This window comes from Bacillus sp. B25(2016b), assembly GCF_001679765.1.
GTDB classification, from domain to species: domain Bacteria; phylum Bacillota; class Bacilli; order Bacillales; family Bacillaceae_G; genus Bacillus_A; species Bacillus_A thuringiensis_K.
In genome coordinates, this window is sequence record NZ_CP016285.1 from 4,830,058 (window position 1) to 4,887,728 (window position 57,671).

Below are 57,671 nucleotides of genomic sequence, written 5' to 3' on the forward strand. Positions count from 1 at the left end.
GACATAATGATAATCCAAGCAATTGGCCATAACCCGTACAAAAAACCGTACCCGGTTGCTGCCATTGCCATCTTGAACGGCATTTTATAAGCGAATAACGCTACTAAAACTGTAAGTACAACTGTAATAAATCCTGCTACATACCCCTTCATGCGGAAAACTGCTAAAGCTAAGAAAAAAAAGATAATCGGAATAAGTGCGACCGCTGCCGAAATCCAAATGTTTCCGAATGGATCATAAACTTGTGTCCATGTGTTCATTGTTCTCTCCCCCTAAAGAATCCCCTTTTAAGTAGAATAACCTCATCAATAGACTATCAGGTCATCATACCTTTAAGCCTAAAATAAAAAAACGTTTAAGAAAACGCTTTCAACAACTTTCATTTATACTGTACCATAACAATTTCTATTAAAAAAGATTTTTTTGAAAATTTTATTATTTAATAGAAAATCTTACAAAATCGTCACGTTCTTGTAATGTTTATCGATAGGAAGTTTGCCAAAATTATTGCATAATAATAGTATAACAACAGAAATTATTCATGAGGTGATATATATGAACGGAAATAAAATATTAGCTGCGTTATCATACTTTAGTGTACTATTTGCCCCTATCTTATTCCCTATTATCGTTTGGATTGTGGGAGACGCTGAAACAAAACCACATGCAAAACGTGCTCTATGGACACACATCATTCCAAGTATCGCTACATTCATTGGCGTAACTATTTTAGGAATTATGGGTCTTGGATCTGATCAACCAGATGTAACACTTGGAATTGGATCAATGATTGTCTTAGCTATTTGCGGAATCATCAGCTTATACTACTTCATCTGGAACATTGTAAAAGGAATTAAAGTGCTGAAAGCTTAATTTTAAACAAATGTTTGTTTAAAAAGGGCCCCTTGCAAATTGCAAGGGGCCTTTTCCAAATTCGTTCACTTTATCTCCTGCGTTTCTTCTTTTTTCTCATCATTTTCTTTCGGCGCGTATTCACTTTATCCGCTATAATGTGGAGCGTACTTGCCACAACAATTCCCATTAAGAACGTTACAATTTCAACCTCATGTTTCTTCGCAATTTCTATTAAATTACCATCCAGTGCGATTACATTTAATAGAAATAAAAATGGAGAAAAGACGATTAACATGTACGCAATACGAATCACATCACCAAGTATAATCGTATGCGTAAAGAAAGATCGATGCGGCATTACTTTCTTATAAGGATACCAAAATATACGTAAGAAACCCCATTTGTTATAAGCATTACTGTACGTATCTAAATCTGGTGTTAAAAATGAAGTACCTACTAAAAAACCAATTGCAAAAGTTAATAAAAAATCAAAATTTGTTAATCCATACGAAAAGAGCAAAAACAAAACAACCGGAAGGGATATTAAGTTTATTTTCGTATGCGTTCTTCCTGATGGCATAATGCACTTCCTCGCTTACGTTCGTCCTGTCACCTTATGACAGGTTTCACCTATTGACCTAATTTCTGATCGATAAATGTTGTGTCTATATCCGAACCAAACCATTCTGCCAACTTCACTTGTGCCTTATTTTTCACATCTTCATTGACGTATAACGACACCTGTATTAGTGCGGCCGTTAACGCCCCCAAATCATCAGTATAGCCAATTCCAGCAATGAAATCTGGAATCGCATCAATCGGTGCAATAAAATAAGCAAGTGCTCCAATTACAATAATTTTCACTCGTCTTGGAACATCGGGTCTTTGTAAAACGTAAAACAGTAATAAACTTGCATAAATGACCGACTGCCCTGCTTGCTTTGCAACATGTTTTACTTTCTTCCAAAACGCTTCAACTGAAAATTTTTGTTTCATGTAAAAGCCTCCCTATTTTTAAAAAGAAATAAGCTAGAATATGTTATCAGTAAAAGTTCATGGAAATTACACAAAACCTATCAATGAACTTTCATTGTAACAAACAAACTAAAAAAGAACAAGTGTTCGTTAATTTTCACACGATTTCCTTCATATAATAGATTTCTAGATAACCCTTACCCATCTTCATTTCTTATTTCTCAACAAAGAAAATTTTCACTTCCACTTAACATTCTGCTCTACCTTTGTTATATTTTCTAGTTGACGGACATATAAACGAATGTTAAAGTTTTCTCTGGTAGTGACAAATCTTATACAAAAAATGTAAAATGTTATAGTGTTTCTCAGAAATGAATTTTGTTGTATAATACAGAAATGACGTTATGCTTATGAGCAACAAAAGAAACCAAAAGGGTATGCATAGTTATAGTCGTATATGGGTGAATATAGAACCTTTAATTATGGCCAAGAAAACTATGTATTTTTTATTTTAGCATTTTTCGCTCCAAAATCGACCAAGCCTGATAGAGAAAGGGTGGAAATGAATGAAAGAAACCTTGAAATCACAATTTCAAAATGTGCGTTTCACTGTATTCGTAGCTTTAGCCTTATGGCTGAAAACTTACCTTATTACACGCACAAGCTTTGATTTAAAACTTGAATCTTTCATGCAAGAATTCATTTTATTCCTTAGCCCATTAGCAGCATCATTACTGCTTGTTGGTCTTGCATTATTTGCAAAAGGGAAAAAACGTAACTATATAGCACTTGGAATTAATTTTGTCTTAACAATCGTTCTTGTTGGTAACGTAATGTTCTACGGATTCTACAATGACTTCGTTACTTTACCGGTGCTAGGACAAACATCTAACTTTGGAAGTTTAGGTTCTAGTGTAAAAGAATTATTTAACTACAAAATTATTCTTGCATTTGCAGACATTATCATATTCTTCGTTCTGTTGAAGAATATGAAAAACTTTGCACCTACAGAGCGTGTAGCACGCCCGATGCGTTCCCTATACTTCGTATCAACAGTTGCTATTTTCTTCGCAAACTTAGGACTTGCAGAAGCTGAACGTCCAGAATTATTAACACGTTCATTCGACCGCGTTATGCTTGTTAAAAACTTAGGATTATATGTACACCAAGTATACGATCTTGGCTTACAAGCAAAATCAAGTTCACAAAAAGCATTCGCTGACGGTAGTAAATTACAAGAAACAGAAAACTACGTGAAAACAACACAAAGTAAACCAGATCCAAATATGTTCGGTACTGCAAAAGGGAAAAACGTAATTGTTGTCTCTCTTGAGTCATTACAAACATTCTTAATTGGCGCAACAGTTAACGGACAAGAAGTTACACCATTCTTAAACCAATTTACGAAAGAAAGTTATTACTTTGATAACTTCTTCCATCAAACTGGGCAAGGTAAAACATCTGATGCTGAATTCCTAGTAGATACTTCTTTATATCCACTAGACCGCGGTGCTGTATTCTTCACACACGGTAATAATGAATATACAGCAACTCCAGAAATTTTACGTCAGCAAGGGTATCACACGTCGGTATTCCACGCAAACAACGCAACATTCTGGAACCGTAACATTATGTATCCAGCACTTGGTTATGATCGTTACTACAACGAGCTTGACTACAAGATTACGCCAGAAACAAAATTAAACTGGGGATTAAAAGATATCGAATACTTCGATCAATCTATTGATATGTTAAAACAAGTGAAGCAACCATTCTATACTCGCTTCCTTACTTTAACGAATCATTACCCATTCACTTACGATGACAGTACAAAATTAATCGACGAATATAATTCTGGTGATGGAGTATTTGACCGTTACATGGTAACTGCTCGTTACTTAGACGAAGCAATGAAACACTTTATTGAGCGTCTAAAAGCAGAAGGTATTTACGACAACTCAGTAATCGTATTCTACGGTGACCACTACGGTATTTCTGAAAACCATAACCGTGCAATGGCACAGTTCTTAGGAAAAGAAGAAATCACTGCATTTGACCATATGAACTTGCAAAAAACACCGATGTTTATTCACGTTCCAGGTCAAAAAGAAGGTAAAACAATTTCGAAACCAACTGGAGAAATTGATATTAAACCAACTATTCTAAACTTACTTGGTGTAGATTCTACAAATGACGTTCGATTCGGTCATGATGTATTCTCACCTGATAATAAAGGATTTGTTGTTCTTCGTGACGGTAGCTTCGTTACAGATAAATACATGTACACAAACAGTACATTCTACGATCGTGCTACTGGCGAAGTTGTACAATTACCGAAAGAAGAATCTCAACCACTAATTGATCGTGCCCAAAATGAATTGAACATGTCTGATAAAATCATTGAAGGTGACTTACTTCGCTTCTCTGAAAGTAATAAGATTAAAACTGGTGAAGTAAAAACAGTTATTAAAGAAGAAAAGAAGAGCGCTGAGTAATCTCAGCCTCTTTTTTTATTTTCTTCCATACAACTACTTATATTCATTAACTTTAAAATTACATAACCTTTACCAAATATTCACATAGCGTTAATGAAGAATCTCTATAATAAAATATGTAAACGAGGTTCTACATATTTCTTATCTTTCATCTTTCGTAAGATCCCTTAAAGAAATGTGTAAATCTTTTGTTTCTACTTTCTTATAATTGTCTTTCAACATGTTTTGTTTCCATACACAAAACATTCAACAAGACAATGTCCCTATGAAAGATAGCTACCCTCCTTGTGCAGCATTCCATAAGAATGTTGCTTTTTTTTATTTAAAAGCAGGATTCTCATTCTTATTTTCGAATTTGTATATACAAAATGCTGTAAAGTGAAACTTTAATCAGCCCTTACCAATCGGGCAGCTACGGGCAGTTATTCGCCCAATTCACTTCTTTGCTCCACCCTAATTTTTAAGTGGAAGTTTTACTGCCCGTTAATGCGGGGTAAATCATCCTTACTTCTCTATGATTTACAAATACATATACGGTCATATGTAGAGAATTGCTTACATAAAAATTACTATAGTGATTTTTATCTCGCATGAATGAAAGTTTCACGTTACTTACGTACTTACGAAAGGATGGGACGGAAATTGGCATACGAAAAATTTGTACTTTGGAATGATGAAGTTATTGATACAACAAAACAACAAACGTACATAGAACTTGAAGAGAGAGGTTTGCAGTTCGGAGATGGTGTCTACGAGGTGATTCGCCTATATAAAGGGAACTTTCACTTATTAGATCCGCACATAACGAGATTATATCGCTCCATGGAAGAAATAGAATTATCACTCCCTTTCTCAAAAGCTGAGCTCATCACTTTACTTTACAAATTAATTGAACGAAATCATTTCCATGAAGATGGCACAATTTATTTGCAAGTATCTCGTGGTGTACAAGCTCGCACACATATATTTTCATATGACAACCCTCCGACAATTTATGCCTATATTACAAAAAAAGAAAGACCAGCATTATGGATTGAATATGGTATACGTGCTATATCAGAACCCGATACTCGATGGCTACGCTGTGACATTAAATCATTAAATTTATTACCAAACGTACTAGCTGCTACGAAAGCTGAACGGAAAGGTTGTAAAGAGGCACTTCTCGTAAGGAATGGTATTGTAACGGAAGGAAGCCATTCCAACTTCTTTTTAATTAAAAACGGAACTCTTTACACACATCCAGCCAATCACCTTATTTTAAATGGCATTATTCGTCAATATGTCCTTTCTTTAGCGAATACTCTTCACATTCCTGTACAGGAAGAACTTTTCAGTGTTCGTGACGTTTATCAAGCAGATGAATGCTTTTTTACAGGCACAACGATTGAAATTTTACCAATGACCCACCTTGATGGGACCGCGATTCAAGATGGGCAAGTTGGGCCTATCACCAAAAAACTGCAAAAATCTTTTAATCAAATCTTGTTACAATCCAATATGGCCTCTTCTTAAACACGAATAATTTCTGTCCTTTCATATTCAATATATGCATTTAAATGGAAATCAAGGTGTAATTTTATGCCTTGATTTTTTTCTTGTAATCTTTTTGTCATATTCAGATTCCTATATAAGTCTTGACAGTAATCGACATGCTCTTTAGAATTTTTAACAGTTGGTAAATATTTCTTCACTACATTACAGACAGAAAGGAATCGACAAATTATGAAAAAGTATCTTGCCGGTCTTGCGGCAGTGTCTGTAGCAGGAGGAGCAGCACCTACACTTGATAGTGTTCAAGCTGCACCTGAACAAAATACACAAAAAGCTGCTACAACTGTCCAAGCTTCTGCATCAAACAGCTCATCTTATAAGGTAAACGCGAGCGTATTACATGTTCGTGCAGGATCAAGCACTTCTCACGACATCATCTCACGCGTTTATAACGGTCAATCATTAAACGTGATTGGCGAAGAAAATGGTTGGTTCAAAATTAACATTAATGGACAAACAGGCTTTGTTAGTGGCGAATTTGTATCAAAAAGTGGAGCAGCAAACAACAATGTAAGTACAGGTGGAAACAATAAAGTTACCGCTGATGTATTACGTGTACGTACAGCTCCTAACACATCTAGTTCTGTTTCTGGACGTGTATATGAAGGACAAACATTAAACGTAATTGGACAAGAAAATGGTTGGGTGAAAATTAACCATAATGGACAAGTAGGTTATGTAAGTGGCGAATTCGTATCTGGCGTTTCTTCTAATGCGGGTTCTTCAAACAACAATACGAATAATAACAACCAAGAAGTAAAACCAGCAAGCGGAAACTATACAGTAAATGTATCTTCCCTTCGCGTTCGTACAGGTCCTAGCACTTCTCACACAACTGTAGGTTCTATTACAAAAGGACAAGTAGTACAAGTTGTTGGAGAAGTTCAAGATTGGTTCAAAATCAATTACGCAGGACAAACTGCTTATGTAAGCAAAGACTATGTAACAAAAGGCGGTTCCAACGAAAACGTTACAGAAGGCAACAAACAAGAACAAAACAATAATGGAACTATTCAAACTGGTGGTTCTTACGTGGTTAACGCTACATCTTTACGTGTTCGTACAGGCCCTGCCGCTTACCATAGTGTAATTGGTGGCGTTTTAAACGGTACAACATTAAACGTAGTTGGATCTGAAAACGGTTGGTTTAAAGTGAATTACCAAGGAAAAACAGGCTTTGTTAGTAGCGAATTTGTAAAATTCGTTAAAGGTGGCACTACTACTCCTGAGCAACCAAAACAACCTGAAAAACCTAACCAAGGTGCAATTGGCGACTACTACATTAATGCTTCTGCACTAAATGTACGTAGCGGCGAAGGTACAAATTATAGAATCATAGGCGCACTTCCACAAGGACAGAAGGTTCAAGTAATCTCTGAAAACTCTGGATGGAGCAAAATTAACTACAACGGTCAAACTGGTTATATCGGAACACGTTATCTGTCTAAAACACCAGTTGGAGGCGCAGTAGATAATAAGCCTAACAATAACCAAAATAACAATCAAAACAATAACAACAATAATAATACAGGCAACAATAGCGGCGACAGTTCTTCCGTACTTGCATACGCAAAATCAATGCAAGGTGTACCATACGTTTGGGGCGGAACTTCTGCTAACGGCGTAGACTGCAGTGGCTACATCTACCACGTATTTAAGAAATTTGGTCATAACATTAGCCGTCAAAGTGTTGCGGGATACTGGAGTAGCCTACCAAAAACTTCAAGTCCACAACCTGGTGACTTAATTTATTTCCAAAACACTTATAAATCTGGTCCTTCACACATGGGTATTTACCTTGGAGGCGGATCGTTTATCCAAGCTGGAGATAAAGGTGTTGCAATCGCTTCATTAAGTAACTCTTATTGGAAGAGCCACTTCTTAGGATACACGAAAGCACCTTAATTAATAGTTTCAAAGCCTTCTAATTTACTAGAAGGCTTTTTTGCTATGAGTTCAACATATTACTCCCTTTCTCCTACCTTCTCTCTACAAAAATAATGTATCCATTCTTCTATTTCATACACTTTATTCTGCAAAAACAATGCATAACGTTATCATAATGTATATATTTTCATAAAAAACATAACCTATTTCATGTCTATTTATTTTATATGTGTTTTTTTGAAGAATTTTCTTTTTATTTAAACTTTTCATTAGACGTTTGACCTCCGATGTCCATTATGATAAGTTACTAAAGATGTTATATTCGTAAACGTATAGACAACTGGTTTATACACTGTTTTTACTATGAGGAAGGAGCATACACTGCATGAATCTTTTATGGGGAATTGGCGGCGTGATTGGAGTATTAGCAATTGCTTTCTTACTATCTTCCAACCGCAAAGCTATTAATTGGCGCACAATTTTAATTGCGCTAGCATTACAAATGTCATTTTCATTTATCGTATTACGATGGGACGCTGGTAAAGCAGGTTTAAAACACGCTGCTGACGGTGTTCAAGGATTAATTAATTTTTCTTACGAGGGAATTAAGTTCGTTACTGGGGATTTAGTCAACGCAAAGGGACCTTGGGGATTTGTATTCTTTATTCAAGCACTACTTCCAATCGTATTTATTAGTTCATTAGTAGCAATCTTATATTATTTCGGTATTATGCAGAAATTTGTTAGCATCGTTGGTGGTGCATTAAGTAAACTTCTTGGAACTTCTAAAGCAGAAAGCCTAAACTCAGTAACGACTGTATTTTTAGGACAAACTGAAGCTCCAATCTTAATTAAACCTTACTTAGCACGCTTAACAAATAGTGAATTCTTCACTATTATGGTAAGCGGTATGACAGCTGTTGCTGGATCTGTTCTTGTCGGTTATGCAGCAATGGGTATTCCGTTAGAGCACTTATTAGCAGCTGCAATTATGGCGGCTCCATCGAGCTTATTAATTGCGAAACTAATCATGCCAGAGACAGAAAAAGTAGATAATAACGTTGAACTTTCTACAGAACGTGAAGACGCAAATGTTATTGATGCAGCTGCACGCGGCGCATCTGAAGGTATGCAACTTGTTATTAACGTAGCAGCAATGTTAATGGCTTTCATCGCATTAATTGCTTTATTAAATGGATTATTAGGATGGGTTGGTTCTCTGTTCGATATTAAACTTAGCCTTGATTTAATCTTTGGTTACTTATTATCACCATTCGCAATCTTAATCGGGGTTTCTCCTGGTGAAGCGATACAAGCAGCAAGCTTTATCGGTCAAAAACTTGCAATCAACGAATTCGTTGCATACGCAAACTTAGGACCACACATGGCAGAGTTCTCTGACAAAACAAATCTAATTTTAACATTCGCAATCTGTGGATTTGCAAACTTCTCTTCTATCGCAATTCAATTAGGTGTAACAGGAACACTAGCTCCTACTCGCCGTAAACAAATTGCACAATTAGGGATTAAAGCAGTTATCGCTGGTACATTAGCGAACTTCTTAAATGCAGCAGTTGCAGGTATGATGTTCCTATAAACTTATATAGAGTCTTCTCTTTCTACAAGAGGAGACTTTTTTCATGCAATCCAAACGTCTTTTATGTATCTATTAATCAATTTATCCTAAATATAAGTACATTATGATACAATAATGTTTAAGTCTTTTTATTTTTCTTATGAAAATAGAGATACTACTTGTTGTTGCCCTTCAAAAGAGTTTCACGGCATGGTCAATTTCTTAATAATTGCGCATACTACAAGTATCTATTGATGAAATAGCTTTAAGGAGGAAAGTTTTGTGAAAGATAAGTTCTATAAAATCCTCTCTATGTGGATTTTACAAATTGTATTTTATTTTACTACTGTATATGTGACGAAATATGAGCATGCGCTCATTTTTACAATAATATACGTAATCGTAAACGTACTATTCTTATTTTTAGCTGACAAAACAGCATTTGTTTTCTTCATACTAGGAACCATTATTTCCGTATTTTATTTGTTTTATCAAGCATGGCTTCATTTATGGAGTACATCAGATCAATGGCAATATATGATTATCCACTTCCTGATGGCAGCTAACTTCTTCATTGTATATATAACAACTCACCTATTGAAAAAAGTGATTCATGAAAATAAAACTTTAACTGAGCGTGTGAGAACATTGGAACAATATATTGGAGAATCCAAATTACTAACAAGACAAGAATTCGAGAGACGCCAAGCGTTATTAACGACTGCAATGAATCGTCGCAATGAAACAGGCTTTATCATTTACTTTGATTTCACTTCCTTTAGTAAATATACGAAGGAAAGTGTTATGGACCGTGTAGCTTCCTTATTAGTTGAAACGGTAAGGAATGATTTTGACCTTGCTGCTGAATATGATAATAATACGCTAGTTATTTTATTACAAAACACAAATGAAGCTGGTGCTGACATTGTAATGAACCGCCTAAAGCCAAAAATGGAGCAATGGCTTGCTGCTGAAGCAATCCGAGATATAAAAATTTCACGCGAGCAAATTGGAAACAAAGGACAGACCCTGTTATGATGACTCTCGTTATACTTCTTTTATTCCTTCTGTTTTGCGTACTCGTTTTTTGGATCAGTATCACATTTTCAATTAAATATGTACTTATTTTTACGGCTTTTCTATTCTCTGGCTTACTCGTTTACTACTCTTTCTTAACAATCGCGGGCCTAATTCACCGAAATAGTAAACGAAAAGATCGTACATTAGAACATTATCCGAGCGTCGATATTTTCATACCTGCCCATAATGAAGGCGTCGTTATTAAAGATACTTTAGAAGCAATGGCTAAGATTGAGTATCCTGGAAAGCTAACTATTTATTTATTAAATGATAACTCTCAAGACGAAACACCTGAAATCGGCGATGATTTTGACAAGGCTTATGCTCATATTCGCCACATTCGTGTTCCCCCTGGTGAACCGAAGGGTAAATCACGTGTACTAAACTATGGGCTTAGTATTTCAGATGGTGAATACTTCTGTGTGTACGATGCAGATAACCAACCTGAACCACACGCACTGCGAATGCTTGTAGAGCACGCTGAAACAACTGAAGATGCTGTTGGAGCTGTTGGACATGTTCGTACAGTAAACGAAAAGCGAAACTGGCTGACGCGAATGATTTCACTGGAATTTCAAATCTTCCAGCTCCTTATGCAATCTGGACGCTGGTTACTATTCCAAACAGGCTCACTGACAGGAACAAATATGCTTCTTCGTCGCTCCGCACTAGAAGAGCTTGGTGGCTATGATCCTTATGCAATTGCAGAAGATGCTGAATTAACATTACGAATTACACAAAAAGGTTATCTCTTACCAATCGTCCCAGAATCAATTACTTGGGAACAAGAACCAGAGCATTTAAAAATTCTTATTAAACAACGTACACGTTGGCTCCAAGGGAATTTATATATTTTAGAAAAAATGTTCTCATCATTAAGTTTCTTTAAAGGAAAGCTGCTTGTTCATTCCTTACAACAAGTTCTAGTGTATGTTGTATTTTGGCTATTCCTAATCATTTCAAACGTTTGGTTTGTAATTGGGCTACTCGGGATATTCCAAATTCAATATAGCATTCCGCTACTATTTATGTGGTATGTCGCATATATTACATATGTTTCTCAATTATTTAGTGCCCAGAGTGTCGAACGAACCTTTACACCGACTAATATTTTTATTAGCGTTATTATGTACTTTACGTACGCACAGCTCTTTACGTACTTATTTATTCGTAGCTTAATCTTATACTTACGTGCAAAGAGCAAGAAACAAGTCATTGGCTGGGATAAGACAGTTCGATTTAAAAAAGATAAATAATAAAAATAAGCACAGAGCGCCGTATGCTCTGTGCTTATTTATTGCCGTATAAATTATATATCAGACAATACCCCTTAGCTGAAAGTAATTTCACGTCCATCCCCCAACGAACGATCGACCTTCATTTATATACGAAAAAGTGATTGCTATTTTTGTAGAACCAATTGCTTCTCTTGCTGTTCTTTGCGCGTTTCAGTCTTAGGTTCCGTGCTTTCTTGGACACTACGATGTGCCACACGTTTCAAACAAATATGCTTCCACTTTCTTTCGTAACGTTTCATTATTCTAGATGTCCCCCTTGAATGCGCTTTAAAACTATTTGAAATCGCTTACAGGAAATAATATAGCACATATATATAAAAGTGACAACACATTTCCGACATATTTTTGACAAAAATATGAATAGAATTTGAAAGATATCGAAAATTGTCGAAACTAATCGATTTCCCTTCGTATAAAAGGCATACTACTTATATGATAAAGTATTTTATTTCCCCTACCCGCATTTCAAATTCCTTCTATATAAAGTGAAACTTTAATTAGCCATCACCAATCGGGCTTTTACAAGTAGCTCGACTTATTTGCTTTTGCTGAATTTTGAGGTGGTGTTCTTACTGCTCGGCAAATAGAGGTATAAAAAAAGAGCTGATATGAAATCAGCTCTTTTCCTTCTATTATTAATGACGCTTCCTACGTCCTTCTTTTTGTAACTCTTTAAATAATGCTGCCATCATAAAGAAAATAACAAAGACGAACGGGAATGCTGCAATGATAGCTGCCGTTTGTAAGGCTTCTAATCCACCAACATATAATAAGATAGAAGCTAGCGCGGCTAGAACGATACCCCAAATCATTTTAATGCGATTTGGTGGGTTTAAACTACCATGTGTCGTTAACATCCCTAAAACGAATGTCGCAGAATCTGCAGATGTAATAAAGAATGTAGAAATAAGAAGAATCGCTAGAACAGATAAAGCTGATCCAAAGCTTCCCATCTGATCAAACATAGCAAACAATCCTACTTCTGTTCCCATCTCTTTAATTTTTTCAAAGATATGTGCATCACCAAACAGCTCCATATGAATACCTGTTCCGCCGAAAACAGAGAACCAAAGGGCACCAATTATTGTCGGTACGAGTAACACACCGATTACAAACTCACGAATGGTACGTCCTCGTGAAACACGAGCAATAAACGTACCTACGAACGGTGACCATGCAATCCACCATGCCCAATAGAAAATTGTCCACGATTGAATCCATTGGTTTCCACCTTCGTCTAATGGACTTAAACGGAAGCTCATGCTTGGCAATTCTTGAATGTAAGAACCGATTGTTGAAGTGAAGTAATTCATAATAAAGTTTGTTGGACCCGCAAATAATACAATAATCATAAGTGCAAACGCAAAAATAATGTTCGTATTACTTAAATATTTAATTCCTTTATCAAGACCTGTTTGCGCAGATAACATAAATAATACTGTTACGATTGCAATAATAACTAACTGAGTCGTTAATGAGTTCGGGATAGATGTTAAATAACTAACACCACCTGCAATTTGTTTCGCCCCGAGACCTAATGACGTTGCAACACCAAACACAGTTGCGAAAACAGCTAACACATCAAATGAATGAGCAATACGCCCGTGTTCCCCGCCCTTAAATAACGGACCTACTGTCGCACTAATCGTACTTGCTTTTCCTTTTCTAAAGGTAAAGTAAGCAATACATAACGCTACAAACGCATATAGTCCCCAAGGATGTAATCCCCAATGGAAAAATGAAAAACGCAGTGCAAGGCGCGCACTTCCCTCAGTTGCACCTTCTCCAAACGGAGGTGCGTATAAATGGTTTAATGGTTCGGCAACGCCCCAGAAGACTAAGCCGATACCCATACCAGCACTAAATAACATAGCAAACCATGTCATATAACTATAATCAGGTTCGTCATCATCTTTACCTAAACGAATAGAACCGTATTTCGAAACAATTAAAAAGATAGACACACCTAAAATAATAGAAACGGAAATAATATAAAACCACCCGAACTTACTAACTAATGCAGTTTGAATTGCGGTTGTTACATTTCCTAAGCTACCTTTTCCAATAATAGATTCGGGAATAATCCCCCAAATTGTAAATGCAATACATAATGTTAATGAAACGATGAATGTTTTTGTCAGTTTCCTCATCAAATCCCCCTTCGTAGGTTTCGTTTTTGTAAATAACATAAATTCCGATATGTAAAATCGGATAGAAAACTATAATTTTGCGGTGATTTTCTTACTTTCACCTTCACCAATTCGAATTCTTATGGACAGCCTTACCTTTCGTATAACCTTTTCACTCTGCAAGAGCTACAAGTTAGAAATACTGCTGTCAAATTGTGTGAGAAAAACGCGGATAGGAATGTATTTTCCTAAAAAAGGATGTGTTACATATGTAAAAAAGGGCAAAGTTCTTCCTTGCAACCCTTTCGTTTTGTAACAATTATGCGGTTTTTTTGCTAGTATATAGCACGTGTTTATAGCTTCACAAACAAAATGTTTATGTTTATATAACTATATTACCCATAAAACGGTAAAATACTCAAGGAATGTAATCGTTTAGTAAACATCATGTAACACCCTTGTAATATTTTTATTTATGTCGAAAAAAACATGTTGTATTAAATATTTCGAATATAACTAGAAACCTATGAGTCATATAGAATGAAAAACGCTTTCCTATATTTTTTGTTATATTACAGGATATTAACGACTGATTACGAATGGTTTGTAATTGTGTGTTTTCCCCAAATCCGAAAAAATCTGTTGCTATAATGAGGACACGAAAACAAACGCAATGGAGGCTATCATGAAAAAATTAATTGGTATAGCAACAGCAGCAGTTTTTGGTCTTGGGATTTTCACATCATCTGCTAATGCAGAAACTGTTGTAACAACAGACGTACTAAACGTACGCGAAAACCCTACTACGGAATCAAAAGTTGTCGGTAAATTACTAAACGGTAATAAAATAGATGTTCAAAATACAGAAAACGGATGGTCAAAAGTTACTTTAGACGGTAAAGACGCATTCGTAAGTGCAGAGTTCACAAAAAGCATCTACTACGTAACAGCTAACGTATTAAACGTACGTGCTGAAGCGAACACAAACTCAGAAATTCTTGGAAAGTTGAAGAAAGACGATGTAATCGAAACAACGAACCAAGTACAAAATGAGTGGTTACAATTTGAATATAACGGGAAAACAGCTTATGTTCATGTTCCTTTCTTAACAGGTACAGCACCTGTGATTGAGAAACAAGAAACAACTGCCCCTGCTAAAGCTGAAGCACCAGCTAAGGCTCAAACACCTGCAGCACAAGCAAAACCAGCTGCTAAGCCTGCTGTGAAAGCTGCTGAAACTAGCACACCATCTGGTGGTCGTGAGTTAACTGTGGTAGCTACAGCATATACAGCTCACCCGAGCGAAAACGGTGGCACATATGGCGGCCGTGTATTAACTGCAATGGGTCATGATTTAACTGCGAATCCAAACATGAAAATGATCGCTGTTGACCCGAAAGTAATCCCATTAGGATCTAAAGTATGGGTAGAAGGTTACGGAGAAGCTATCGCTGGAGATACTGGTGGTGCAATTAAAGGTAACCGTATCGACATCCTGCTTGGATCAGATAGTGCTGCTCAAAAATGGGGACGCAAAACTGTTAAAGTGAAAATTTTAAAATAACCAATGACTGCTGAAGCCAGTTCTCCTTGTTGAGAGCTGGCTTTTATTTTTTTATAATACATATAAGGAGGTTATATCCATGAATGTAGAAGCAAAAGTAGACTGGATCGGTACACCAAAACCGTATATATATAAAGATGAAGTAGCATACGACGCTACTTCCATTGACTTTTCACTCGCTGGTGATGACAATCGATATAAATTAATTATGCTCAAGTCTGAAGAAAATACACATCACAAATTTGTCCGATATGGAATCAAACCTGGCTCACAAAAGCCATTTCCTATCGACATTCCATTTGAACAAAACATGTTACCAATTATAGAGCAAATATTACATGATCCGTATGTACAAGCGATATTAAAGGAAACGCACTCATAATTGTAAAAAAAGATATCAACGGTTTGGCACGAAATATTGATTTAGCTACAAAATAAAGAGGCTGTTCAATATTGAACAGCCTCTCTCATATTAACGAGTTGGACCAGATACATCTTCTGATTTCAACGTATTATTTGCACCAAGAGAATGATACAACATCTTTCCATTTCCATTCACAGTTACAATATGTTCGTTATTAAAACTTTTGAACTTCACAGATCCATCACCGTAACGAATATGATACTCTTCATATGTCGTTACTTTATATTTCGTAGCACTTTGACGCTCTACATTACGAACTTCCATCGTTAATAAGTCTTCTGTAATTCCTTTTTTGTGTAAATACTGTATATAATCACGGTCTTCCTTATACGATTTCCCGCTCTTATCATAATTATTTTCAATTAAACTAAAATCATTTAATGAAATTGCACGTACGTTATCATAAATATGATTTCTTACAAATTCGCCCACTGCTGAACTTGATGTTTCTTTCGGGAATTTTAAGTAATACGTGCTTTGGTCTCCAATTTTAACACTTTCAGATTTCATCACACCAAAATCAGTAGTTTTCTCTAAATGTACTTCTACTGTTTCATCTGTGGATACAGGGCCAAGCTTATAACTTCCATAATTTAATTTTCCACGTTTTTTCCCATTCACAAATACAGTTGCATCACTTTCATCAGAAGAAATACTTACATACTTGCCTTCAAGCGATAAATCCACTTTCACCTTCTCGCTCTGTTCATCCGCTAAATCTACTTCTTTCTCTGTTTCTAATTCAGTAAGTTCTGTCTTCGCCGTTGCCTTTACAACATATGTACCTGGGAAGTATGGCCCCAACTCTTTCGAAGTTTTATCACTAGAAAGCTCTGTTTCTTTTTTGTCATTCACATATATTTCTGCGTTTTTTGCAGTTGTACTAACGCTCATATAATAAGATTTCATGCTGAACTTATACTTTGGATATAAGAACCACTCTTTTCCCTCTTCTACTATTTCCCCGTCCTTAAATGAAGATTTATCTTTTGTTAACTTTTGATCTACTGTCTCTTTCTGTAAATAAGAAAGTAATTGTTTGTTGTAAGAAGGATTCTCTTTTAAATAACGCATGTACGCTTTAATATCCTCTGTCTTAATCTTTAAGCTTGAATCATTCGCTTTTACAAACTCATCAATTGCATTAATATCTTTCTTTTGGAATGCTTCAATCATTACATTTACTTGCTTTTCTTTTGAAAACTTATATGCTCCAAATTTATATGCCCCAAATAATAATGCAGCAATAATGGCAAAACCAATGATTAAAAATAAATTTTTCTTACTTTTCACTGGTTTTGTCTCGCTTTGTAATTCTGTATATGAAGCAGCAGTGTTATCAACGATTACTTCTACTTTACTCCCACACTCAGGACAAAAGTTCAAATGGTCTGCAACATTCTTTTTACATGTTCCACAAAACTTCAACGTGCTCTCCTCCTATTTTTTAGCTAATTTCATTCCAGCAAATGCCGCTACATATGTCACAATAAGACTAAACAAAGTTAAATATATAAATGAATTTTGCATAGATAGTACTGTTCCACTTGTTCCAAATAAACTTGTTACAGTTCCTGAAACATTAATTTGGAACTTAGAAATCATATTCATTACAATCATCATAATTGTGTAAGAACCACTGCATACCGCTAATGTAATATATATATTGGCAGTCGGTAATTTAGCTAACTTTCTTCCCGCTCTAAACATAAAGAACAACGGAATAATAAGCAGTAATAAACCGTAATGGAATACGTTATTCACTTTATCAAATTCTGCAAGGCTTTCCTCATTTGCTCCTTTTGAAATCAATATCTCTCTAAGCTCTACGCCATTTACAGAGACGCCTGATATAAATGAAAACGATAGTGTGCTCTCATATGTATTTGATTTCTTACCAATTCTAGTAAATTCCTTACTAAGTGCTGGACTTGATACTTCTAACGGCGCAAAATGAGCCATACTCCATAATTGAGGTGTTAACTCTAATGCTAATAATGTACTTTCAGATTTTAAAGTTGTTATTTCTTTTAATGGTTCAATACCATCTTCCTTACTTACTAACGCCATAATACAAACCGCTACTGCTGTTACTAAAAGTCCTTTTATCATAGCTGAAACACCGTAATAAACAGACGCTCCATATGGCATTAACTCTTGAAATGCTGCTGCCATATTGTTTTTGCTTGTATGAGCAATAAATCCTAATAACGTAAATAATGTCCCACATACAAAACCACTCAATAAACTCTTAATCGCTGAATAGCCAACCGTAATCTTACCTGCTTCTGAGAATGGAATTGCAAAAGATTGTGATGCTATAAAACTTATAATGAATAAAAAGACTCCATAAATAATACCAACTGTTGCTGCCATAAAGATTTGATCTTTAATCGTTTTCGCAACATGCTGTTTCCCTAACCAAATTCCTGTACCAGCAAAAATAATAAATGGAATGATTAATAATAATGTAAATGGAGTATGCCAAGATAAAGAAAATATCAATCCACTATCATCGTTAGCTGTAAAACCAAGTAAATGATAACTTAACATCGTAGAAGTTGCACTCGAATAAAAACTTGGCAACATTTCTAATTCTTTCGCAAATTTGCTAAACATCTCACTTAACATAGAGGCAAATAATAAACTACCAATCCAACCAGCAATTAACATGAGAATACTTGCAACAGCCCCACCAATCAAACCTTTTTGTAAAACGGCTTTATCTGCTTTAAATTCAACTTTAGGAGCACCATCCATTGTAGGCAATTTTACAGATTGTTCTTTTTTCTTCACAACAGATAAAGAATACCCACACTTTTTACAATATAAATTTTTTTGGGCATTTTCACTGCCACAACCTTTGCAGTATTTTGCAGTATCTTTTTCTAATGTTACTGCACCTATAGCTCCTGCAATCTCCATACTACCTTCATTTGGGCAATAATTTACTTCTTCACCATGTTGTTTTCCACATGTGCGACAATACATTTAATTCACTCCCCACTTTGCTTAATTCCACAAACTGGACAGTAAGTAGATTTTTTATGGATATGCTCATTACATGAAATACAATTTACCGTTTCACCTTCATTTTCTACTGCTAACATCGGGTTAGGCTTTCCACATGAACCACAAAACTTATCATTTATTGATAAAGGTCCACCACATTCACATGTAGCTTTTTCACCTTGTTGTTTTTGCAATTCAACAATGCGCTTTCTTGCTTGATAAATAGCTACATCAAATTCTTGAACTGGAGCAATCATTTCTTTTAAGCTCGCTTCATTTACTCCACTTCCTCTTAATTGAACATACACTTGCTGTCCAACCTCTAATAGAACCTCTGCTTTTTTCTGCATTTGCACTTGCATTCCCTTTTTCAATTGAGCAATTTCTTGTGCAACTTGCAACTTCATTTTCCCTTGTTCTATTCCTTCTTGTAACTTATTCATTCCACTACCTAACTTCGTCTGTAAATCTGACAAATTATTTCTCCTCCTATACGTATATATTCATATACGAAATTAACATTTTATATATTACCATGATTTTCAAGTTATGTAATCCAAATTTCATTTTTTCTGTTTTGAGCATTTTTTGTTTATAATGGTAAAGGAAAGAAATATGTGTACGGAGGAATATTATGCTGCAACACTCAATTACGAAAGATGAAATTATGATGATTGCGAATGAGTTCGTTCAAGGACTAGATCCACAGCAAACAGCTGATCAGGAACATGTCGCTACAGCTCGGCACCTATATCGTAGTGGTGTTGTCTATAACGTTGATTTTGATGGTTATACACTATCAGGAACTGTAGATGCGGAAGGCAACGTATATAGCGTTCATATTCCGATTCGTAACGTCGCTGAAAGTTATTGTGATTGCTTCGCACCAACACAATGTGAGCATATGCTCGCTGTATTACTATCTGCAGCGTCTAGTTTCGGGCAAGTAGGAGATGTATTAACTTTATTTAAAAATAATACGAAACCTTCCCTTCCTCCTATTCGAACTGCAAGACAAGTATTGCAATCATCAGCTTTTGAAGAAACGGATTATAAAAGTTGGGAATCTTATTTTGAAAAAGAATATGAATCATTTAAAAAAGAACAAGCTCGCCTTACTTATAAACAAATGTATTTTCTTATGAGTATCTTTACAGATTTCTATACGAAACTTGAGCGGAAAGCTCCGCGCGTCATCGCCATACATGAATTATTCAGGTTACACGCAGCACTGTACTGCTTTCAAAAATTATTAGAAGAAATTCAGGCATTCGAAGCTAACAAAACGTATTCTTATCACCAACCTGTTAATGTCATTCGCCTATTTGTAGACAAAGTGGAATCCATCGTTCGGGACTTACAATCAGAAGCGATTCCTTCAGAGTCTGAAATAATTTTGCAAGAAACAGCTCGTCTTGTTCATGAAGTATTCTTCTCTACCGACGCTTATACGCAAGAACGATTTTTCATTTATCGCCACATATGGAGTGAACTTTTAAACAATAAAGAAAACATACAAGAGGAAGAAAAACGAATCGATACGAAAATCAATCCACTATCCAAAGCGTTAGCGTCTTCTCATCTTCTCTTTTTAAATGACGAAGATCTACTAGCGATGGACTTACTAAAAAAACAGCCTGCTTCTGTTGTGAGTCTATACTTCTATTGGTTAGAAGAACTATTAAGTGCCATGCATTGGGATCGTGCAAAAAACTGGCTTTCCTTTACGTATAAACAAGTAAAGAAAACGATCCAAGATCACGAAAATACGATTTTCATAAAAGATGTCGTTCGGCTATTTGTAATCATGTATGAAACATATGCAACACATACAAATGAACAAGCTGGTTTCGAAATGATCTTACAAGAACTATTACCGTATAGTTTCACAAACTATGAACAGTACGTACTCGCGAAAAAACAGTATCGTACATGGGCAGAGCTTCATCTCCTATATGGATTTGAAGCAATTGAGCTGTTGAAAGAGCCACTGAAAGATATTGAAAAAGAAGCGCCAGAAGTGGCACTTCCTCTTTACCATCTTGCTGCTGTAGAGGCGATTGAAGAACGAAATCGTAAATCATATAAACGCGCAGTTCGTTACTTAAAGAAATTACGTACATTGTATAAACGATTAAAACGTACCGATGAATGGGATGCTTTCATTATTCACATCGCCAATCTCCATTCACGTCTGCGTGCACTACAAGAGGAATTACGGAAAGGAAAATTAATCGATGATCAATCAAACTGAAGTAACAATTAGGCTCCAGCATGTTAGTCAAGGTTGGTTCCTTTGGGGAGAAGATGACAGCGGTACTCCATTATCCGTAACAAGTTGGAAACGAAATGCATTCACATGGCACTCCACTTCTTTCTACGGTACTTCTCTAAAAGAAGCAACCTTCGAAGGAAAACAAGGTGTGCTACTAACAAATGCACAAGCCTTTGAATACATTGCAAACAAACCAATGAATTCATTTGCACATATGCACATAAACGGACCTATTACAGCACTTACAAAAGATGCAAATGAATTATGGAACGCCTTTACAAGTGGTAGCTTCGTACCAGATATGAATCATTGGCCTAAACAGCCATCTTGGAAAGTTCAAAATACACCAATTGAAGATGACACATTAGCATCTCTTTTCTCAGCAGCAGTTAATGAAAGCATATTACAAGATAATCGCTCAAATGACGGCTGGGAAGATGCTAAAAGGCTATATGAACATTACGACTTTACGAAAAGACAATTGGAAACAGCACTACATGAAGAAGATTGGCTTCGAAAAATTGGTTATATTGAAGATGATCTTCCGTTTACAATCGGACTAAGACTACAAGAACCACAAGAAGAATTTGAAATGTGGAAGCTTGAAACAATTGTGACACCAAAGCGCGGGGCGCATCGCATATATGTATATGAAAACATCGATTCCTTACCGAAAAGATGGCACGATTACGAAGAACGGATTACAGAAACACAAGAAGGTTTTAGTAAGCTCATACCGTGGTTAAAAGAAGGAGATATATTCCGAAATGAGCTCTTTGAAACAGAAGCTTGGAACTTCTTAACAGATGCAAGCAACGAATTACTTGCAGCCGGCATTACAATTTTACTACCATCATGGTGGCAAAATTTAAAAGCAACAAAACCGAAATTACGTGTCCAGTTGAAGCAAAATACAGCACAAACACAATCGTTCTTCGGTATGAATACGCTCGTTAATTTTGACTGGCGCATTTCGACGAACGGCATTGATTTATCAGAAAGCGAATTTTTCGAGCTCGTTGAACAAAACAAACGTCTATTTAATATAAACGGTCAATGGATGCGACTAGATCCAGCCTTTATCGAAGAAGTAAGGAAACTCATGAACCGTGCCGATAAGTACGGACTAGAGATGAAAGATGTCCTGCAGCAACATTTATCAAATACGGCTGAAACAGAAATTGTAGAAGATGATAGTCCGTTTACTGATATTGAAATCGAACTAGATGGATATTATGAGGAATTATTCCAAAAGCTGCTTCATATTGGAGATATTCCAAAGGTAGATGTCCCTACTTCACTAAACGCAACACTTCGTCCGTATCAACAACACGGTATTGAATGGTTATTATATTTACGAAAGCTTGGATTTGGAGCATTGCTAGCTGACGATATGGGACTCGGGAAAAGTATTCAAACAATCTCTTACTTACTATATATAAAAGAAAACAATCTCAAAACAGGCCCTGCATTAATCGTAGCGCCGACATCTGTTCTTGGAAATTGGCAAAAGGAATTTGAGCGTTTCGCACCAAATTTACGTGTCCAATTACATTACGGAAGTAATAGAGATAAGGGCAATTCATTTAAAGATTTCCTTCAATCAGCAGATGTTGTATTAACATCTTATGCATTGGCTCAACTCGATGAGGAAGAACTGACTTCATTATGCTGGGATGCTGTTATTTTGGATGAAGCACAAAATATTAAGAACCCACATACGAAACAGTCGAAAGCAGTACGAAACTTGCAGGCAAATCACAAAATCGCTTTAACTGGTACACCAATGGAAAATCGCCTCGCTGAACTTTGGTCCATTTTCGACTTTATTAATCATGGATATCTCGGAAGCTTAGGACAATTCCAACGCCGCTTCGTCACACCGATTGAAAAAGATCGTGATGAAGGAAAAATCCAGCAAGTTCAACGGTTTATCTCACCATTTTTACTGCGCCGAACGAAGAAAGATCAAACAGTCGCATTAAATTTACCAGATAAACAAGAACAAAAAGCTTACTGTCCTCTTACTGGTGAACAAGCTTCCTTATATGAACAACTTGTTCAAGATACACTGCAAAATGTAGAAGGATTAAGCGGAATTGAAAGACGCGGCTTTATATTACTTATGTTGAACAAGCTAAAACAAATTTGTAATCATCCTGCTCTTTATTTAAAAGAAGAAGAACCACAAAATGTCGTTGAACGCTCTATGAAAACAAAAACGTTAATGGAGCTCATCGAAAATATAAAAGATCAAAATGAAAGTTGCCTCATCTTCACTCAGTACATCGGCATGGGAAACATGCTAAAACGTGTGCTAGAAGAAAAATTCGGCCAGCGTGTTCTCTTCTTAAACGGTAGTGTACCGAAAAAAGATCGCGACAAGATGATTGAGGAGTTCCAAAACGGAACGTATGACATTTTTATCTTATCCTTAAAAGCTGGCGGAACAGGATTAAACTTAACCGCTGCCAACCATGTCATTCACTACGATCGTTGGTGGAACCCAGCTGTGGAAAATCAAGCAACAGACCGCGCATATCGTATTGGTCAAAAACGATTTGTTCATGTTCACAAACTCATTACAACAGGAACATTAGAAGAAAAAATTGATGAAATGCTAGAAAGAAAACAATCTCTAAACAATGCAGTCATCACAAGCGATAGTTGGATGACTGAACTATCAACAGACGAACTAAAAGAATTACTTGGTGTATAAAGTGAAACTTTAATTAGGCTAATTACGTAGAGTTTTACTACCCGCAAAAAAAGCGCTAATCTCGAAATGAGATTAGCGCTTTTTTCTATTCCAAAACCAATTACTTATTATAATCCCCGTTAACCCGCCGCACGTATCAAGCAATGAATCTTGCCACATTGGTGTACGGTCTCCCGTATACCATTGGTGAATTTCATCAAATGTTGCATAACCCGCAACGAAAAGAAGGGCATATATAAAACATCTTTTCCTCGAATAACCTGATCGATGAAAAGCGTAATAAATCAATGAACCTAGCATAAAGAACACCATAAAATGAGCACCTTTACGAAGGAAAAACTCAATAAATCCGCCTACACCTTTATTCGCAATACTAACCGGGGTTCCTCCACCATAATCGATAGATACCCATGAAAAATGCTCTTTCACAAATTCAACATTTACATATTGTTCAATATCTGAACGCATATCCTGCTTTTTATATGGTTGTGCCGAAGAATAGAAAATCAGCCCCATCCATAGTAATACAGGAATCCAAAATAACCATTTACGATTCATTATCCAGAATTCTCCTCTCTTAATCTTTTAAGGGTACCAAAAAAAAGAAAAAATTTCACGCCAAAACATGACATTTGCATCCTATTTATAAAGTGAAAGGAGGTGATACACATGGCAATTGAAACAATCGTAATGGATTTAACTTTACGTCTTGTCTTAAACAACGGATTAGATAAGAACGGCAAAACAGTTTTCAAGAGCAAACAATTTAAACGTGTTAAAACAAATGCGAGCTTAGATCAAGTACACAATGTAGCTCATGCTCTAGCTTCCTTACAAGCATCACCACTTCACGCTGTACAACTTGTAAGCACATCAGATCTTTCTAAACTATAAAGTAAAACTCGGATCAGTGGGGATTTTATTCATCCCCGCTGATTATTAGCCCACAATTTAACCGGCAGACCCAAATCTCGTAAATAGCGGGATAAATACAAAGGAGGGAATAACACATGCAAGTACTAGAGTTGATTTTCGCGAAAGAAGATGGAAAAACAGTCGTTTTTTCTATCGATACGCCCATCACACCAATCGATGCACAAGTCGTAAATCAAGTAATGGATACAATCCTTGCCTCATCTGTATTTTCATCCATTGATGAAAATACAAGAAAAAAGGGAGCTCGCCTTGTAGAAAAAAATGTATCTGAAGTTCCCATTACTCTATAAAATGAAAAAGACGAATCTGCATCATTTTGCAGATTCGTCTTTTTTCTTCGGCATTTCAATCGGAATAAAAATCTTTGAGAAACCGACGCATACGTACTTATAATGTTCTTCACCTATATCAAACTCAGTCGTATATGTTGAGAAGAATATATAATCATTTCGCTTCGTATAATGATCAATTAATAACCCAACTTGTGGCTCAACATACTTTTTAGCTAACTTTTTACCGGCCGATGCCAAGTCGCCAAGGAGACCCTCTTCATTCTCTTTTTGAACTTCATCTAGCTTCTTACTCACATCATTTCGCTTCATAAACTGCTTCGCTGCCCATTCTGTATATTCTCCCTTACTCGGATTACTGTTTGCTAAATATACTAGGAGAACGACAACTAAAGCCATAATAATATACTTTTTCTTCATACTATATCACCGCCTACTCTTTTCTATTTTCATATATATGTACAAGCGATGCAAATTAGAAAGACTATCACCTATTGATTGTAAACGAATAGCCAAAATTTACAATATGAAATAGAATATTAACAGTAAATTTACTTAATTTATATATAATTATACTCGGAATAAAAATTATAAGGGGGGCTATAGAATTATGGATAATGAAAACAACATTTTTATTTCTAGTTCTACAATGATGCTTGAACCATGTAAACACCCTTATTACCGTACAAAAATTATCGACAGTAGCGGAAACCATCTTTACTCCTGTCAAACTGCTCTCCAACTTATACAGAAATCTTGTCTAACAAATATTCATTCTACTTATCAAGGGAGACGTAATGCTGTAAAAACAAAATTTAAATTCAAACAAAACGTTCCAATTCCGATCAATCATAGAGAATATATTTGTGCTTTCCCAACAGAATCTCCTGCTTCTCCAAATTGTATTTGGCTTTTCTTCAAACATGTTCATACAATAGAGTTTTTCAAAAAAGCTAAACAAGCTAAAATTCATTTTTCAAATGGAGCTACCGTAACGATACAAATTAGTCCCCATAAGTTAAGCCAGCAATTATGGAAAGCTGGATATGTATTATCCCAAATGAACATGCAAGATTCATCACCTTAATAACAAATAGAATGGAAGGTAGTATTTCCTTACCTTCCATTCTATTTTCTATTTTTATCCTTTTACACTATCTCGCATTTTCTCGATTGCTTGCCGATACATCCATCTTACTTGATAATATGTCATTTCCGTCTCTAAAGCGATTTCTCCCATCGTCTTCCCTACAAAAAAACGTTCAAAAATAATATACTTCTCCTTCTCATCTAACACGCTCATAAAATCCTTCACTCTTATTTCAACATCCTCAAAATGAAAGATATCCTCATACTCTCCTACACATACACATCTCTCCTGCACTGCGAACTCTTTCTTCAATCTCTCTAATATATAACCTCGCACCGTTACAACTGCATATGCAGGGAAACATCCCTTCTTTGCATCAAATCTTTCATACGCATGCCAAAGACCAATTAAACCACATTGATAATACTCTTCATAATCTTTACGAATACCTAATTTCTTTATTTGATTTACAATCATCCCTTCATACAAAACAACTGCCTCTTTAAAAGTCGCTGGCTTCACACAGTACCCGTTTCTAAAAGGTATACCTTTCTAGTATTCCGCGGTACCTTCACAATATAAAAAGAAAGAAAAGATTTCACCGTGAGTAAATTCAAATACTACCGACGGAATTTGAAATTACACCAGCTAGTATTTGAAATTTTGTTGGTGGTATTTGAAATAGGGGTAAAAATAAAAAAGGTGACTCCTTTAAAGAGTCACCTTTTTAAAATAATATGTTATGCACCAAAGCCGCTTACTAAACCTCTTACAACGCCTAATGCAATTGTTAGGATAAAGAAGATTACAATTAAAATCGTAGCTTGTTTCTTACTTAAACCAGCTACAATGTGTAAGCCTAGTCCTGTTAGAATGAGGCTCCAAATATTAAAAATTTCAATTGAAGAGGCAATTCCATGTGCTACTGTCCCTTGTTCAAATAAAGGAGCTAAACTTGTATAAACATCAGTGCCATTTCCATCAAAAATAAAGCCTAATCCTGCATTTAACAATCCGCCGATATAATAAACAAGATTAGCATATAAGTAAATCGATAATATTTTCATGTATGGTGTATCATTGCTCATAAACATCATAATAATTTTATAAAAACCTGCCGCAATAAAGAGACCTATAGGTGTTCCTAATAGACCAACAAGCGCGCCTCCACCAAGGGTAAATCCTTTTACCATTGCCCCTGCTTCACCATTTAATTCTTTTGCCAATTCTGGAGTACTAATTAATGTTAAGTAAGACACTGCTGTTGCTATAATCGTTCCTAATATAACAAATAAGACAAATGCCCCCCAAACCGGACTTTTCGTCTTCATTCTCTCAAACTGCTCACCTGGAGAAGTAATCATTCCTAATAATGATGGCTTCTTCACGCCTATATCTTGCGTATTAATATTTGCTTCCATTATAACGCCTCCTTCTATTTATATAACCCGTTCTAACGGGCGGTTCACTTCCTCATATAGAGGCTACGAACCGCCCACTAGAACGGTAATGTGTAGTTCTACTACACTATTAATTACTCATAACGCAATGCTTCAATTGGATCTAATTTCGCAGCTTTATTTGCTGGAATTAATCCGAAAATAATACCGAGTGTCATCGAGAACAGTACGCCTCCAACGACAACTTCCCATGAAACGAGTGGCGGCCATTTTGCGAATGTAGAAACGATATATGCTCCGCCATACCCAAGACCAATTCCGATTAAACCACCTAGAAGTGTTAACATAACGGCTTCAATTAAAAACTGTAATAAAATTTTACTACGTGTTGCTCCAAGTGCTTTACGTATCCCAATTTCGCGTGTACGCTCCGTTACAGATACAAGCATAATATTCATAACACCAATACCACCAACGACTAATGAAATACCAGCGATACCACCAATGATCATCGTCATAATGTTAGTAACTTTAGAAACACCTTCTTGGAATTCTTTTAAATTCACCAATTCATATTTACCTGGAATATCGCTTGGTTTACGACTATTTAATACATCAACAGCTTTTTTCCCTGCCGTTTCTAAATTATCTACGTTTTTAGATTGAATGGCGATACTTTGAATTTCATCCGTTCCGTATAAAACAGGCCATAAAGTAAGAGGAATTAACATTTCCTCAGCCTCGAACCCCATAAATTCATTATCTGATTTATAGACACCAATAATTTGCATCGGTTGTCCTTTCATTTCAATAATTTTCCCTACTGGATTTTCATCTTTAAATAACGTCTCTTCTGATTTTGTACTAATTATAACAACGTTATTTCCTTGTGAAATATCAGATTCATTTAATGAACGACCTTTAACCACTTTCACTTTATTTACTTCAAAATACTCACTATCAAGTCCAATAACATTAATCATTGATTTTTTATCATTAATATCCATTGTTTCCATCGTATTATTCGTCGTAATAACATGAGAAACATCTTTAACTTGCTTTACTTCCATAATATCTTCTTCTGTTAATTTCGGTACTTGATGCCCCCCCATACTGAACTCATCATTAATATCCGGTTTAAATTGAATTGGCATAAGATTATTACCAGAACCAGCGATTTTCGACTTCAGCATCGCTTCCCCGCCTTGCCCAATTGCAACGACAGTAATAATCGAACCTACCCCGATAATAATACCGAGCATCGTAAGAGCTGAACGCAGTTTATGAGCTAAAATAGAAGATAGGGCAATTTTTATACTATCTAATAAACTCATACCGCACACCTTCTATCTTCTGTAACTTTCCCGTCTCGCAGTACAATGCGGCGGGAAGAATACGCTGCCACTTCCTCTTCATGCGTAACCATAACAATCGTCGTACCTTCTGCATTAAGCTTCGTGAAAATATCCATAACTTGCTCACCAGACTTCGTATCAAGTGCACCAGTCGGTTCATCGGCCATAATGAACGTTGGGTTATTTGTAATCGCTCTTGCAATCGCTACACGCTGCTTCTGTCCACCTGATAACTCATTTGGTAAATGATGCACGCGATCTGCCAATCCAACTTTACCTAACGCCTCCAAAGCACGCTTGCGACGCTCCGCTTTCTTCACGCCACCATATACGAGCGGAAGCTCAACATTTTCCACCGCTGACAGACGAGGTAGTAAATTAAAATGCTGGAATACAAAGCCAATATATTCATTACGAATTAAAGCAAGCTTCGACTCATCTGCTGTTAAGATATTCACGTCATTCAGCATATATTCGCCTTCTGTTGGACGATCTAAACAACCGATAATATTCATAAGCGTCGACTTACCAGAACCAGACGGTCCCATAATCGAAACGAACTCACCGCTCTGAATCGTTAAACTAATACCATGCAAAATCGGCACCGCCAATTTTCCTTGATAATACGTTTTAGCAATATTATTTAACGTAATCATTTCTCTTTCACTTCCATTCCGTCATACACATCGTCGGAAGGATTTTTAACCACCTTTTGCCCCACTGTTACGCCTTCTACAACCTCTGTCCAGTCTCCATCAGTAGAACCTTTTTTCACATTTTGTTTACGAAGCTTCCCTTTTTCCTCAACATAAACAAATGCATCATCGCCTTTTTCTACAATGCTTTTACTTGGAACAGCAATCATCGTCTTATTCTCTAAATTTACTTGCAGAGAAACGTGATAACCTGGAGATAAACCGTCTTGGCTATCAAGACTTGCTTTATATGTATATTGAGACATATTTTGAGTTGCTTCACCCATACCACCAACTTGCGCCATCTCTGCGCTCGTTGGGAATTCGCTTACCTCTGTAATCTTACCTGTCCACTTCTTCTTATTATTTGCTTTCGCAGTTACAGTGAATGTTTGATCTTTTTGAATTTGTGACTTCTGAAGCTCAGTTAACGTACCTTGAACTTGGAATGGATCTTTAGAAGCTACTTGTAAAAACGCTTTTCCTTGACCGCCTAACGCTTGAGATGAACTTTGTGCCGCATCTTTATCTAACTTTTGAACAACACCAGCAAAATTGCTATAAATCGTAAGTTCTTTCTGCTTCTTACTTAACTCTTCTTTCTGCAACTTTCCTTTTTCTTTCTCAAGGTCAATTGTTTTTTGTCCTATCTCTAACTCGTTTACTTGCTCGTCCATCGGATCTGTTACTTCTTTTCCAGCTCCGCTATCTTTCGCCTTCTTAATTTCTTTCTTCAACGAATCAATCTTCTTTTTCCCTTGATCATAACGCATATCTGCCATCTTCTGATCAAGCTCAGCTTGCTTCATTTGAAGATTAATCTCTTCATTATCATAAGAGAATAACTTCGTACCTTTTTCTACCTCTTGCCCCTCTTTCACCTCAATATCTTTCACTTTCCCTTTGGCCGGATCTGCATAGAAACTTTCAATATTACCAGGCTTCACCTGACCAGAAATTAACTTCGTATTATTCAGCTTACGCTCTGTCACTTTCTCAAAACTTACAGCATCAGCATTTGTTGATACACCCTTCTTCTTACCTTGCATAACAAAAATATTAATTGCCGCTACAATAACAATTAGTGCAATAACCCCAATAATAATCCATTTCTTCTTCTTGTTTGGAGTACGAACCGTATTTGGTAACATATTCTCTCTCCCTTTATAAATTAATAGTTTAATAAATACCATAATTGTATAAAACTTTCTGAAAATAAATTGTATATTATTACAATCTTTTTACAAAGTTTTACACATCCATTTATATTGTAACAAAAATTCCAATGATTAGAAATATGACATTATATCTTTTAAGATAGATTTAAGGAAAGGAAAAAGGATAATTTAAATTGAATTTTCAAGTACTTTCTATATGAATGTAAGCCATCTTTTATTAATAAACTTCTTACCAAGATAAATTATTAAAATCATTTTCCTAATTGTACTATTGTCATTTTTGTCATATATATTTGACATTTCATTTATTCAATTATAAAATGTCACATATAAATGACATTTTGGTACACGAGATCTACAACCATAAATGGGAGGGTTATATTTGAATAACGTTAAACAATATCGAAAATTTGAAGGGCTATCGCAGCTAGAGTTAGCTAAAAAAGTTAACGTGGCGAGACAGACAATAAATTTAATTGAAAATAATAAATATAACCCTTCTTTAGCCTTATGTATCGAATTAGCAAAAGCACTAAAAACAGATTTAAACAGTCTATTTTGGGAGGGAGATTAAATGATGAAAATTGAATGGAAAGAAAGAGTTTATAATAGTTTTGTTGGAACATTGAGTGAGAGAGATGAATATCAAAAACAAGAAATCAATAAAGAGCTATCTTTAGCTGGAATTGGTTTGTGGTGGTTAAATATGTTGGTAATGCTTATTATGTTACTTGTTGATACTATGAACCATACAATATCTATAGGAACTATATTTATTTTTCTATCTAATATGATTTACGCTAACTATTTAACCTTTAAATTTAAGAAAAAAGGTTTAAATGAGACTGAATGTGCAACAAAAGAAGAATATTTACAACACAAGAAAAAATTAAGAAAAGCTGGCTTAAAAGCAGGTGTGCTTTGGGGCTTTCAAATGTTTGTTTTTATGAATTATATTCTTCCCTATGTAGGTTCAGAAGAAATCTCTATTTCTTTATTTGATGTTATGCTTTGGGGCTGCGCTGGCGGATTTTTTGGTACAACCATGTATCTATTTGGTTTATGGAATCTAAAAAAATTATATTAAGTAATAAAAATCATTTACATATTAAACTGCAATTTTACATACTGTTTGTTTTTCTAATATAAAAGCTATCCAATCACAATTGGATAGCTTTTTCAAACAAAATATTACGCTACTTTAGGATCTTTTCTCTCATGTCCACGTTGAACAATAAATAAGAAAATTGTTGATAAAACCGCACCTGTTAATAGTAAGATGAAACAACCATCCCAGCCAGAACTATCAACAATAACACCAATTGCTGCGTTAGCTACAAGACTTCCGCCTACATAACCGAATAGACCACACATACCAACTGTCGTACCTACTGCAAATTTCGGTACTAATTCCATCGCAATTAAACCGATTAAGAACTGTAGTACATAAATTAAACAACCGATAATAGAAACTGCAATACTTACAACAAGTACGCTAGTTGCTTACCAATATATAAATGTACCAACAACAACTCCAACCATACTAATAATACATAATGGCATACGTTTTCCTTTAAATAATTTATCACTTAAAAAACCAACGATTAATGAACTTGGAATTGCCATACCTTCAAAGATTTCATATGCCGCATGCGCTTCTGCTTTTGAAAATCCTTTAACTGTCGTTAAATAAAGTGGAACCCAGTTAATAACACCGAAACGAATTAAATAAACAAAAGCATTCGCAATACATAAGAACCACACAAATTTATTTTTCACTACATACTTCATTAAAATTTCTTTTGGAGACATCTTGTTAGTATTATCTACTTTTTCAAGATTTTCATAGTCATTACGATACTCATCAATTGGAGGAAGACCTTCAGTTTCTGGTGTATCCTTCGCATTGATCCAAACAAGTACTGCAATTACCATTGCGATAATCGCAGGGAAAATAAACACGCCGCCTTGCCAATGATTTTCACCGAAAATACCTACACCAATTCCGACAAGTGGTGGCACAAGCATTCCACCAACGTTATGTGAAATATTCCAAAGACTTGTTTTCGTACCACGTTCTTTCTTCGAAAACCATTTCGTCATAACAATACTACAAGGTGGTGCTCCCATACCTTGTACAATACCGTTAACAACAAGTAATGTAACAATCATCCCAAATGATGATGCAAAGCCGAAACAAATATTTACAAGCCCTGATAAGAATAAACCGACTGCGATAAAGCGCTGGGCGAAAGCTTTATCTGATAAATTCCCCATAAAGAATTTACTAAATCCATAAACAATTGCCATTACTGAACCTATTAGACCAATTTCAGCTGTACTAAATACGTACTTGATAACGTAAAGTTACTACGAACTAAATAATAAGCAGCATATCCAACTGAAATCCCGATTAACACACGAATACGTAGTAATCGATATACACGGTCGATCATATCCGCTGGCAATCTTTCAATTGCAGGTGCTGGCTTGAGCCATTTAAACATATATTTCCGTCTCCTTTTCTCACTTCAGAGAGAGACGCTGTCTATTCCATATCTCGATTATTCCGCTATTTGATATATTTTGGTTCGTCCTTCTAACCGGCTGTCCTTCTATTTCTTTCTCATTCTTCGCAAACATCGTTGGTACGCCAAACGACACTTTTTCTAAAATGTGACCCGCTTCTTCTGATAAACAATAATCAATAAATAAATCCACAATAATACCACTCGGTGCACGTTTTAGTTTAGAAATCGCATTAACGGATAACCCTGTTTGCTGAGGTTCGTTACTTAAAATAGGAAAGCTTTGTTTTTGAAGCATTCTCTGATCTCCCATAAAGTTGATGCCTATCATATATTCACCGCTCGCAACAAGTTCCGCTGGGATGTAACCATTCACTGTTACTTCTCCAACTTGTTCTGCCAGATTCTTCACATATTCCTTCGCTTCCTCTTCACCTAACGTATCAATAAGTGATTAGAAAAACGTATATGCTGTACCTGAAACATTTGGATCGGGCATGACAATCTTCCCCTTATATACTGGATTTAATAAATCTTTCCATCTTAACGGATACGAGAGACCGAGCGGTGCTATTTCCTCGTTCCACCGCTCTTTATTAATCGCAATTGCCAGCTTCTCCACTTCATAACCGTACCAATAACCATCTTTATCTTTAACAGTTTTTGAAATACGATTTGCATGTTGGCTTATCGCAGGAATAGAAAGATTTTTTTGCTTCATCATTTGATGCGCATCTACTGTACCGCCAATAATAATATCCGCCTTCGGATTTCCAGCTTCTTCTTCCACTCTACGAAGAAGTTCTTCTGTTGAAAGACGAATAAATTCATACGTACATCCGCGCGGTTTACAAAATGATGAAAGTAACGCTTCACCAACTTCCTCACGAGCCGCTACATACGCAACAATATGACGATCATCCAAAATAGGGAGACCATTTTTACTATATTTAATAGAGGTTTTATCTCGAGAGCAACTAGACATCGCTCCTCCAATTACTAGCAAAAAGAAGAAAAAGGCTATCTTTCTCATGACGCATTCTCCTTTACGAATAACTCTGCTAGAGAGCCTTTCATATATATGACCTTTCCGTTATTATCACCGAGATATTGCACAACAAAATACGATGGATACACAGAAATCGTAAGAATATCTTTACGATCATTCTTTACACGCTTACCTGTTTTATAAGCTGTAATATAAGCAATCGGTTCATTCTGCGATTGTAATAACTTCTGAATTTCTCCGTAATCTGTAATTTGCTTTGCGTACCGAATAGAATCAAGTATGTGCGTAAGATTGATAGTACGTACCACCTCACCTTGACGTACTACGACATCCTTTGCTGAAGCAAAGAAATCACTAATACGCTCTGGTGTGTAATACAGGCTTAATAAATACGTTTGAAGTGCTGAAATCATGGGATCCATGCCCTTCTTTCCGTATACATTTTCCCCATACTGGAACAAGTCACCTACTGCAAAAGTACACTTATGTCCATTCAAGTACGTTACTTCTCCAGTAAATACTTGTTCTTGGTTCTTAACGTCCCCTGGCTCTATTCTAATTCGGTCAAAGAATGAAACAATCGTATGCAAACGAACTTCATCCGTTACAACAATTTCTCCCCACTTTTCATGTCTTACTTTCACTTCAATTGGAAGAGATTCATTCACCCTTTGTAAAACGGCTTGTTTATCATTTACAATGTTAATTCGATTATAGATTTGCTTCTCCATAACATAAAACAAAACAAGAGAAACAACCATACAAATGACAAACATAAGAATTTGAAATGATAGCCTTTTCATTTCTGCCTACCTCCAAGATAAAAAAACGCTGTTTCGAAAATACCGCATAATTGTTTCATAAATGTATCATTTAACCGCTTTCAAGTTTTTTATGTCTTTCATCCTTCCCGGAAGCAAAAATATAATGAATATTATAGTACCTATTTCTTCACTACTCTCAATCCGCATGCTTCCGCCCTGCTTATTCATAATCTCCTGACAAATATACAAACCATAACCATTCCCATAACTAGACGAAAGTGCCTTTCCTTTCGGAGACTCATTCCACTCTGCAAGCACCACTTCATCTATACCGATCCCATCATCATGAACAAAGACCTTCGCCTCATGCTCATTTACAATTACATTCATACGAATGTGCGAAGCATCACTATACTTAATTGCATTATCAAGCACATTTAAGAAAATTTGCTTCGTCTTATCAAAATCCGCAACAACATGTACATCTGTTAACTCATTTATCACTTCAATTTCAAACTGATTTAGACGAGGTTTCACAATTGAAACTGCTTCTTCTGCCAATTCCTTTATATTCACAACTGTAGGAGACACTTCAAACGTACTCGTCCCATATTTCGAGGACTTAAGTAGTTCCTCTACAAGTGATAATAAACGCTCACTTTCCACAGCCACATAACGAAGACTTTCCTGTACATCTTCTTTCGATTGTAACTTCGGAATTAAATCAACATAACCGATAATTGCCGTTAGCGGTGTTTTTAGCTCATGCGTAATGCGGTCTAGGAAATCTTTCTGCTTCTCCTTCTCCTCCTGCAATTGCTTAATATGCAGTTCAATTCCATCGGCCATCGCGTTAAAAGATGCTGAAAGCTGAGCGATTTCTACGTACTCATTTAACTCAATCTTACTCTTATAATCACCATTCGCGAGCCTCTGTGCCATTTGTCTCAACTGATCAATTGGTTTATGAAGAGACTTCGCCAAACGAATCGCAAAGAAAATCCCGGTAGCTACTAGGCAAAGAGACGTCATTAAGAAAGTCCAGCTCACATTTGTTAAAACTTCCTTCTCACCCGTTAACTCATTTATAAAACGAATGCTTCCAATGACATCGTTTCCATAATAAACCGGGCTTGAAAACAAAAGAATGGGAGCGGGATCCGCCTCCTCAAAAACATAAGACTTCTTCCCCTTCAAAGAACTCTCAATGTCGATGTTACGGTGAAGCAATGCTCCTTTTTGTGTATCTGCAACAACATCGCCATTCTTCCCGATCATCTGCACACGGACATCCATACGCTTCGCTAAATACGACGCAATTAAAAGTGAATTCGGACCAAGCGTATCCACTTCTGCTTCCTTCTCTAAATAATTCATCGTATAAATTTGTGCTTCTACACTTAACTTTTCTAAAGAATCTGCTGCGTTATGATACATATTCTTTTCTAACGTAATATAAACAACTGCATATAAAAGAACAAAAATCGGAATTAACAGCCCCACTATTCCGAACACCATATTTCGCTTTAAAGACATACCATCACCACTTAACAATCCAGTTTATAGCCAACGCCATAAATTGTCTTAATATATTCCCCGCTCGTCCCAAGCTTCTTTCGAAGTCTCTGCACCATAATATCAACTGCTCTCGTATTTCCGATATACTCAAATCCCCATACTTTCTCAAGCAACTCATCCCTCATAAACACACGCTGCGGATTTGAAACAAACAACTGACATAAATTAAACTCTCGGTACGTTAACTGAATCTCTTGTCCACTCACATGTACCTTTCTTTCCTAAGGACAAATCACTATCTCTCCAGCCTCAATTACTTCATGACTTACAGCGGTCTCCGTCTTCTTTACACGCCGCGCCATATTCTTAACCCGAAGAATAAGCTCCGCATAATTAAACGGCTTCGTCACATAATCATCAGCACCAAGCTGCAAGCCAAGCAACTTATCATTCATCTGACTCTTTGCCGTTAACATAAGCACCGGAATATCCCTATCCCTTTCACGGAACAAACGAAGCAACTCATACCCATCCGTATCCGGAAGCATAACATCCAAAATCAATACATCCGGCCCTTCATTCCATCGCTCTAAAGCTTCTCTCCCATCAGCCGCTGCCAATACTTCATAACCTTCCATCTCCAACTGCATCCGAATCAAATTACGAATACTCGATTCATCATCAACCACAAGTATTTTCATCATTCTCCTCCTTCCATCACGTATTATAGTACAGTTTAGTATAGCAAAAATCCTATAAAAAAAGAGAGGGTATTGTCGAACATATTTTGTCGACGATACCCTCTCCCCTTTTATTATTTAGCTACAAAATAATCCGTTACATATTGTGCCCAAACTTCATGACCTTTAGCAGTTGGGAAACCAAACTCTTCTTTTAAGTATGGTAGGATAGCCTTTGTCGATGCATCCGGCCATGCTCCCCAATGATCAATATATGTATAATTATTTTGCGTTGCAAATTGTTTTAATGCTTCAATCGCTTTCGGGTAATTTTTCGCACCATACACTGGATTTGATGGTTGAATCATAATCATAGCGCCCTTTGCACTAGTAGAAAGTGCTTGAACAAACTTCTGTGTACTCGCAACAGAGTTCCCATTACCAGTTTTACCGTTATCAGTAATAAATGGTGGCTCAAATAAAATTACATCTGGATTCTCTTTCGCAATCTCTTTATCACGCTTATTCGCGATTAACTCTTCTGTGCTTTCACCCTTATATTCCTTTACAGTCACATTCCATAAACCTTTACCGTAAGCAGTTTCTAAATTAGACGTTAACTTAGCTGCCCAAGCACCTTTTTCAGATGAAGAAGCTTCATCACCAACGATAACAAGATTTACTGCTTTTTTATCCTCAGCAGCTTTCTTTAACTTCTCTTTCACTGCATCTGGCAAATTCTTCGCGTATGCCTCATTAAAAGATGACTTCGCATCTTGTTTTTTCTCTTCCTTTTTCTCTTCTTTCTTCGCTCCGCTATCTTTCACTTCAGCCTTTGTTTTCGTTACTTCACTCGTTTGTCCTGTTGCATTTGCAACTTTCTTATTCCAGTACAATTTACCGCTCACAATCGAAGCAACAAACAATACAAAAACAACAAGGACAAGTACTGCTTTCTTATTCATCGATTCACCTCATCTATTAATCTCACAATATATAATACTAATATAAATCCATGCAAAAATAAACCCAACTCCTTCCAAAGGAGTTGGGTTATTACATATTATTTAGTCACTTCAAGATGCGCTCTTAATTTATTCGTTAAATCTTGTTTTGCAGCATCTGGAACATAGTAGTACCAAATACCATCAGCGGCTTTGTGGCCGTCGCCTGGGATTTGGATATCTTCACTATTCTGCAGACAATCTTTATAATTCTTTTGCATATCAAACATTTGATCTTGCGTTAAATTTGTCTTCACATTCTTTTGAATTGCTGTAAGTACATCTCCATAGCTTGATAAAGAAGAGAAGCTTGCACCTTTCTTAATAACAGCCTGCATTACTTGACGTTGACGCATTTGACGACCAAAGTCACCTCGTGGGTCTTCTTTGCGCATACGTGTGAATGCTAGAGCTTGGTCACCTGTTAAGTGGATATTTCCCTTTTGGAAGTGCTTTCCTTCTAGAGAAAACTCTAAATCATTATTAACATCTACACCGCCTACTGCATCGACAATGTCTTTAAATCCTTCCATGTTTACTTCAATATAGTAATTGATAGGAACATTTAAGAATTTTTCTACTGTCGCTACAGACATGTCTACGCCACCAAATGCATATGCATGGTTAATTTTATCACTTTTTCCTTTTCCAACAATCTCTGTGTACGTATCACGAGGGATACTTACTGTTTTCATTGAATTATTTTTTGGATTTAACGTGATGACCATTAATGAATCTGAACGACCTTTATCTTTACCGCGCTCATCTGCACCTAATAGCAGAATTGAAACTGGTTCAGATTTATTGATTTTTTCTTCTTGTTTATTACCTTGATCGCGTTTTAATGGTTTATGAACTTCATCTAATGTTTTTGAAACAGAAGAATATATATTATAAGCGTAAACCCCTCCACCTATAATTAGTACCCCTATGATTCCTAATATCCAAAATAGGATTTTCTTTTTCATGCTTTTAACCTTCTTTCTTCAGGTACCGCTATCAAATTATTATAACTACAAAATATAAAATACATTATACATGTAATTCTATTTTTAAGCCAAATTATATTGATAACTCAATGAAAGTTTTAGCAACCTATAACCAATTCTCTAGTTACTAACTTTTTGATAACCAGTCTTATTTTCAGACTGCCATCTCCAAGAATCTGTACACATCTCTTCTAACCCTCGTGTTGCTTCCCAGCCTAATTCATACTTTGCTTTCGATGCATCAGCAAAGCATACTGCTACATCACCTGGGCGACGCTCTGTAATTTTATAAGGAACTTTCTTGCCCGAAACTTTTTCAAACACTTCAACCATCTCTAGTACACTATAGCCCATGCCTGTGCCCAGGTTATAAGCACCTACTCCTGTTGTGCTCAGCACTTTTTCAAGCGCCTTTACGTGACCGTTTGCTAAGTCCACAACATGAATGTAATCACGGACTCCCGTTCCATCTTTCGTTGGATAGTCATTTCCGAATACACTTAATTCTTTTAACTTACCTATTGCTACTTGCGTTACATATGGCATTAAGTTATTTGGAATTCCGTTTGGATCTTCTCCGATACGCCCACTTTCGTGTGCACCAAATGGATTGAAATAGCGAAGTAACGCGATACTCCATTCTGTATCTGCAAATGCTACATCACGCATAATTTGCTCAATCATTAATTTCGTTTGACCATATGGATTTGTTGCACTTAATGGAAACTCCTCCGTAATCGGTGACGTTTCCGGGATACCATATACAGTTGCAGATGAACTAAAAATCATCTTCTTTACATTATGTTTCTGCATTACTTCACATAGCACTAACGTGCTTGTAATGTTGTTATGATAATATGTTAATGGAATCGCTACTGACTCCCCTACTGCTTTAAATCCTGCAAAGTGAATAACTGCTTCAATTGCATTTTCTTCAAAAATTGTTTCAAGTGCTTCGTGATTTAAAACATCTTCTTTATAAAACTTAAATTGTTTTCCTGTTATTTCTTTCACTCGATTTATAGATTCTACCGAGCTATTCGAAAGATTATCCACTACTATAATTTCGTAACCACTATTTAGTAATTCTACACATGTATGACTACCAATATATCCTGCTCCACCTGTTACAAGTATTGCCATAATTACAAACCTCCCCGTTACTTCATATCTTTATAATAAGCATGTAAACACTAACCTAGCTATAATTCAAACTAGCTAGGTTAATAAAAAACTTCTTTATTTATAAAAATTAGTCTTGCAGATTCTCATCCTATAAATTATCCCCTAATTATAAAGAAACCTTTTCACAAACTACAGCTGGTCTTCCTACTGAATAATAGTCTACATTAAACTTCTTCACATATTCTAAACCATGGCAATTACGACCATCAAAAATAATAGGTTGTTTCATTAATTTGATATACTGTTCAATAGGGAATTCTTTTATATCATCCCATTCAGTTACAATAAGTGTTACATCGGCATTTTTAACTGCTCCTGCAACAGAGGACACATATTGAACCTCATTAGGTAATACTTTCTTTGCATTTTCAGTAGCAATTGGATCATAAGCTACGACCTTCGCACCCATTTTTACTAAATCATTTGCAATAACAATAGATGCCGCTTCTCTCATATCATCAGTATTTGGTTTAAAAGCTAAACCAAGCATAGCCACTTGCTTTCCTTCCATATCACCTAATACATTTTTTATTTTTTCAACGAGCGATGCCTGTTGATTATTATTTACTGTAATAACTGATTTTAACAAGTCAAAATCATGATCTACATTACCAGCAATTTGTATTAAAGCATGTGTATCTTTTGGGAAACAAGAACCACCATATCCAATACCAGCTTTTAAAAATTGTGTACCAATTCTTTTATCTAAGCCCATACCATTAGCTACATGCTCTACATCCGCACCTATTTTTTCACAAATATTAGCAATTTCATTAATAAAGCTAATTTTTGTAGCTAAGAAAGCATTTGCTGCATATTTAATCATTTCTGAACTTCTAATTGTTGTTTTAAAAACAGGAACATTAAAAGGTTTATTCACTTCTTCCATAGCCTCGGCAGTTTTAGCATCATCAGTCCCAATAACGATACGATCTCCATAGAAACTATCGTGAATTGCTGAACCCTCTCTTAAAAATTCAGGGTTCGATACCATGCTAATTTTTACATTTGCTTTTAAATTTTGTTGAATTAAATTTTTCACATGATCATTTGTGCCAACTGGAACTGTACTTTTAATTACTACAATCGAATCTTTTTTAAGGTTATTAGCAATATCTAAAGCAACTTGCTCAATATATTGTAAATTAGCTGAACCATCTGCTTGCTGCGGTGTACCTACTGCTATATAAATAACATCTGCTTCTTCAATCCCTTGACGACAATCTGTTGTAAATAACAATCTATTTTCTTTAATATTTTTACTCATTAAATCATCTAAACCTGGTTCATATATTGGTGAAATACCTTTTTTCATTCTTGCAACTTTATTTTCATCAATATCAATACAAGTCACGCGATGCCCAATATCCGATAAACAAACCCCCGTTACTAGTCCTACATAACCTGTACCAAAAATAGCAATATTCATCTTATATCCTCCTTAATTATTAACAATAAAAAAAGCCCTTTGAAGAAAAGGGCTTTTAATGCTTATTTAACAAAATGTTTTACTACTCCATTTAGAGCATAATTTATAAAACACCATGCAGATTTCGGGATACTTAACTCCTCAATTTCTCTATATAATTTCCAATTCATTTTAGCCATTTTAAATTTTTTACTAGAAATAGAATTTTCAACTTTTCTATACTTAGATAAAACTTCATCTAATCCATAAGCATAATGACCTTGTCTTAATATTTTCAGCCATGTTGCAGTATCCTGCCGTGTTCTAATATTAGGCATTTGTACTCTACCTAACTTCTCAATATCCAACATAACCGTTAAACAGCCGATTATTGTATTTTTTAATAATCCATTATAATTAATTTTCTCTGGAACATGCACAAGCTTATCAGTGAGAGTACCATCTTGATTCATAATTTGATAACTCGTAAATGAAAAAGCTATATCATTATTCTGCATAAATTCTAATTGCTTTTCTAGTTTTTTCGGTAGCCATAAGTCATCACTATCTAGGAAAGCTACATACTTTCCTTTTGCATTATTAATGCCAGTATTTCTCGCTATTGCTGCTCCACTGTTTTCTGTCAATTCAATTAACCGAATACGGTTATCTTTTTCAATTTCTTCTTTTATTAATTCACGAGTATTATCCTTTGAAACATCATCTACAATAATCATTTCCCAATTATTATAAGTTTGAGATTGTACGGAATGAATCGTCTCTTTAATAAAGGAACTTGCGTTATAAGATGGTGTAACAATTGAAATAAGAGGTTTAATATCTGATACATTCGAATCAATATCCATTTTTCCACAATACTCCTTTAAAAATCATAATAAGAGCTACTAATGCTAAAACACTAGTAGCTTAGGTAAAACTATATCTAAATATAGACTATTTTGAAGGTAGTATAGACTTTCCACATTTAAATAAAAGGTCATTTTAAATACAACTTAAAAACCTCATTACTATACCTTGTAAATCACAATGCTTTCACATCCCAATTAATCCTCTATATTATTATAAACCTCAAGCATAATCCTTACACTTTCTTTCCAACTGTACTTAGAGTTTACAAGTTCTCTACCTTTTTCTCCAAACTCTTTTCTTAATTCTGGGTTTAATGCTAGTTCATATAACCTCTCAGATAGCTCTTTTGAATTTCCTGCATCGACTAGATATCCAGTTTCCCCATGTAATACGACTTCTGGTAATCCTCCTACATTTGAAGCAACAACTGGAACGGCACAAGCTGAAGCTTCTAAAGCTGCAACCCCAAAGCTTTCTGATAAACTAGGGATGCAAAAGATATCTATTTCATTCAAATAATTAGGAATTTCTACATTTGGAATATTCCCTATAAACTCTACTTGATTTTCTAACTCAAGTTCCTTGACTAATGAATTTAATTCCTCTCGCTGACTTCCCTCACCAATAATAATTAATTTTAAATTATCGGCTATATTATTATATCCCTGGATTTTTAATTTCTTTTTTAATTCACTTACTGCCCGTATTAAATAATCAATCCCATATACCTTCTCTAGTTTTTTTGCAATTCCTATACGAAGCTGATTATTTTCATTATTATTATCATTCACCCTAAATAATTGGGTATCAATACCAAATGGTGTAATGTATATTTCCTTATTATAATCTAAGTATTTTTCTGTCTCTCTTTTCATATCATGGCTTGTTGAAGTAATATATTTTGCATGGCTCAAATTTTTCTTTAATATTCGTCTATTTACTTCCCTTTTATTAGGAAATAAATATACATCACTTCCCCAAACAGAAAGGATTGTTGGTTCAAATTTAGCTAATCGAGCCAAAGTTCCATAACCGCTTGCATAATGTACATGTAAGAAATCTGGGTTATATTTTCTTAATACAGATTTTAAAGCCCATGCATTTAAATAATAACCATATCCCTTTTTAAAAGGTAACACCTCTATCTTGACATTAGAATCTATCCTATCCATATCAGGTTCATGCATAGTGACTAGGGTAACATCAAATTGATTTTCAACTAATGCATTTACCCATCGAACAGTATGAATATTTGATGCAGGGGCTAAATAGCATATTTTTTTCATTATTTTACTCCTTTGAGGTATTTTTTTCGAATTAAACCTCCACTAAATCCTAAGGAAATAATTATCCATTGCATTATACCAATTGCTAAATTATTTTGAATTAACGTTACTTCAAATAATTGATGTATTATTATAGCAATTAAAGCTGCTCCTGAAATTCTAGAATTAGCATAATGACCATAACGACACAGATACAACCAAAGACAATAGAATAAGATTAACAAAAGTCCTACTCCTAATATTCCTGACTGTAATATAATTTCTAGATACATGTTATGCGCTGACATACCACCATTAAATCTCATATCAAAGCTATATCCTAATAATGGATTTTCCATTGCTGAATTCAATAGATCTTTCCAAACAAGCTGTCGTCCAGAGAATAATGATTTCCCTGTTAACTCCAATAACTTACTATTCCATTCCAGTGCAAAGTCATATTCTGGCAATCTAGGATACAAGAAGCTAAATAACATACAAAAAGCTAAAATAACACATATATATATATGTGTTAAAATTTTTCTTTTGCAAAGAAAGTCCCATATATAGTAAGTTATAAAAAAGACAGCAAGACTAATCCAAATGGATCTAGCTTGGCTATAAAAAATTAATATTATTGAAAAGAAAGACACACAAAGAAAATATAAATTACCTATTCGCTCTGTTTTAAAATAATTCACTCTAAATATAAAAAATATATACAAATAGAATACTGTTGCCCCCAAGGTGTTAGGGTTTGTATATAATATATTACTCATTCTTCCATTAGTAGCAACATCTAATATATAACAAATAATCACATATAATATTCCAAATATTGACATATACTTTATTATATTTTCAGTTAAATTATAAATTGTTAAAGAAATAAAAAGTATGTTAATTAACAACAATTCGCTAAATATATAGACACCTTTACTACTTGGATGATCTAGCAAACTAAAGAATGAAGAAATCGTAAAAGCAATAAACACAACATATATATATATTTTTCTCGATCCTACTCTAAAATTAATTGATAGTAAAGATAATAAAAAAAACGCTCCCATACCGAAAATAGACAGTAAACTAAGGAAGCCTAGTTTATCTAAAACCGGTATACCACTATTATTTAAAATAGCACAAATAATAAACATACTCAGTAATATTGATAGTATTTTATTTGATACTTTTTCTACTTCAGTAGAAGAAATAATATTTTCCAATCACTTTTACCCCCAGCATACGATACGACTTAGTATCCTTATAAAAATTTACTCACTTATTATTTTCTTCTCATATTCTGAAACAATTTTATATATCCATATTATAAATACAATACAGCTTAATGAACCAATCAGTGATAACCAAGGTAATAATGTATAGATGTCTTTACTGTAGAAAGGAATAGCTATTATGGTTGATATCGTCATAACGGTTTGAATAAATGAATAAACTAAAGCATTTCTCTGCTTATTTAACACAACAAATGTCTGTACAATGGGTGAACTCATAAAATTAAAAAACAACCAAGGTGATAGTATTTGAACATAGCTTCCAGCCTCTTTCCAACTTTGACCAAAAACAAAACTAAAGATTACGTCTCCCTCAAGCCCCAAAATAAGAAATAATGGAAGCGCAACTAATAACAATCTAAATATAATTTTGTTCATTAATGGTTTAATGGCTTGTTTATCATTATAATATTGAGAAGCTCTATTCAAATAAACTTGTCCTACAGCAGATCCAATAACTGCTAATGGTGCCCTCAATACTTTCCATGCAAATGAATATAATCCTAAAACAGCACTTCCATAAAATATACTGATTAAAAATAATAACCCATTATTCATAATTACATCCATAAATGCATGAATAGAATTATACATTGGCATATCTTTATATTTTTTTGCAACCTTTATTATACTTCTGGAACCTTTTAACTGAAAATTGATTTCAAAAAAGTTATTACTTCTTCGATTCTTTAAGTATATGTAAGATGCTATTACTGACAATATATGTGCAATAACTAATCCAGTACCACCTATTTTATAAAAAGCTATTGATAAGACAGAAAATAGTAGCGTCTGTATTATACGTGAATTACCCATTCCTTTATAATCGTTACTTCTATTGCTTAAATAATAATATGTTTGATATAAACCCGTAAATAAAACAAATATAAACAAACCTAAAAATAACTTATTTCCTTCATTAGAAATACTATTATAAATTAAGGTAGCAAATAATATTATAATAGATATTATTAAACTGGAGAATATGCATAGTTTTTTTAAACTATCAGCTTCTTTTTCATCCTTAGGTAGTAAAATAGCCATTTCATATCTCATTGTAGCAAAAAGGCCTAACGATGTTCCTATTGTCAGAAATAAAGTATATAATCCAAATTCACTTGGGCTATAAACTCTGGTGATAATTGGAGAAAATAAAAATGTAATAGCATGAGCAATTGTAGTACCTGTTAATAACTTCATAGCATTTTTAACAAAATCATTTTTCAACAAATTCTATTCCTCAAATCTTTACTCTTTTTATTTATTATACTCAATCTAAATTTAAGCAATTAGAGAATTTATTACATCATCTAGCACCATCACCAGTGATTACAACTCTAACTGTTTTAATAATAATTTTAAAATCTAAAATTATACTTGCATGATTGATATAATAAACATCTAAGTTTAATTTTTCTTTCGGTGTAATTTCATATCCACCATTGACTTGTGCCCACCCAGTCAATCCTGGTTTGACTTCTAATCTTTTCTTAAACCCAGGTATATCTCTTTCAAATTTTTCCGTAAATATCGGTCTTTCCGGTCTTGGTCCGACAAGAGACATATCACCTTTTAAAATATTAAATAGTTGCGGTAATTCATCAATTCTTGTTTTACGAATAAATAATCCTATTTTTGTAACACGTGGATCATTCTTTTCTGCCCATTTTGCTCCATTTTTTTCTGCATCATTCCGCATGGAGCGTAGTTTAATAACTTTAAATCTCTTCCCATTCAATCCTAATCTTTCTTGCAGATAAAAAGGAGACCCTGGAGATTCTAAAATAATAAGTATACTAAATATCAATATAACAGGCATTAATACAATTAATCCTACTAAAGAAAACATAACATCTAATAAATACTTAATTCCTAAATAGATTTTAGATTGATTACTTTCTACTTGAATAGTTTGAGTATCAGGTGTAATTTGATAATCCCTCGCTATATTTTCACCAGTTTTCATATTCCCTCTCCCCTACAATTATTTGATCGCTTCTTTATGTACTAGTTCAACCATATATTTTATGAGTTGTTCTTTTAGTTCTTTTTGTTGCAGTGCCATTTCAATTGTAGTCCTAATAAACCCAAACTTTTCCCCAACATCATAACGAGTACCTTCAAAGTCATACGCAAACACACGTTGCATTTCATTTAAACGCTGAATCGCATCTGTCAACTGAATTTCTCCGCCAGCACCTGTCTGTTGATCTTCAAGAAACATAAATATTTCCGGTGTTAATACGTAACGACCCATAATCGCTAAATTCGATGGTGCTGTTCCTTCTGCTGGCTTTTCTACAAATTGACGCACTTGATAATTGCGGCCATTTCGCTCAATTGGATCGATAATGCCGTAACGATGTGTTTCATTTTCTGGCACTGTTTGTACACCAATTACAGATGATTTTGTACCTTCATATTGATTCATTAATTGACGCAAGCATGGTGTTTCTGCCTGCACAATATCATCACCAAGTAATACCGCAAATGGCTCATTTCCAATAAATTTACGGGCGCACCACACTGCGTGTCCTAGACCCTTTGGTTCTTTTTGTCTTATGTAATGAATATTAATTTTTGATGAAGCTTGTACTTTTTCAAGCATTTCATACTTCCCTTTTTCTAAGAGATTTTGCTCTAATTCAAAGGAATGATCAAAATGATCTTCAATGGCACGTTTACCTTTTCCAGTAACAATAATAATATCTTCAATTCCTGATTCTATCGCTTCTTCTACTATGTATTGAATTGTTGGTTTATCAACGATAGGTAACATTTCTTTCGGCATCGCTTTCGTTGCTGGTAAAAATCTTGTCCCAAGACCAGCAGCTGGAATTATCGCCTTTCTTACTTTTTTCAAAAATATCCCCCCTACATCCATTTATTCATATGTAGCAATAACAAAAACCCTACCTATAGAGTTATTTTTATAACTCTATAGGTAGAGTTTCTATTAGAAATAAATTATGGGCATCCAACCCATCCTCACGCCATACTCCCGACGACAAGCGTCTAAGGTAGGTTGAAATATAATTTCTACCCACAGCACGACCGAGTGCCTCCGTTGATAACGGTTAGGAGACATCACCAATTTTTATTTAAAAAATACCGAACAATTTTTTGCGGCGAATTTGTTCTGGATCTTCTTTGTAAATTGCCTTCCCGCTAATTAATAAATATGGATTCTCTCTCAAATCACTCATAACACTCATTCCAAATTCTTTCTCAATTAATTCATAGCTTTCTGCTAAATGAAATCCTCTTGAAGTTGTGTTATGTGCATCTGAAGCGACCATATGTGTTAAATTATGTTCTACAAGTTGAAGTGAAAACTTTTTAATTTTTTTACCGAACTTACCTAATAAACTACCTGCTGTTACTTGCGTTAATACGCCTTTATTTACAAGGTTATATAACTTATCTGGCCGCTCGATTAACTCGGCATTACGTTCTGGATGAACGATAATTGGAATCATTCCTTTTACACGTAGTTCATATAATAATTGTTCGGCATAACGTGGTACGTGATTCGATGGGAACTCAATGAATATGTATTTATTTGTTTCATTTAAAGTAACGATTTTACCAGCTTCATAGTCTTCTAATAAATCGCCATATAACCTGACCTCTTGCCCCGGTAAAATAGTAAGCGGGATATTATGTTGTTGTATTTCATCATTTAGTTGTTTTACGTGATGAATAATTGAGGTACGTTCATTTACATATTTACCATTTTGATGATGTGGTGTTGCGACAATGGTATGTATTCCTTCTGAAACGGCTTGTTGTGCCATTGCTAAACTATCTGTTTCTGTCTGTGCACCGTCATCGATACCAGGTAAAATGTGACAATGTAAATCTATCATTTGTTTCATCCTCCCTCTCTCATATAAAAATCTTTTTTCCCTTGAATATGAGATATCGCTCATATTCAAGGGAAAAAAGGAGATATGTTTCAACCATATCTCACTCTTGTAATTAGTTTGCACCGTAATAATAATATAAGCCTTCTTCACGTTCACGATCGTTTAGAACAACACCTAACAATTTACCTTTAGCCGATTCTAACAATCCTTTTGCTTTTACTGCTGTTTCTTTCTCTGTTGATTCACTACGAACAACAAGAATAGAAGCATCACATACATTTGCCATAATTTGCGCATCGGTTACAGCTAAAATTGGTGGCATATCAAAAATAACTAAATCATACATACTGTATGCTTGTCCAAGAAGTTCTTTCATTGATTTTGAACCTAACAATTCTGCCGGGTTTGGTGGGATTGGACCACAAGCTAAAAAGTGTAGATTGTCTACAGATGTCGTTTGTACACATTTTTCTAAACGTTCACTATGTGTTAATACATTCGTGAGTCCAAAAATATTATCTACTTGGAACATTTGATGCATCGCTGGTTTACGCATATCTGCATCAATTAATAATACTTTTTTTCCTTGTTGAGCAAACACAACTGCCATATTCGCTGTCGTTGTCGTTTTCCCTTCACTTGGGTTCGCAGATGTTACCATTAATGAATGTAAATTCGTGTCAACAGCTGCAAATTCAATATTCGTTCGAATATTACGATATTGTTCTGAAATTGGTGATTTCGGTTGTTGATGAGCAATTAATTGACGTCGTTGACGATGATTCTTTTTCTTTTTAAATAAATTAAGAGCCAATTGTTTGTCCCCTCACTTTTCTTGATGATGGAGCGTGTGATTTCACGTTCAATGTTTCTTCATCCATACGAGCTACGATACCTAATACTGGTAAACCAAGTAAATTTTCTACATCTTCTTCTTTTTTCACTGTGTTATCTAAGTATTCGAGTAAGAATGCAAGACCAACTGAAGCCATTAAACCAACAATGAAAGCAATTGCTATATTGAGCATAGGAGCTGGTTTAATCGGAGATTGATTTTCTGCAACTTCTGCTTTAGATATTACTGTTACGTTATCAACGTTCATAATTTTTGCAACTTCGCCTTTAAATACATCTGCAGTTGCATTCGCAATATCACGAGCTATTTTAGGATCTTTATCCTCAGCTGTTACAGCGATTACTTGTGAATCCTTTTCATTCGCAACATTAACCTTTTTTGTTAACTCTTGCGCTGTCATATTTAAATTTAATTTTTCATTCACTTGTTCTAAGATTACTGGGCTTTTAATAATAACCTTATATGTATTCGTTAGTTGAATATTCGTTTGAATTTCACCAGCTTGGAACATTGCCCCTTCTTGTTTCTTCTGGTTAACAAGAATTTGCGTCGAAGATTGATAGATTGGTGTCATAAAGAAGAAGCTAATAATAGCACTTACTATTGCTGCACCAAAGGCAATTACGAGGATCATTGCTAAACGTTTTTTTAAGATATGAAATAACTCTTTTAAACTAATTGTTTCTTCCATAGGTTCCTCCAACTTTCTAAAATTTACACATAGGAAAAATTATAACATATAAATCTTACATTTTTTATTTTTAATAATTCAGTTCTATATTTGTTCACAAGAAACAAGTTTAATCTTACAAAATAATCGTAAATATGACAACACATTCCAATGATTCCTCAAAAATTTTATCATATCATGCTTTTTACAATGTATAACTTGATAAATAATTATCAGAAAACAAAAAAGCCAACAAAAATTTTTGTTGGCTTTTTCATATTTTAGTAATAACCATACTGCTCTTTTTCTTCTCTTTTATCGTTCAAAACAACACCTAGTAGTTTTCCTGATGCTTTATCTAATATTTGTTTCGCTTTTACGATTTTATCTTTTTCCGTCTTTTCACTACGTACAACGAGTACGATTCCATCACATTTATTCGCAAGTATTTGTGCATCTGTAACCGCAAGGACAGGTGGTGTGTCGATTAATATAATATCAAACATGTTATATGCTTCTAGCAACGCCTCGTCCATTGTCCGGCTCCCTAATAGTTCTGCTGGGTTTGGCGGGATTGGACCTGCTGCCATTAAGTATACGTTCTCTATATCTGTTTTTTGAATGCATTGCATAAGTTTTGCTTGTCCTGATAATAAGTTCGTTAACCCATTTGAATTATGAATGGCAAATAAGTTTTGTATCGTCGGCTTACGCAAATCAGCTCCAATTAATAAAACTTTCTTTCCTTGTTGTCCGAAAACAACTGCTAAATTTGCGATTGTTGTTGTTTTCCCATCACCTGGATCTGCTGAAGTAACAATAATAGAACGAACATGATTATCTACAGATGTAAACTCAATGTTTGTACGAATGTTACGGTATTGTTCTGTAATACGCGATTTAGGCTCTTTATGTGTAATTAATTGTCGTAATGGTTTTCTTTTCTTTCTCCCGAACATATTCATAATCTCCTTTTGTGAAATGCGACATTTCCCTTTTCTCTCTTATGCTCGATTTCATACGTCTAATTAATATTCTTGCTGAGTTCCCCACATTTCATCATAATCAATAACCTTCTAATTTGTCTTATTTAAGTACCTTAACAATATGACAATGCCCTTATTTCTTTATTACCTTTATCACTTATCCTATTTTCTAGATAAATAATAAAGTAAGTATATGGTAATTACCATCTATTTACAAGATATTTTCTGATTAGTTTGTATATTATCGTTTCATCGTTATATAGCAGAAATTAAAAAATCCCCTTGTCTTTTCACAAGGAGATTTTTTAGTACTATCTATTCTTTTTTATCACCAATCGCAAATGTAATTTCTGCCTCACATGCAACTTCACCATCTACTGTTGCGATTGCTTTTCCTTTTCCAATTGGGCCGCGTACGCGTGTCATTTCTACTTCTAGACGAAGCTGATCACCTGGGCGTACTTGTTTTTTGAAACGGCAATTGTCGATACCTGCAAAGAAAGCAAGTCTTCCGCGGTTTTCTTCTTTCTTTAATACTGCAACTGCTCCGACTTGTGCTAATGCTTCTACAATAAGTACACCAGGCATAACTGCATAGTCAGGGAAGTGTCCGTTAAAGAATTCTTCGTTTGCGGATACATTTTTAATCCCAACCGCTCTTTTGCCTTCATCTACTTCTAATATTTTATCAACAAGTAAAAATGGATAGCGGTGAGGAATGATTTCTTTAATTTGTTCTATATTTAGCATGTAACAATCGCCCCTTTTGTAATATTGGTCTTACCACTTGGACATATTGCTATTATCCCATTTTGTTTATTGTTTGTCATTACAAAGTAACATTTTATATTTAGCACAACTTCCTAAAAAAAATGCACACACTCTATTCCATTAAAATAGTTGCACATTTTTGCAACTGACACGGAGGTAGAAAAGAGTGTATGCCCAAATTAGGGAAAGGCAATATGTATTGAAACATTATTTGCCTTAATGTCGTATTCGACTCATTATATTATAAACGTTTTCAAATAAGGAAATATTAAATTTAACCATATATATGAATATTTTACCTGTTTCCTTCATATTTCTCTATTTTCCTTCCATTTTCGCAAAAAAACAAAATAAAAAAATATAAAAACGAAAAAAGAACTAAGGCATTAGCCTTAGTTCTTTCAAATTATCTCAAAGCACGCTTTGGTAATCTGTCGATATTCTCTAACATAATACCTGTACCAACCGCAACGCAGTGCATTGGGTTTTCAGCAATTAATACCGGTACTTTTAGTTCTTCTGCTAGAAGCATGTCAATACCGTGTAGTAAAGCTCCACCGCCTGTTAGAATAACACCGCGGTCGATGATATCTGCAGATAATTCTGGTGGTGTGCGCTCTAATACGCCTTTTGCAGCTTGTACAATAACAGCTGCATTTTCTTTTAATGCTTCTGTAATTTCTTCAGAGCATACTGTAATTGTACGTGGTAAGCCTGTTACCATGTCACGTCCGCGAATTTCAAGTTCTTCGCTACGTGCACCTGGGAATACTGTACCAACTTTAATTTTAATATCTTCTGAAGTACGTTCTCCAATTAATAGCTTATACTTACGTTTAATATAGTTTAAGATCTCCATATCAAACTTATCGCCAGCCATTTTGATAGAGGAAGAGGTAACAATATCACCCATAGATAGTACAGCGATATCTGTTGTACCTCCACCAATATCAACAACCATGTTACCGCTTGGTTGGAAGATTTCCATACCAGCACCAACTGCGGCTACTTTTGGTTCTTCTTCTAAAAATACTGTTTTACCACCTGAACGTTCAGCAGCTTCACGAATTGCTTTTTGTTCTACTGATGTAATATTTGTTGGACAACAAATTAAAATACGAGGTTTTGAAAAGAAGCTCTTTACGTCCAATTTGTTAATGAAATACTTTAACATTGCTTCTGTAATTTCGAAGTCTGCGATTACACCATCTTTAAGCGGACGAATTGCTACAATATTACCAGGCGTACGTCCCACCATACTTCTCGCTTCTTCACCGACTGCTAATACTTTACCACTATTACGATCAATTGCCACAACAGATGGCTCGTTTAATACAATACCCTTACCTTTAACATGAATTAATACATTAGCCGTACCTAGGTCAATTCCGATATCTCGCGCAAACATTCCCGTTTTTTCCTCCTCGATATTCAAAATCAGGTTACACCCGAATTCTTTTCACCTAATTTCTGATTTTATCATAAATTTAACAGAAACGTAATATTCGCAAAAAGAATTCTTCTGAAAAATATTACCGAATGTGAACGGAATGTTTGCTACTGTAACATTATTGACGTACAGGCTTCTCTACATCTTCTTTTCTATACTTTTGTTTTGTTGCTTCTCCACCTCTTAAATGACGAATAGACTTATGATAATCAAGAATTTCTTTTACTTCATTTGCGAGCTCTGGATTAATCTCTGGTAGACGTTCTGTTAAATCTTTATGAACTGTACTCTTTGATACCCCAAATTCCTTTGCAATGACACGCACTGTCTTTCTTGTCTCCACGATATACTTACCAATCTTGATAGTTCTCTCTTTGATGTAATCGTGCACACCACTCGCCTCCCTAATTTGGATGTGAGAAGGGTGAAATGAGCCTCGCTGCATACGACTAAGAAGTAAGTGTGAGTGCTGTTTGTAAGCGTTAAACATTCTTGGATTTATAATGAAATGATTCACGATTTCTCACCTCAAACACTCTCTTTGCTTTGGTTTATATCATTGTATTGCCCGCACTACTGATATATGCTACATGTTCACTATTTTTGCGGACTAAGTTAAGAAAAATTACATTTTTTTGTGAGAAATACGTTAACAGTGACTATTTTGGTGAAAAAAAATGACACCTTATATATAAGGCGTCATTCTTCTCTTTCAAACTCTTCTTCTAATAATTGATGGTGGGGAACCTCTTTCTTACCGGCAATATAATAATATAAAGTGAATAAAACAAACAATAAAATAATAGCAGTCGACAGAACAAATAAAAATGACACAGTATCCCCTCCCTTTTGTAATATATATTCGAGAATCTCGTCATTTTTCCTTGTTATTGCAACTTTTTTCTCGAAATTGAGTATTTTTATATGGAAATAAAAAAATCAGCTCCCCTAGTGGGAACTGATTTTTTCACTTTCTTATTCTTGTGAAGAAGAATCGTTAGATGATTCTGTAGAACCATTTGTTGATTTTTCTTCTTTCTTCGGTTCTTCTTTTTTGTCACTAGTTGAACCGCTTGTTGATTTCTCTTCTTTTTGAGATTTGTCTTCTGTTTTACTTTCTGGTTTCGTGCTCGTTGACTTTTCTTCTTTTTGAGATTTGTCATCAGCTTTTTTACCAGAAGCGTTCGTTGCCTTTGCAGCACCTGCATCAGCTTTAATTTCTGTTACTGATTTATTTAAGTAACGTTCAGGGTTCACAGCCACATTGTCTTTACGTACTTCAAAGTGAACGTGAGAACCTGCCTCTTTATTCATTGCACTTAGACCGGATGTTCCTAATACTTCACCTTGTGCAACTCTTGCACCTTTTTCTACTTTCACACTGCCTAAGCTTTGATAAGATACCGCTACACCATTTCCACTATCAACTGTTACAACATAACCAAGAAGTGAATCTTTTTCAGCTTTCGTTACTGTACCACTTAAAGCAGCAGCAACATTGAATTCTTTTCCATTCTTCGCAGCAATGTCAATTCCTTTGTTTGGGGAATATGTGTTGTTATAAAAGACAAGTGCTTTTTCTTGTTCCGCCTCAGTTGCTGCATCTTCATAGAATTTCTTCTGTACGACTACTTCCGCATTCGCGGCAGCTGGCATTTTCACTACTTCTGAAGATTTTGTTACTGGTACTGCTGGATCTTCCGATTGTGTATACGGTGTTGCTTGATCGTGGTTTGGAGTCTTCTTCGGATTAGCTCCTTGGAACCATAGCGCAACCATTAAGATTACCGCTGCACAAGCAATGTATAGTGCCGGAAACACCCATCTTTTTTGAAATAAATGTACTACCTTTTGCGACTTTTTATTATTTCTTCCTCGCATTCCATCATCACCTCAGCAATCATTTTGAACAATATTCACGTATCCTATACAACGTATAACTAATTACTTTTCGACAAAATCTGTAAAGATATGTATGAGAATTGCAAAATTTCCGAGGAAATGATAGAAAAAAGAAAAAACTAAGCACTTTTGGCTCAGTTTTTAATCTAATTGTTTCTTTTTATATACGATTAAACATACAAAGAGCGATATAATAAGCCAAACTGCAACATTTAATACATGCCCACTAATACTACTAAATCCCGCCCCACCTACTAAACTGTTAAGTGCTTTCACAATATGAGATGTTGGAAGATATCCAATCATCGTCTTAATTACTTTATTTTCAACCATCGGCTCAAACTGTACAGCCAAATACATCGTCATTAATATCGGCATTCCAATTATTGATGTTTGTGGTACAGATGCAGCTAACAATCCAATCATTGTTCCAATCACAATAAATAGAATTGTTCCACATAAGAAAATAAATCCTAGCAATAATAGATTTCCACTGAATTGATCCAAAATAAATAAGTTCACAATACAAATGCCCAATGTCAAACATACTGTTAATATACTTTTTCCAATTAGAACTTCAACCGAAGATGCCGGTGATAGCATTAATACACGTAATGTATGTTTTTCTTTTTCTTCTGCAATTATCATAGATTGAACAAAGCCTGCGACAAATAGGAAGGCCGTTATAGTAGTAATGCCTAACATTTCCTTTCCCACTCCAAATCTGCTAAACAAAAATGAAAGTATAATTGGTAAAAATGCCATTAACAACACTTGTGAATTTGTCTTAAAATCTTGTACTTCTTTTCTAAAAATAGCTGATACACGTCTCATTGAAAATGTCATTATAATCCCCTCCCAGTAACTTCAATAAAGATATCGCCTAAAGTTGGTTCGTGTGAATGAATGGATAGTAATTCTCCTTTGTTCATCCATTCTGAAATACGTTTTGCACCTAATTCATCTTTTTGTACTGTTTCTTTCTTCTTATCCTTTAACACGACTTGTATTTGATCTTTCGCGTATTGTAAGCGAAGGTTCTCCGGTGTATCAAGTGCTACAATCTCTCCGCCACACAGGAAGGCAATGCGGTTACAAAGCGTTTCTGCTTCGTCCATGTTGTGAGTCGTTAAGAAAATCGTCGTTCCTTCTTTATTTAAGTCGTTTAAGATTTTATGAATGTTTTGTACGTTTACTGGATCAAGTGCAGATGTTGGTTCGTCTAAGAAGAGGATATCTGGTTTATGAAGGATTGCTCTCGCTAGTGTGACGCGTTGCTTCATTCCCTTTGATAATTTTTTTACTGGTGTTTTTTTATCATCTAATAGATTCACTTGCGCTAGTACTTCATCGATTCGTTCTTTTTTGCAATCATATAAGTCACAAAATAATAATAAGTTATCATAAATGCTAAGTCTCTCATATAAACCGCTGTTATCTGTTAAAATACCAATTCGTTTGTAATCGATGCTACTTGGTCCTGTAATATCTTTCCCTAATACTCTTACCGTTCCAATGCTATGAAGCAATTGAGAAGTTAAAATTTTTACTGTTGTCGTCTTACCAGATCCACTCGGTCCGAGGAATCCGAATATCTCTCCTCGCTTCACCTCAATATTTACATTTCGAAGTGCCGTTTTTCCATCGAAACTTTTCACTACATCTTTCATTTCAATTGCCAATGTCATTTCTTCATCCCCTTTGTTTTTCTTCTTTATAGATGAAAGTCGCTTTAGCGCTTTTCGTTCGTTTGTTTCGCTTTTCTTGACTCAATCATATGAAAAACAAAGGGTTTACGCAGTAAAATACCGGTAAAAGGAGTATTTTTACCGGTGAATGAATCGCATGTTAAGCTTATTGGAGCA

General features: G+C 35.1%; 53 protein-coding genes and 3 pseudogenes (1 of these 56 running past the window's edge). 16 read left to right on the top strand and 40 right to left on the bottom strand.

Going from position 1 to position 57,671, the window contains the following annotated elements:
* Window positions 1-260, bottom strand: partial view of an L-lactate permease gene (lldP, locus tag BAQ53_RS24785; protein WP_208906359.1) — the beginning only. 1,399 nt of this gene lie to the left of the window's left edge; only the first 260 of its 1,659 coding nucleotides appear in the window; the start codon lies at window positions 258-260; its stop codon lies beyond the left edge, outside the window.
* Window positions 261-555: 295 nt separating this feature from the next.
* Here lldP and BAQ53_RS24790 point away from each other — a divergent pair, with 295 nt between their 5' ends.
* A complete protein-coding gene (locus tag BAQ53_RS24790) occupies window positions 556-873 on the top strand; it encodes a magnetosome magnetite crystal formation protein family (protein ID WP_001014099.1) in 318 nt (105 codons plus the stop codon).
* A 70-nt stretch (window positions 874-943) separates the two neighbouring features.
* Here BAQ53_RS24790 and BAQ53_RS24795 read toward each other — a convergent pair whose 3' ends face one another.
* Complete coding sequence (locus BAQ53_RS24795; protein WP_001139059.1) at window positions 944-1,435, bottom strand: metal-binding protein; 492 nt, start codon at window positions 1,433-1,435, stop codon at window positions 944-946.
* A 50-nt stretch (window positions 1,436-1,485) separates the two neighbouring features.
* Window positions 1,486-1,851, bottom strand: coding sequence for a YkvA family protein (locus tag BAQ53_RS24800; RefSeq protein ID WP_208906360.1), 366 nt, complete (start codon window positions 1,849-1,851; stop codon window positions 1,486-1,488).
* 545 nt (window positions 1,852-2,396) lie between these two features.
* Between BAQ53_RS24800 and BAQ53_RS24805 the strand changes: the two genes are divergently transcribed.
* From BAQ53_RS24805 to BAQ53_RS24830, 6 genes are all read left to right on the top strand, one after another.
* Entirely contained in the window at window positions 2,397-4,325 is a 1,929-nt protein-coding gene (locus tag BAQ53_RS24805; protein WP_208906361.1) for an LTA synthase family protein, read from the top strand.
* A 630-nt stretch (window positions 4,326-4,955) separates the two neighbouring features.
* Entirely contained in the window at window positions 4,956-5,840 is an 885-nt protein-coding gene (locus tag BAQ53_RS24810; RefSeq protein WP_074593743.1) for a D-amino-acid transaminase, read from the top strand.
* A 210-nt stretch (window positions 5,841-6,050) separates the two neighbouring features.
* Window positions 6,051-7,784, top strand: a complete 1,734-nt coding sequence (locus tag BAQ53_RS24815) for a C40 family peptidase (protein WP_074593720.1) — start codon at window positions 6,051-6,053, stop codon at window positions 7,782-7,784.
* Between the two features lie 367 nt (window positions 7,785-8,151).
* Window positions 8,152-9,363, top strand: coding sequence for a NupC/NupG family nucleoside CNT transporter (locus tag BAQ53_RS24820; protein ID WP_001051029.1), 1,212 nt, complete (start codon window positions 8,152-8,154; stop codon window positions 9,361-9,363).
* 261 nt (window positions 9,364-9,624) lie between these two features.
* Window positions 9,625-10,380 carry a nucleotidyl cyclase domain-containing protein gene (locus tag BAQ53_RS24825; protein WP_000653233.1) on the top strand — a complete coding sequence of 252 codons (756 nt, stop codon included), beginning with the start codon at window positions 9,625-9,627 and terminating at the stop codon, window positions 10,378-10,380.
* Complete coding sequence (locus BAQ53_RS24830) at window positions 10,377-11,678, top strand: glycosyltransferase family 2 protein (RefSeq protein ID WP_208906362.1); 1,302 nt, start codon at window positions 10,377-10,379, stop codon at window positions 11,676-11,678. Before BAQ53_RS24825 ends, BAQ53_RS24830 begins: the two co-directional genes overlap by 4 nt.
* Window positions 11,679-12,355: 677 nt before the next feature.
* Here the strand turns inward: BAQ53_RS24830 and opuD are convergent.
* Window positions 12,356-13,870 carry a glycine betaine transporter OpuD gene (opuD, locus tag BAQ53_RS24835; protein ID WP_208906363.1) on the bottom strand — a complete coding sequence of 505 codons (1,515 nt, stop codon included), beginning with the start codon at window positions 13,868-13,870 and terminating at the stop codon, window positions 12,356-12,358.
* A gap of 664 nt (window positions 13,871-14,534) precedes the next feature.
* Here opuD and BAQ53_RS24840 point away from each other — a divergent pair.
* The gene (locus tag BAQ53_RS24840; RefSeq protein WP_000733340.1) at window positions 14,535-15,413 is read left to right on the top strand and encodes a cell wall-binding protein EntA; all 879 of its coding nucleotides are present in this window, start codon (window positions 14,535-14,537) and stop codon (window positions 15,411-15,413) included.
* 79 nt (window positions 15,414-15,492) lie between these two features.
* Window positions 15,493-15,795 carry a DUF3910 family protein gene (locus tag BAQ53_RS24845; protein WP_001100117.1) on the top strand — a complete coding sequence of 101 codons (303 nt, stop codon included), beginning with the start codon at window positions 15,493-15,495 and terminating at the stop codon, window positions 15,793-15,795.
* 90 nt (window positions 15,796-15,885) lie between these two features.
* Here BAQ53_RS24845 and BAQ53_RS24850 read toward each other — a convergent pair whose 3' ends face one another.
* From BAQ53_RS24850 to BAQ53_RS24860, 3 genes are read right to left on the bottom strand one after another with little or no spacing between them, the layout of a single operon-like run.
* A complete protein-coding gene (locus BAQ53_RS24850; RefSeq protein ID WP_000666886.1) occupies window positions 15,886-17,265 on the bottom strand; it encodes a zinc ribbon domain-containing protein in 1,380 nt (459 codons plus the stop codon).
* Between the two features lie 12 nt (window positions 17,266-17,277).
* Window positions 17,278-18,828 (bottom strand): zinc ribbon domain-containing protein, encoded by a 1,551-nt coding sequence (locus BAQ53_RS24855; RefSeq protein WP_208906364.1) that lies wholly within the window; start codon window positions 18,826-18,828, stop codon window positions 17,278-17,280.
* A 5-nt stretch (window positions 18,829-18,833) separates the two neighbouring features.
* Window positions 18,834-19,325 (bottom strand): zinc ribbon domain-containing protein, encoded by a 492-nt coding sequence (locus BAQ53_RS24860; RefSeq protein WP_208906365.1) that lies wholly within the window; start codon window positions 19,323-19,325, stop codon window positions 18,834-18,836.
* Window positions 19,326-19,483: 158 nt separating this feature from the next.
* Here BAQ53_RS24860 and BAQ53_RS24865 point away from each other — a divergent pair, with 158 nt between their 5' ends.
* Both BAQ53_RS24865 and BAQ53_RS24870 read left to right on the top strand, forming a co-directional pair.
* Window positions 19,484-21,103: an SWIM zinc finger family protein gene (locus BAQ53_RS24865; RefSeq protein ID WP_074593717.1), complete on the top strand. Its 1,620-nt coding sequence runs from the start codon at window positions 19,484-19,486 to the stop codon at window positions 21,101-21,103.
* Window positions 21,087-23,843: a DEAD/DEAH box helicase gene (locus BAQ53_RS24870; RefSeq protein ID WP_208906366.1), complete on the top strand. Its 2,757-nt coding sequence runs from the start codon at window positions 21,087-21,089 to the stop codon at window positions 23,841-23,843. Before BAQ53_RS24865 ends, BAQ53_RS24870 begins: the two co-directional genes overlap by 17 nt.
* A 72-nt stretch (window positions 23,844-23,915) precedes the next feature.
* On the opposite strand, the gene BAQ53_RS24875 is transcribed toward BAQ53_RS24870, so the two are convergent.
* Window positions 23,916-24,401: a VanZ family protein gene (locus BAQ53_RS24875; protein WP_001080709.1), complete on the bottom strand. Its 486-nt coding sequence runs from the start codon at window positions 24,399-24,401 to the stop codon at window positions 23,916-23,918.
* A 111-nt stretch (window positions 24,402-24,512) separates the two neighbouring features.
* Here BAQ53_RS24875 and BAQ53_RS24880 point away from each other — a divergent pair, with 111 nt between their 5' ends.
* The gene (locus BAQ53_RS24880) at window positions 24,513-24,737 is read left to right on the top strand and encodes a DUF1659 domain-containing protein (protein ID WP_000963861.1); all 225 of its coding nucleotides are present in this window, start codon (window positions 24,513-24,515) and stop codon (window positions 24,735-24,737) included.
* 116 nt (window positions 24,738-24,853) lie between these two features.
* Entirely contained in the window at window positions 24,854-25,069 is a 216-nt protein-coding gene (locus BAQ53_RS24885) for a DUF2922 domain-containing protein (RefSeq protein WP_001197593.1), read from the top strand.
* Window positions 25,070-25,090: 21 nt separating this feature from the next.
* Here BAQ53_RS24885 and BAQ53_RS24890 read toward each other — a convergent pair whose 3' ends face one another.
* On the bottom strand, window positions 25,091-25,489 hold the full coding sequence (locus BAQ53_RS24890; RefSeq protein WP_000731405.1) for a DUF4359 domain-containing protein: 399 nt from the start codon (window positions 25,487-25,489) through the stop codon (window positions 25,091-25,093).
* A 190-nt stretch (window positions 25,490-25,679) separates the two neighbouring features.
* Here BAQ53_RS24890 and BAQ53_RS24895 point away from each other — a divergent pair, with 190 nt between their 5' ends.
* On the top strand, window positions 25,680-26,156 hold the full coding sequence (locus tag BAQ53_RS24895) for a competence protein ComK (RefSeq protein WP_000368309.1): 477 nt from the start codon (window positions 25,680-25,682) through the stop codon (window positions 26,154-26,156).
* Between the two features lie 54 nt (window positions 26,157-26,210).
* Here the strand turns inward: BAQ53_RS24895 and BAQ53_RS24900 are convergent, their stop codons facing one another.
* The 5 genes from BAQ53_RS24900 to BAQ53_RS24920 form a co-directional block, all read right to left on the bottom strand.
* Window positions 26,211-26,681, bottom strand: a complete 471-nt coding sequence (locus BAQ53_RS24900) for a sigma-70 family RNA polymerase sigma factor (RefSeq protein WP_208906367.1) — start codon at window positions 26,679-26,681, stop codon at window positions 26,211-26,213.
* Between the two features lie 218 nt (window positions 26,682-26,899).
* Window positions 26,900-27,580 carry a YknW family membrane protein gene (gene yknW, locus BAQ53_RS24905; RefSeq protein ID WP_208906368.1) on the bottom strand — a complete coding sequence of 227 codons (681 nt, stop codon included), beginning with the start codon at window positions 27,578-27,580 and terminating at the stop codon, window positions 26,900-26,902.
* Window positions 27,581-27,693: 113 nt separating this feature from the next.
* Window positions 27,694-28,893 (bottom strand): ABC transporter permease, encoded by a 1,200-nt coding sequence (locus BAQ53_RS24910; protein ID WP_208906369.1) that lies wholly within the window; start codon window positions 28,891-28,893, stop codon window positions 27,694-27,696.
* Complete coding sequence (locus tag BAQ53_RS24915; RefSeq protein ID WP_208906370.1) at window positions 28,890-29,570, bottom strand: ABC transporter ATP-binding protein; 681 nt, start codon at window positions 29,568-29,570, stop codon at window positions 28,890-28,892. The genes BAQ53_RS24910 and BAQ53_RS24915 overlap by 4 nt, the downstream gene beginning before the upstream one ends.
* The gene (locus BAQ53_RS24920; RefSeq protein ID WP_208906371.1) at window positions 29,567-30,760 is read right to left on the bottom strand and encodes an efflux RND transporter periplasmic adaptor subunit; all 1,194 of its coding nucleotides are present in this window, start codon (window positions 30,758-30,760) and stop codon (window positions 29,567-29,569) included. The genes BAQ53_RS24915 and BAQ53_RS24920 overlap by 4 nt, the downstream gene beginning before the upstream one ends.
* Window positions 30,761-31,169: 409 nt before the next feature.
* On the opposite strand from BAQ53_RS24920, the gene BAQ53_RS24925 reads away from it, so the two are divergent.
* Together BAQ53_RS24925 and BAQ53_RS24930 are read left to right on the top strand one after the other, a co-directional pair.
* Complete coding sequence (locus tag BAQ53_RS24925; RefSeq protein ID WP_064476148.1) at window positions 31,170-31,361, top strand: helix-turn-helix transcriptional regulator; 192 nt, start codon at window positions 31,170-31,172, stop codon at window positions 31,359-31,361.
* Window positions 31,362-31,874, top strand: coding sequence for a DUF3278 domain-containing protein (locus tag BAQ53_RS24930; protein WP_208906372.1), 513 nt, complete (start codon window positions 31,362-31,364; stop codon window positions 31,872-31,874).
* Window positions 31,875-31,978: 104 nt separating this feature from the next.
* Here BAQ53_RS24930 and BAQ53_RS24935 read toward each other — a convergent pair.
* From BAQ53_RS24935 to BAQ53_RS25060, 26 genes and pseudogenes are all read right to left on the bottom strand, one after another.
* Window positions 31,979-33,294: pseudogene (locus BAQ53_RS24935) on the bottom strand (MFS transporter).
* A 19-nt stretch (window positions 33,295-33,313) separates the two neighbouring features.
* A pseudogene (locus BAQ53_RS24940) lies at window positions 33,314-34,348 on the bottom strand (ABC transporter substrate-binding protein).
* Window positions 34,345-35,127, bottom strand: coding sequence for a DUF3919 family protein (locus BAQ53_RS24945; RefSeq protein WP_208906373.1), 783 nt, complete (start codon window positions 35,125-35,127; stop codon window positions 34,345-34,347). The pseudogene BAQ53_RS24940 and the gene BAQ53_RS24945 overlap by 4 nt, the downstream one beginning before the upstream one ends.
* Window positions 35,128-35,193: 66 nt before the next feature.
* Entirely contained in the window at window positions 35,194-36,624 is a 1,431-nt protein-coding gene (locus tag BAQ53_RS24950) for a HAMP domain-containing sensor histidine kinase (RefSeq protein WP_208906374.1), read from the bottom strand.
* 11 nt (window positions 36,625-36,635) lie between these two features.
* A pseudogene (locus BAQ53_RS24955) lies at window positions 36,636-37,307 on the bottom strand (response regulator transcription factor).
* 113 nt (window positions 37,308-37,420) lie between these two features.
* On the bottom strand, window positions 37,421-38,251 hold the full coding sequence (locus BAQ53_RS24960; protein WP_208906375.1) for an SGNH/GDSL hydrolase family protein: 831 nt from the start codon (window positions 38,249-38,251) through the stop codon (window positions 37,421-37,423).
* 98 nt (window positions 38,252-38,349) lie between these two features.
* On the bottom strand, window positions 38,350-39,258 hold the full coding sequence (gene tagU / locus BAQ53_RS24965; protein WP_208906376.1) for a polyisoprenyl-teichoic acid--peptidoglycan teichoic acid transferase TagU: 909 nt from the start codon (window positions 39,256-39,258) through the stop codon (window positions 38,350-38,352).
* A gap of 141 nt (window positions 39,259-39,399) precedes the next feature.
* Complete coding sequence (galE, locus tag BAQ53_RS24970) at window positions 39,400-40,422, bottom strand: UDP-glucose 4-epimerase GalE (protein WP_208906377.1); 1,023 nt, start codon at window positions 40,420-40,422, stop codon at window positions 39,400-39,402.
* Between the two features lie 148 nt (window positions 40,423-40,570).
* Window positions 40,571-41,893, bottom strand: coding sequence for a UDP-glucose dehydrogenase family protein (locus BAQ53_RS24975; RefSeq protein ID WP_208906378.1), 1,323 nt, complete (start codon window positions 41,891-41,893; stop codon window positions 40,571-40,573).
* Between the two features lie 62 nt (window positions 41,894-41,955).
* The gene (locus BAQ53_RS24980) at window positions 41,956-42,738 is read right to left on the bottom strand and encodes a glycosyltransferase family 2 protein (protein WP_208906379.1); all 783 of its coding nucleotides are present in this window, start codon (window positions 42,736-42,738) and stop codon (window positions 41,956-41,958) included.
* A gap of 198 nt (window positions 42,739-42,936) precedes the next feature.
* On the bottom strand, window positions 42,937-44,028 hold the full coding sequence (locus BAQ53_RS24985; RefSeq protein WP_208906380.1) for a glycosyltransferase: 1,092 nt from the start codon (window positions 44,026-44,028) through the stop codon (window positions 42,937-42,939).
* On the bottom strand, window positions 44,028-45,233 hold the full coding sequence (locus tag BAQ53_RS24990) for an O-antigen ligase family protein (protein WP_208906381.1): 1,206 nt from the start codon (window positions 45,231-45,233) through the stop codon (window positions 44,028-44,030). Before BAQ53_RS24990 ends, BAQ53_RS24985 begins: the two co-directional genes overlap by 1 nt.
* A gap of 48 nt (window positions 45,234-45,281) precedes the next feature.
* A complete protein-coding gene (locus BAQ53_RS24995) occupies window positions 45,282-46,532 on the bottom strand; it encodes a lipopolysaccharide biosynthesis protein (protein ID WP_244161464.1) in 1,251 nt (416 codons plus the stop codon).
* 76 nt (window positions 46,533-46,608) lie between these two features.
* Window positions 46,609-47,268 carry a sugar transferase gene (locus BAQ53_RS25000; RefSeq protein WP_017674225.1) on the bottom strand — a complete coding sequence of 220 codons (660 nt, stop codon included), beginning with the start codon at window positions 47,266-47,268 and terminating at the stop codon, window positions 46,609-46,611.
* An 18-nt stretch (window positions 47,269-47,286) separates the two neighbouring features.
* Window positions 47,287-48,165 carry a UTP--glucose-1-phosphate uridylyltransferase GalU gene (gene galU, locus BAQ53_RS25005; RefSeq protein ID WP_000757800.1) on the bottom strand — a complete coding sequence of 293 codons (879 nt, stop codon included), beginning with the start codon at window positions 48,163-48,165 and terminating at the stop codon, window positions 47,287-47,289.
* Between the two features lie 238 nt (window positions 48,166-48,403).
* Window positions 48,404-49,171, bottom strand: coding sequence for a tyrosine-protein phosphatase (locus BAQ53_RS25010; protein WP_208906382.1), 768 nt, complete (start codon window positions 49,169-49,171; stop codon window positions 48,404-48,406).
* Between the two features lie 112 nt (window positions 49,172-49,283).
* Complete coding sequence (locus tag BAQ53_RS25015) at window positions 49,284-49,985, bottom strand: CpsD/CapB family tyrosine-protein kinase (protein ID WP_001207164.1); 702 nt, start codon at window positions 49,983-49,985, stop codon at window positions 49,284-49,286.
* A complete protein-coding gene (locus BAQ53_RS25020; protein WP_098987223.1) occupies window positions 49,975-50,718 on the bottom strand; it encodes a YveK family protein in 744 nt (247 codons plus the stop codon). Before BAQ53_RS25020 ends, BAQ53_RS25015 begins: the two co-directional genes overlap by 11 nt.
* 260 nt (window positions 50,719-50,978) lie before the next feature.
* Window positions 50,979-51,656: a CpsD/CapB family tyrosine-protein kinase gene (locus BAQ53_RS25025; protein WP_000467942.1), complete on the bottom strand. Its 678-nt coding sequence runs from the start codon at window positions 51,654-51,656 to the stop codon at window positions 50,979-50,981.
* A 342-nt stretch (window positions 51,657-51,998) separates the two neighbouring features.
* Window positions 51,999-52,433, bottom strand: coding sequence for a 3-hydroxyacyl-ACP dehydratase FabZ (gene fabZ, locus BAQ53_RS25030; RefSeq protein ID WP_000931959.1), 435 nt, complete (start codon window positions 52,431-52,433; stop codon window positions 51,999-52,001).
* A gap of 427 nt (window positions 52,434-52,860) precedes the next feature.
* On the bottom strand, window positions 52,861-53,862 hold the full coding sequence (gene mreB / locus BAQ53_RS25035) for a rod shape-determining protein (protein WP_000457978.1): 1,002 nt from the start codon (window positions 53,860-53,862) through the stop codon (window positions 52,861-52,863).
* Window positions 53,863-54,022: 160 nt separating this feature from the next.
* Window positions 54,023-54,295, bottom strand: coding sequence for a sporulation transcriptional regulator SpoIIID (gene spoIIID / locus BAQ53_RS25040; RefSeq protein ID WP_000544012.1), 273 nt, complete (start codon window positions 54,293-54,295; stop codon window positions 54,023-54,025).
* Window positions 54,296-54,603: 308 nt separating this feature from the next.
* Window positions 54,604-54,738, bottom strand: coding sequence for a hypothetical protein (locus BAQ53_RS25045; protein WP_000008901.1), 135 nt, complete (start codon window positions 54,736-54,738; stop codon window positions 54,604-54,606).
* Window positions 54,739-54,879: 141 nt separating this feature from the next.
* Window positions 54,880-55,785 (bottom strand): stage II sporulation protein SpoIIQ, encoded by a 906-nt coding sequence (spoIIQ, locus tag BAQ53_RS25050; RefSeq protein WP_001214926.1) that lies wholly within the window; start codon window positions 55,783-55,785, stop codon window positions 54,880-54,882.
* A gap of 162 nt (window positions 55,786-55,947) precedes the next feature.
* On the bottom strand, window positions 55,948-56,652 hold the full coding sequence (locus BAQ53_RS25055) for an ABC transporter permease (protein ID WP_202822387.1): 705 nt from the start codon (window positions 56,650-56,652) through the stop codon (window positions 55,948-55,950).
* Window positions 56,652-57,494 carry an ABC transporter ATP-binding protein gene (locus tag BAQ53_RS25060; RefSeq protein ID WP_208906383.1) on the bottom strand — a complete coding sequence of 281 codons (843 nt, stop codon included), beginning with the start codon at window positions 57,492-57,494 and terminating at the stop codon, window positions 56,652-56,654. The genes BAQ53_RS25055 and BAQ53_RS25060 overlap by 1 nt, the downstream gene beginning before the upstream one ends.
* Between the last annotated feature and the right edge of the window lie 177 nt (window positions 57,495-57,671).

Coding starts and splice junctions, on each gene's coding strand:
- BAQ53_RS24790 (WP_001014099.1), top strand. CDS start 556: ATGAACGGAAATAAAATATTAGCTGCGTTATCATACTTTAGTGTACTA.
- BAQ53_RS24795 (WP_001139059.1), bottom strand. CDS start 1,435: ATGCCATCAGGAAGAACGCATACGAAAATAAACTTAATATCCCTTCCG.
- BAQ53_RS24800 (WP_208906360.1), bottom strand. CDS start 1,851: ATGAAACAAAAATTTTCAGTTGAAGCGTTTTGGAAGAAAGTAAAACAT.
- BAQ53_RS24805 (WP_208906361.1), top strand. CDS start 2,397: ATGAAAGAAACCTTGAAATCACAATTTCAAAATGTGCGTTTCACTGTA.
- BAQ53_RS24810 (WP_074593743.1), top strand. CDS start 4,956: ATGGGACGGAAATTGGCATACGAAAAATTTGTACTTTGGAATGATGAA.
- BAQ53_RS24815 (WP_074593720.1), top strand. CDS start 6,051: ATGAAAAAGTATCTTGCCGGTCTTGCGGCAGTGTCTGTAGCAGGAGGA.
- BAQ53_RS24820 (WP_001051029.1), top strand. CDS start 8,152: ATGAATCTTTTATGGGGAATTGGCGGCGTGATTGGAGTATTAGCAATT.
- BAQ53_RS24830 (WP_208906362.1), top strand. CDS start 10,377: ATGATGACTCTCGTTATACTTCTTTTATTCCTTCTGTTTTGCGTACTC.
- opuD (WP_208906363.1), bottom strand. CDS start 13,870: ATGAGGAAACTGACAAAAACATTCATCGTTTCATTAACATTATGTATT.
- BAQ53_RS24840 (WP_000733340.1), top strand. CDS start 14,535: ATGAAAAAATTAATTGGTATAGCAACAGCAGCAGTTTTTGGTCTTGGG.
- BAQ53_RS24845 (WP_001100117.1), top strand. CDS start 15,493: ATGAATGTAGAAGCAAAAGTAGACTGGATCGGTACACCAAAACCGTAT.
- BAQ53_RS24855 (WP_208906364.1), bottom strand. CDS start 18,828: ATGTATTGTCGCACATGTGGAAAACAACATGGTGAAGAAGTAAATTAT.
- BAQ53_RS24865 (WP_074593717.1), top strand. CDS start 19,484: ATGCTGCAACACTCAATTACGAAAGATGAAATTATGATGATTGCGAAT.
- BAQ53_RS24870 (WP_208906366.1), top strand. CDS start 21,087: ATGATCAATCAAACTGAAGTAACAATTAGGCTCCAGCATGTTAGTCAA.
- BAQ53_RS24875 (WP_001080709.1), bottom strand. CDS start 24,401: ATGAATCGTAAATGGTTATTTTGGATTCCTGTATTACTATGGATGGGG.
- BAQ53_RS24880 (WP_000963861.1), top strand. CDS start 24,513: ATGGCAATTGAAACAATCGTAATGGATTTAACTTTACGTCTTGTCTTA.
- BAQ53_RS24885 (WP_001197593.1), top strand. CDS start 24,854: ATGCAAGTACTAGAGTTGATTTTCGCGAAAGAAGATGGAAAAACAGTC.
- BAQ53_RS24890 (WP_000731405.1), bottom strand. CDS start 25,489: ATGAAGAAAAAGTATATTATTATGGCTTTAGTTGTCGTTCTCCTAGTA.
- BAQ53_RS24895 (WP_000368309.1), top strand. CDS start 25,680: ATGGATAATGAAAACAACATTTTTATTTCTAGTTCTACAATGATGCTT.
- yknW (WP_208906368.1), bottom strand. CDS start 27,580: ATGGAAGCAAATATTAATACGCAAGATATAGGCGTGAAGAAGCCATCA.
- BAQ53_RS24910 (WP_208906369.1), bottom strand. CDS start 28,893: ATGAGTTTATTAGATAGTATAAAAATTGCCCTATCTTCTATTTTAGCT.
- BAQ53_RS24915 (WP_208906370.1), bottom strand. CDS start 29,570: ATGATTACGTTAAATAATATTGCTAAAACGTATTATCAAGGAAAATTG.
- BAQ53_RS24920 (WP_208906371.1), bottom strand. CDS start 30,760: ATGTTACCAAATACGGTTCGTACTCCAAACAAGAAGAAGAAATGGATT.
- BAQ53_RS24930 (WP_208906372.1), top strand. CDS start 31,362: ATGATGAAAATTGAATGGAAAGAAAGAGTTTATAATAGTTTTGTTGGA.
- BAQ53_RS24945 (WP_208906373.1), bottom strand. CDS start 35,127: ATGAAAAGGCTATCATTTCAAATTCTTATGTTTGTCATTTGTATGGTT.
- BAQ53_RS24950 (WP_208906374.1), bottom strand. CDS start 36,624: ATGTCTTTAAAGCGAAATATGGTGTTCGGAATAGTGGGGCTGTTAATT.
- BAQ53_RS24960 (WP_208906375.1), bottom strand. CDS start 38,251: ATGAATAAGAAAGCAGTACTTGTCCTTGTTGTTTTTGTATTGTTTGTT.
- tagU (WP_208906376.1), bottom strand. CDS start 39,258: ATGAAAAAGAAAATCCTATTTTGGATATTAGGAATCATAGGGGTACTA.
- galE (WP_208906377.1), bottom strand. CDS start 40,422: ATGGCAATACTTGTAACAGGTGGAGCAGGATATATTGGTAGTCATACA.
- BAQ53_RS24975 (WP_208906378.1), bottom strand. CDS start 41,893: ATGAATATTGCTATTTTTGGTACAGGTTATGTAGGACTAGTAACGGGG.
- BAQ53_RS24980 (WP_208906379.1), bottom strand. CDS start 42,738: ATGGATATTGATTCGAATGTATCAGATATTAAACCTCTTATTTCAATT.
- BAQ53_RS24985 (WP_208906380.1), bottom strand. CDS start 44,028: ATGAAAAAAATATGCTATTTAGCCCCTGCATCAAATATTCATACTGTT.
- BAQ53_RS25000 (WP_017674225.1), bottom strand. CDS start 47,268: ATGAAAACTGGTGAAAATATAGCGAGGGATTATCAAATTACACCTGAT.
- BAQ53_RS25010 (WP_208906382.1), bottom strand. CDS start 49,171: ATGATAGATTTACATTGTCACATTTTACCTGGTATCGATGACGGTGCA.
- BAQ53_RS25020 (WP_098987223.1), bottom strand. CDS start 50,718: ATGGAAGAAACAATTAGTTTAAAAGAGTTATTTCATATCTTAAAAAAA.
- BAQ53_RS25025 (WP_000467942.1), bottom strand. CDS start 51,656: ATGTTCGGGAGAAAGAAAAGAAAACCATTACGACAATTAATTACACAT.
- fabZ (WP_000931959.1), bottom strand. CDS start 52,433: ATGCTAAATATAGAACAAATTAAAGAAATCATTCCTCACCGCTATCCA.
- mreB (WP_000457978.1), bottom strand. CDS start 53,862: ATGTTTGCGCGAGATATCGGAATTGACCTAGGTACGGCTAATGTATTA.
- spoIIQ (WP_001214926.1), bottom strand. CDS start 55,785: ATGCGAGGAAGAAATAATAAAAAGTCGCAAAAGGTAGTACATTTATTT.
- BAQ53_RS25055 (WP_202822387.1), bottom strand. CDS start 56,652: ATGACATTTTCAATGAGACGTGTATCAGCTATTTTTAGAAAAGAAGTA.
- BAQ53_RS25060 (WP_208906383.1), bottom strand. CDS start 57,494: ATGACATTGGCAATTGAAATGAAAGATGTAGTGAAAAGTTTCGATGGA.